The sequence below is a fragment of the Microbulbifer sp. 2205BS26-8 genome, assembly GCF_030731025.1.
Lineage (GTDB): Bacteria > Pseudomonadota > Gammaproteobacteria > Pseudomonadales > Cellvibrionaceae > Microbulbifer > Microbulbifer spongiae.
Genome location: NZ_JAVAMR010000009.1, coordinates 57,672 through 102,124, shown reverse-complemented (window position 1 = coordinate 102,124; position 44,453 = coordinate 57,672). Strand labels below are relative to the sequence as shown.

Here is a 44,453-nt window from a genome sequence, read left to right as displayed (position 1 = left end):
CGAGACAGACCAAGGTGCTGGTCGCACTCACGCAAAAGCAGAAGGCCAGCATTGGAGATCAAATCACCACCAGTGAAATCTGCGGTGATTTTGCGGCGGGAAAAGGATGAAAATCGGAGTTCAGGTTGGTAGCATTCTGTCACGGCGGAATTTCTTATTGGACTGTCTTGTACACCGGTAATGATAAGATTTTCCGCCGTTCTTGTGTCTGGAACCATGCAAAATCCGGGTTAGAGCGAATCGCTGCTGCCGAAAACTAAACCAAATCCATCAGCAATTGTTGTACCGGGGCAAAGCTCGCCCTGTGCACAGGACTGGGGCCAAGCTGCTGCAAAGCCTGTAGATGCACTTTGGTCGGATACCCTTTGTGCCGGGCCAATCCATATCCCGGATATTGTTTATCAAGCTCCACCAGCTCCCGGTCTCGCGTCACTTTTGCAAGAATAGAAGCCGCTGCAATGGCTGCAACCCGGTCATCTCCTTTCACCACCGTATCACACGGATAAGTCCAGTCCGGCTTTTTATTGCCGTCCACCAAGACATACTCCGGTTGTACAGATAGCTGTTCCACAGCGCGGCGCATGGCCAGTAAACTGGCTTGTAGAATATTGATCCGGTCGATCTCCTGCACCGTGGCACGGGCGATAGAGTAATCCAGCGCACACGTACAGATATGATCAAAGAGTAGTGTACGCTTTTTTTCGCTCAGTTTTTTTGAGTCGGCGAGACCTTCAATAGGGTAGGCCGGATCGAGAATGACCGCCGCCGCAACGACATCCCCAGCCAGGGGGCCGCGACCCACCTCATCGACACCGGCAAGCAACACGCCCTGATAAGTACAAATGTAAGGGGGGAGCACTTTTTGGGGACACATCCATTTCTATCCACTTTGCTTCAACAGGTTGCAGACAGCATCCGCTGCACGTTCGGAGGCATTGCAACGCAACTGTTGGTGAAGTTCATCAAATTCCCGCTGCAGTTGATCCCCCAGCAGCGGATCCTCAAAGTAACGCATCAAGGCAGCCCCGAGGTTTTCCGGAGTGGCATCGCTTTGCAATATTTCCGGCACCAACTCCCTCTGCGCCAGCAGATTGGGCAGCGACACCCAGGGAGTATGTAACATTCGGGATATAATAGCGTAGGAAACTCTGCCCAACTTGTAAGCCACCACCATCGGTTTCTTCAACAGCATCGTTTCCAGGGTGGCAGTGCCCGAGGCGATCAATACACAGTCTGCAACGGTAAGCGCCGTTTGAGCGTGGCCTTCCAATACAGTTACCGGCAGCCCATTAAAACGCTGTAACTGCTGATTGATCTCTGAAAAACGCAGTCTGTTGGCGGCGGGTAGGACAAACTTGATATCCGGATTGCGCTGGTGACACCAGCGGGCAGCCTGCAAGAACAGTGGCCCAAGTAAGCGCACTTCTCCAGCACGACTGCCTGGAAGCAGGGCGATGACTCTATCGCTATCCGCAAAACCGAGTTCCCGGCGCTTTGCTGAGCCATTGACCTGCAATGGAATATCATCGGCAAGGGGGTGCCCGACAAAGGTTACCGGTATTTGGTTTTCCCGGTAAAATTTGGCCTCAAAGGGCAGCAATGTCAGCATATGGTTCACTGCGCGGGCAATCTTTTTGACCCTTCCCCGCCGCCAGGCCCACACTGAGGGACTGACATAGTGTACGGTTTTGATCCCCTCAACTTTGAGGGATTCTTCCAGAGACAAATTGAAATCCGGTGCATCGATGCCGATGAAAAGATCCGGTGGATTTTTGGTGAAATACTGGTAAAGGGCACGGCGGATCCTTAACAGTTCTGGCAGACGCTTTAAAGGCTCTACCAACCCCATCACCGACAGCCGCTCCATGGTAAACAGGGATTTTGCGCCCAAAGCCAGCATACACGGGCCAGCAATACCTTCGAATGTCACCCCAGGCAGGCGTTTTTGCAGTGCAGCCATTAGACCCGCACCCAGAATATCCCCCGAGGACTCACCGACCACCACACCAATGCGAAACGGCTTATGCTCTTCTGACACGCCTTAAAATTCCTCTGCATGAAAGCTGGCCCCATGAAACCAGGCATTATTCATTCAAAGATCAATCCCGGAAGCCATGCGGTTAACAGTTTCTGCCTAAATCCCGTAAGGCTCTAACGGACAATACCGCGGGTGGAGAATTGCAATGAGTCAATCCAGGGCTGAATAACAGCAGATTGTTCGCGCAGTTCCACCAGGGCCTGCAAAGCTTCCTGTTGTGTCAAACCGCGTCTATACACAATTTTATAAGCCTTGCCGATCAGCGCGGTTTCCTCGCGGGAAAATCCGCGGCGACGCAATCCTTCCAGGTTAATGGTTTTTGCTTCAGCCGGGTTTCCGGCAACCATCACATATGCCGGTACATCTTTGCCAACAGCAGCCCCCATACCAAGAAAGGCGTGCTCGCCGATGGTACAGTATTGATGCACTAAGCTATACCCACTGAGGACGGCCCAATCCCGCACGACCACGTGGCCGGCAAGGGCCACATTGTTAACCAGAATGGTATTGTTGCAAATTACACTGTCGTGGCCGACATGGGCGTAGGCCATGATCAGATTATCATTGCCGATGGTAGTCTCTCCGCGATCTTGCACTGTACCGCGATGAATGGTTACCCCTTCCCGGATAACATTATTATCCCCAACAACCAGCGTGGTTTCCTCCCCCCGGTACTTCTTATCAGCGGTATCCTGACCAACTGAAGCGAACTGGTAAATACGGTTGTTCTTTCCCAGACTACTCGGCCCACTCAGAACTACATGCGAGGCAATATCACAACCATCCCCTATTTCCACTCCAGGTCCGACAATAGAGTAGGCGCCGATACTCACCCCAGAACCAATGATTGCCGTTGGGTCGACAATCGCTGTGGGGTGGATAGTTGTCTGCATTCTGAAACCTACTCCTCATATAGTGGACACTGCGGGTACCATAAACTTAATGCCGCAACAGAGAAGCCGAAAGATTGGCCATTCTCATGCCGACGGTGCAAAATAGCTACACTTTCTTCACAGCACACAGGATCTCCGCAGAAGCCGCCAGTTCACTGCCGACACTGGCCTGACAGGTAAATTTCCAGATATTGCGACGTACAGAGACCGATACAGATTCGAGATCCAATCGGTCTCCGGGAATCACCTGGCGTTTAAAGCGCACCTTATCGACACCGCCAAAGAGGTACAGGTAGCCGTCTTCAGGCTTCTTGCCAGAGCTTTTGAACCCAAGAATCCCGGAAACCTGTGCCATAGCTTCAATAATCATAACCCCAGGGAAGATGGGCATCTGCGGAAAATGTCCGTTGAAAACCTCTTCATTCACTGAAATGTTCTTATAGCCCTTGATAGACTTCCCCGTTTCGAACTCCACAACGCGGTCCACCAGCAAAAAAGGATAGCGGTGTGGCAGGTACTCGCGAATTTCACATACATCCATCATTCCAAATGCCCCCAGAAACCACTTCGGGGCGATAAACGCCCCGAAAACAACAAAGCCAAGTTTGATCCATTCACTACCAGCCGCTTCATCCCTCCCCATCAATATGGCGGGACAACGCTTCCAGCTGTTTTTCCAAGTCCTTCAGCCTCTTCGCCATTTTGTCCAGCCGCCCAAAACGCACCGCATTGCGACGCCAGGTAGGGCTATCGGAAAAAGGCAGGGCACCGGAATAACTGCCCGGGCTGTCAATGGATTTGGTCACAAAAGTATCGGCAGTCACAGTACAGCCATCGGCAATCGCCACATGTCCTGCGATACGTGAGCACCCAGCCAGAGCACAATGCTTCCCAATGACTGCACTGCCGGCAATCCCTGAACAAGCAGCAATGGCTGTGTAGTCACCAATCTTCACATTGTGCGCGATTTGAACCAGATTGTCGATCTTAACCCCGCTGCCAATAATGGTATCGCCCAGGGCCCCGCGATCAACACAGGTATTGGCTCCTATTTCGACATCATCGCCAATATTTACCCCGCCGAGCTGATAGATCTTGATCCACTCCTGCTGGTGATGTGCAAAGCCGAAACCATCGGCCCCAATTACCGCCTGACTGTGGATAATACAATTTCTGCCCAGGCTGCAGCGGTGGTGCACAACAACACCGGCGTGCAAACAACTGCCCGCACCTATGATAGCCCCCTCCCCCACAAAGCAATTGGCCCCCAGAGAGACATTGGGGCCAATTTTGGCATATTTTTCCACTACAGTGCCGGCGGCCACACTGGCACTGGAGGCAATTTCAGCATCGGGGTGAACCACTGCCGAGGGATGAATACCGACCTCCGCTTGTGGTGCTGAGTTAAACAGGGCACTCGCACGGGCAAAAGCGAGATAGGGATTTTCGACACAGAGCACGGAAACCGGGCAATCATCGGCAAATTCCTCAGTGACCAACACCGCACCGGCAGCAGTATTTTTTAGGAAGCGGCGGTAGGCGGCACTGGCCAGGAAAGCCAGGTGGCTGGCTCCGGCATCCTGCAAAGTACTGAGACCAGAAATTTCGTATCGGGAGTCTACACCGGGGGCCAGACGCAGCTCAGCGCCCAGTACCCGCGCAAGATGGGCCAGAGACAAATTGTCACTCATAGAAGCTAGGGTTTACTTTTCTGCATTCATGCGCTTCACAACTGCCAGCGTGAGGTCGACCTGGGGGCTGGCAAAAAACGCTGTATTGGCATCCAATACCAGATCCAGCTTCTGTTCTTTGATAATCGCTTCCAGTGCAGCCTTGGCCTTGGGCCCTAGGGAAGTTTGTATTTCCTGACCTACCTGGGCCTCCATCGCACGCAACTTTTTAACCGCGGTCTCGAAATCGGAGCGTTTGAAATTCACCTTGCGCTGGTACTCGGTCTTCTGCTCATCGGACCAGGTCACACTGTTTTTCTGGGCATCCTCTTGCATTTTCTGCAACTCGGAACGAATCGACTCCGCGCTACTTTGCAGTTTGGAGTATTCGGAGCTGGTTTTTAAAGAATTCACTTTTGACTTGGCCACATCCGTGCTCATGATGGCAGCCTGCAGATTTAATATCGCAATTTTGGTCTGCGCCAGTGCGGCGCCGGACAGGGTCATACCCACTAGCAGAACTGCAATAGTTTTCACACTTTTAAGCACTTTTGTTTCTCCAATCAATGTTATTTTTACGGTGCTCGATTTGCACCATACATACCCTCTCCTGTGAGGCTGTAAGGTTAGAAGCTGTTACCCAGGGTAAACTGGAAGACCTCCTCCTCATCATCCTCGTTTTTCTTCAATGGCTTGGCCAAACTGAAGGTAAGCGGACCAAAGCCGGTAATCCAGGTCAATCCCAAACCTGCGGAAATATTCATTTTACCAAAATCTACATCGTAACAGTTAATCTGGGTATCGCCACAGCTGGTGTCGAATACATTGCCTGCATCGATAAAGAAGGCCGACTGCAGAGACCGTTGATCCTTGATAAACGGCAATGGGAATATCACCTCTGCACTACCTTCAATTAAGATATTGCCGCCGAAGGGATCCGCATCGTCCCTTGGAAAAGTCTCTAAACGGCCATTAGAATCCACTGCATAACAAAATTGTGTGATTTCCCCATTTTCGGTCGCACAAGCTATTGGAGCAACTAGAGCCTCTGCAGGCGTAGACCGTGGCCCGAGGGTATTGCGCTCAAACCCGCGTACCGATCCGAAGCCCCCGGCATAATAGTTTTCAAAGAATGGCAACTCGTCGAGGTTCCCATAACCATCCCCGTAACCCAAGCGGGTACGCAGGCGCAAAGTCAGGCTTCTGGTCAGTGGGCGGAAATACTGGCCGGTATAGATAAACTTATAATATTCAAGATCACTGCCGGGTACGGTGAATTCCACGGAAAAATTTTGAGAGGCTCCGCGCGTGGCCAGAATCCCGCGGTTCAACGTGGAACGTGCATAGGAGGCGGTCAGGCTCAGGTTATCAAACGAATCCCCGTAACGATCAATAAAACCATCGGAAGGAAACAAGCCCTCAGTGAGTGGCATTGCCAAGTCCAAATCTACAGGATCCTCCTCTTGGGAAGCTGCAACCACTTCTTGAGAATCTGCCCTGGTAATAACCCCGTCTATCCCAATCAGGGGAGTCGGGCTCGAAGCGATTTCCTGCACCGAAGTCGTACTTGTAGAGAGCTCGAGGTGACTAAGCCCAATATTCAAACCCACACGGGAGATTTCGGAGACCGGATAACCAAAACTCACACCACCACCATAAGTTTCGGTATTAAATTCAGACAGGTTGACCTCAGAATAGTCATTTTTTCGATAATAAATATTGAAGCCACGACTGACGCCATCTGGCGTAAAGTAAGGGTCCAGATAGGAAAAGTTAACAGCGGTCTGGTATTTTGAAGCATTCAAACCAATGCCAACCGATTTACCCGTGCCCATCCAGTTGTTTTCCTGAATATTGGCCCCCAGTACAAGGCCGCTGGTCTCGGCATAGCCGAGGGTTCCGCCAATAGAACCAGAGGGTTGCTCCTCGACCGTATACTCCACATCAATCTGGTCTGAGGTTCCCGGAACTTCGGTAGTTTCAACCTCAACCTCCTTAAAGAAGCCGAGCCGTTCGAGGCGGACTTTTGACTGTTCAATACGTGCAGACGAGGCCGAAGCAGATTCCATCTGGCGCATTTCGCGGCGCAATACTTCATCTGAGGTGCGGGTATTGCCGCGAAAATTGATACGTCGTACATAGGCGCGCTTGCCGGGATTAATAAAGAAGGTGACCTTCACCGTCTTTTTTTCTCTATTCGGCTCGGGGATGCCGTTGACCTCCGCAAAGGTATACCCTTCATTGCCCAGGCGTTTGGTAATATAATCAGAAGTGGTGGTCATCAGCACCTGGGAGAAAGTCTGGCCCTCGCGCACAAGCAGTAACCGCTGGATTTCCTCCTCCGGAACAACCGGGTCACCAGCCAGATCCACCTCACTCACAGTATAAACATCGCCCTCGATCACATTCACGGTAATAAAAACACTGCGTTTGTCCGGGCTCAGGGAGACCTGGGTGGAGTCAATCTGGAAATCGAGATAACCGCGGTCTAGGTAATAAGACTCCAGACGTTCCAAATCACCAGTCAATTTCTCTCGGGAATATTTGTCGTCACTGCGCAGCCAGGACAACCAGCCCGTAGTCTGTAGTTCAAAAATTTCCGCCAGTTCCTCATCGGAAAAGGCGCGATTGCCGACAATATTAATATGCTTGATGGCAGCGACCGAGCCCTCATCCACAATAATCTTGAGTTCTACCTGATTTCGCGGCAACTCTTTCACTTCGGTTTTTACACTGGCACCGTAACGCCCCTGCGCCACATACTGGCGCTGAAGCTCCTGAGCCAGCCCTTCCAGGGTCGCACGCTTAAAGATCTGGCCTTCGGCAAGGCCATTTTCCTGCATCCCCTTTAGCAAGTCTTCCGTTGAGATAGCCTTGTTGCCGGTAATCTCAATCTTGGATATCGCCGGGCGCTCCCGCAGTGTGACAACCAGGACGCCATTTTCACGGCCGATCTGAATATCTTCAAAGTAACCAGTGCGGAAAAGCGCTCGGGTCGCACTCTGAATATCCAGAGCCTCAATTTCATCACCCACTCTAACCGGGAGCGCAGAGAATACCGTACCGGCCGAAACGCGCTGCAACCCTTCCACGCGGATATCGTTGACCACGAACGACTGCGCTATCGCACTCAATGGCAATACCAGGCCGAGGGAGGCCGCTTTGAGGAAATCTTTCATCTACTAATTCCGAGTCTTTTTATTCGCGCACCAGGCATGCAAGTACCCTGTGAACACCCACTTCCCGGCACCATTTCCCTTCACACTGTTTGGAGGGCAACTATCCAACAGGTCACAAGCGCAAAATGTCATTGTATAGCGCCAATCCCATGATGCAGAGGACCAATACCATACCCACTTGCATTCCAATCACCTGAACCCGTTCTGACACAGGTGAGCCCTTGATCGCCTCAATACCATAGTAGAGGAGATGGCCGCCATCGAGTACCGGAATAGGGAGCAGGTTGAGTACACCAAGCGTGATACTGAGCAGTGCCAACAGAGACAGAAAGGACTGCCAACCCGCCTCTGCGGAAGTACCCGCCACTTTAGCAATGGTAATGGGACCACTCAAGTTTTTGGTTGAAATTTGACCAAATATCAACTTCTTCAAACTATGCAAGGTAAACAGGGTTTTATCCCAGGTTTCCTGCAACCCTTTGTAGAAAGCCCCACCAATACCGTAGTGAAAAACCCGAATCCGATCCTCCGGCCAGGGTTCTGAAAATGGTAGCACCCCGATCTGACCAACAAGTTCACCACTGTCAAGGGCAACCCCTGCGGGGGTCACCGGCAGAGTCAGTCTCTCACCCTGTCGCTCCACTTCAATCTGGATAGGGTTACCGGCATGGGCACGCACATACCGACTCCAGTCTTCCCAGTCCGAAAATGCCTGACTATCGGTACCAACAATCTTATCACCGGCACGAAGACCAGCGGTACTGGCAGCACTGCCCTCAACAACCCGATAAAGTGTCATACTAGCCGGCGGCGTCCAGAGTTCGAGCCCCACCCCGACCAATGGGTCAGACACTTCCTGCCCCGACAGCCAGCGATCGATGTCTGCCGCTGCATGGTATTCAAGGTTTGAATCAGGGTAGCGCACGGAGAATTCTATGACACCACTATCTCCGAGGCGGTTGGCCAAACGCCAGTTCAGCGCCTGGCGGGTTGGAGTTGCCTCACCATCTACAGCGATGATTTCCTGGCCGACCTCAAGCCCGGCAGCCTCAGCAATACTGCCGGGTTTCACAGCCTGCACTATAGGCACAGGGCCGGCTGCCCCGCCCATAAACACCACCCAAAATAAAACAATCGCCAGGAGAAAATTCGCTACCGGCCCGGCAGCAGCAATGGCAATGCGCGCCCAAACACTCTTGCGGTTAAAGGCTTGTTCTACCTGATTGAGGGCAACAGGCCCCTCCCGCTCATCCAGCATCTTGACGTAACCGCCAAGGGGAATGGCCGAGAGTGTAAATTCCGTGCCGTGCCGGTCATAGCGTGAGATAAGGCGGCGGCCAAAACCCACCGAAAAGCGCAGCACTTTAACCCCAAAAAGACGTGCTACAAGGAAGTGCCCAAACTCGTGGAAAGATACCAGCACACCGAGAGCCACCAGGGCCCAGATTACCGTCTGAATCAGATCCATATGCAATTACAGTTTCTTTATCATGCGCAAACCCCGCCATTATACGCCCTATCCTATGGCTAGAGAGCTCCTATTACCTGCCGGGCCAGTTCTCGCGCATTGAGATCAGTTGTTTCGACTGTTTCGAGCCCGGTCAGTTCAACCAACGGAGCACGATTCATGACTTTCTCTATAGCAGTTGCAATGCTGGTAAACGCCAGCCGCCCCTGTAAAAAGGCCTCAACTGCCACTTCATTAGCCGCATTCAGGACTGTGGGTGCACTGCCCGCCGCATCAATCGCCTCTCTGGCCAAACGCAGACATGGAAAGCGGTGAAAGTCCGGCGCCTTAAAGTCGAGCCGCCCCTGGGCGATCAGATCGAGGGCCGGAACACCCGCATCCATGCGCTGCGGAAAAGCCAGCGCATGAGCAATTGGGGTACGCATATCCGGATTGCCCATCTGGGCCAGTAACGACCCGTCCCGGTACTGCACCATTGAGTGCACAATACTCTGTGGATGCACCACTACCTCAATCTGTTCGGGGCGAGCACCGAACAGAAAACAGGCCTCAATAAACTCCAGCCCCTTATTCATCATGGTGGCGGAGTCCACAGAGATCTTCCGCCCCATGGACCAGTTCGGGTGCGCACAGGCCTCATCCGGTGTGACCCGGTGCAGATCCTCCCTGGCACGGGTTCGAAAAGGACCACCGGAGCCGGTGAGCAGTATCTTTTCAACACCCGAGTTTTCCAAGCTCTCACAGGGATATGGCAGACACTGAAAGATGGCGTTGTGCTCGCTATCGATAGGCAGCAATTGTGCACCATTGGCCCGCAGCGCGCGCAGGAACACCGGTCCGGCCATCACCAGTGCCTCCTTGTTTGCAAGCAACACTTTTTTGCCAGACTCCACCGCAGCAAGAGTTGGACGCAATCCGGCCGCACCGATGATCGCCGCCATCACGGTGTCCACTTCAGCGTCCGATGCCACCTTGCACAGCCCTTCCACGCCTGATAAAACCTCGGTGTTGCCCTCATCGGCCAGCAGAGACTGCAACTCCTGTGCGCGTCGCGCGCCGGGAACCACGGCGAAGCGGGGGCTAAAACGCCTGCACTGCTGGGCCAGCTCGGCAACTCGGTCGCGGGCTGTCAAGGCATAAATGGTGTACTGCTGCGGGTGGCGTGCGAGTACATCGAGCGTACTGACCCCAACTGAACCTGTAGAGCCAAGCACAGTCACGGTTTGCGGAGATCTATTTCGCATGAGTTCTCATTGTACCTCCGGGCCAAAAGGACTCCCGGCTCAGCCCCATTGGCAGGAGCACGGAGAGACACGTGTTACAAATTTATCGGCGCCAGCTAGAGATATTTGTGCAGTTCACTGGCCAGCGCGGCCATGGTAAACACCGGCAAAGCCGCGCAGAGGCTGTCGATCCTATCCATAACCCCACCGTGGCCAGGCAATATTCGGCTGCTGTCTTTGATGCCACGGTGACGCTTAAACATACTCTCCAGCAAATCGCCAATGACCGAGGCGAGTGCCGTTACCAACACTCCGAAGGTAAAAAGAAGCGTGTTCTTCAAGGGCAGTTGAAACAGGAATGAGGTTGCAAGCGCGAGGATCAGGCAGGCACCCAATCCCCCAAAAAAACCCTCCCACGACTTGCCGGGGCTCACCTCTCTGGCCAGTTTGCGTCTGCCGAACTTGCGACCAACAAAATAGGCGCCCACATCCGCGGCTACAACAATGGCCACAACGTAGAGTACCAGCCAAGCGCCGTGATCAAGTCCGCGCAGGATCACCAAAGACAGCCAGCTGGGCACCAATACAACCAGACCAACCAGTCCGCAAATCCAGCGGTTGCCCCACAGCACGGCACTGGCCGGATAACTCTGTACCCATAGAAAAGCCAGTGCCCACCAACCACAGGCAACCGCCAGTATTTGGCGTCCGCGGTCGATATCCGGAGAACTGAAATCCATTGAAAACACATACTGGGCAGTGGCTATCAGGGCGCCACCCAGCGAGGAGAGAAAAACTAAGCGCAGTGCGCGGTTGAGATTGGAAAGGTTGGCCCACTCCCAGCCACCCAGCAAAATCACGGCGACAAACACCAGCGAATACCATTGCATCGGCAACAGAAATAAAACCCCGGAAAACAGTGCCAGTAAGACCAAAGCAGTAATTATTCTTTGTTTTAGCACCGCAAACCCCTTATATCTGCACCCGTACTCTGCCTGCATATATCGCGCCGAACAAGAACACTCTCTATAGTATCCCCAAAAACTTTGTGCCGGCAAAAAATGACTCCGCTTCCAGCCGGTATCAATCAGGCCGGCATCGCACTGTCACCCGCCGCGGCTCGCCCACCAAAGCGCCGGTCACGCTGCTTAAACAACGCGATTGCCTCATCCAGGGCGGCCTCGCCAAAATCAGGCCACAATATATCGGTAAAAAAGAATTCGCTGTAAGCGGCTTGCCACAAAATAAAATTGCTGATGCGCTGCTCCCCACTGGATCTTATTAACAGATCTACCGGCGGCAAATCGGCGAGTTGCATATGACCTTCCATTGCCTCCTCATCAATAGACTCTACTGTGCGCTTGCCATCCACCACCTCTTCGGCAAGCCTGCGCGCAGCCTGGGCAATATCCCAGCGCCCACCGTAATCTGCCGCAATCACCAGGTCTCCCTGATCTCCCCCACAGGTAATCTCCTCCGCCTCGGCAATGGCGCGCTGAAGACGCAGAGAAAAGCGGTCCCGCCGCCCAATCACCCTCAGGCGCACACCTTCGTCGCATATACGCCGGGCCTCTTTGCGCAAATAAGAGTGAAACAGGCGCATCAACAGCGCCACCTCTTTAGGTGGACGCTGCCAGTTCTCACTGGAAAAAGCAAATAGCGTCAATGCTTTTACACCACGATTTCTGCACGCAGACAACAAATCGCGGATGCGCTCAGCCCCTGCCTTGTGGCCTGCCGAAGGAGAGAGTCCCCGACGCGCGGCCCAGCGCCCGTTGCCATCCATAATGATGGCGATATGCCTGGGGCCGGGATCATTCACCTCGGTACCACCTAAGGCCATTAAATTTCCATCAGATCTTTTTCTTTAGCCACAAGTGCCTGATCGACACCCGCAACAAACTGATCGGTAATTTTCTGAATCTCATCGCCAGCACGTCGCTCGTCATCTTCTGAAATTTCCTTATCCTTGACCAAAGACTTCACTACGGTCAGCGCATCGCGACGGATATTGCGAATGGAAACACGTGCAGTTTCCGCTTCGCCCTTGGCCTGGCGAATAAAATTCTTGCGGGTTTCCTCAGTCAGCGCAGGCATGGGGATACGAATAACCGCCCCGGCAGTGCTGGGATTCAATCCAAGATCAGACTTCATAATCGCTTTTTCGATATCCGGCACCAGGCTTCTTTCCCAGGGCGTTACCGACAGAGTGCGCGCATCTTCTACGGTGATATTGGCCACCTGGGACAGCGGTGTATCAGCACCGTAATAAGAGACATGAATGCCATCGAGAATACTCGGGTGCGCGCGACCAGTACGGATCTTATTGAAAGTGCCGGCCAGTGCATCGAGCGCTTTGCTCATTCGAGCCCGGGCATCCTGTTTGATATCTTCAATCACGATTTCACCTCCTCTTCAATTAGCGTGCCTTCCTCACCGCCCACCACGATATTGAGTAGCGCACCGGCTTTATCCATGCGAAAAACCCGCACGGGCATGTTGTGCTCACGGCAGAGACAAATTGCAGTCAAGTCCATCACACCCAGCTTTTTATTCAACACTTCGTCGTAAGTCAGTTGGTCGTAACGAGCCGCTGCGGGATCGAGCACTGGGTCGGCTGAGTAGACACCATCCACCTTGGTGGCCTTAAGCACCAGTTCCGCTTCAATCTCGATCCCACGCAAACACGCTGCGGAGTCTGTGGTAAAAAAGGGATTGCCAGTGCCAGCAGCAAAAATCAGCACTTCGCCCCGTTCCAGATAGCGAATTGCAGCGCGACGGTCGTAATGGTCAACAATACCGCTCATTTGAATGGATGACATGACCCGCGAGGAGATATCGGATCTCTCCAGAGCATCGCGCAGAGCCAGAGCATTCATTACCGTTGCCAGCATTCCCATATGGTCGCCGGTAACGCGATCGAGGCCAGCGGCGTTCAGCGCAGCACCTCGGAACAGGTTGCCACCCCCGACTACCAAGCCAACCTGTACCCCAATGCCCACCAGTTGACCAATCTCCAGGGCCATTTTATCCAGCACTTTGGGACTGATACCAAAGCCCTGATCACCCATCAGTTCTTCACCGCTGAGTTTTAAGAGAATTCTCTTGTATTTACGATCCTTAATTCCGGGCATGCGTCGGTCCTCTCCTAGATACCTGTTTAGTGGCCAAGCACTGGCGTCGAACATCCTAATGCTATCTGTAATTTACACAGGGGTATGCCCCACTGCATTCTCAGTAAGCGCAGTGGAGACACCCCAACAGTGCACGGATCAATAGCGCCCTCACTTCACGATCAGGAAGTGGACTTAACCTGCGCGGCAACTTCGGCTGCGAAGTCCACTTCTTCTTTCTCGATCCCTTCACCCACTTCAAAACGCACAAAGGAAACCACATCGGCACCGGCCTCTTTCACCAGTTTGCCGATACTCACATCCGGGTTTTTGACAAACGGCTGTTCAACCAGGCTGTTCTCTTTGAGGAACTTCTTGATTCGACCACCCATCATCTTCTCAACGATTTCGGCCGGCTTGCCATCCATGTCGGGCTGAGCCTTGATGATGTCCTTCTCTTTCTCAAGAACATCCTCAGGCATATCCTCCGGCTTGTTCACCTGCGGGTTGACCGCGGTCACGTGCATGGCAACGTCTTTCGCCAATTCGGTATTGCTGCCGCTGAGGGCCACCAGCGCGGCGATACGACTGTTAGAGTGCACATAAGCACCGACAACCGGGGCTTCCACTAGCTGGATACGGCGCACACCAATATTCTCACCAATTTTCTGTACCAGAGCCTCGCGAGCGCTCTCCAGCTCGCCTTCCATCAGCGTAGCAACATCCCGCTGGCGTTCAGAGAATGCCTTGTCGACCACCTTTGCAACAAACAATTGAAAATTATCGTCGCGGGCGACGAAGTCGGTTTCCGAGTTCACTTCAACCAATACGCCGAAGCTGCCGTCTTCGGCAACTTTTCCAGCAACAACGCCATCTGCAGCAGTGCGACCAGCCTTCTTCGCCGCCTTCAGACCGGAGGCTTTGCGCAGATCCTCAATCGCTTTCTCGATATCGCCATCCGCTGCAGTGAGCGCCTTTTTACACTCCATCATTGGGAGACCGGTGCGCTCGCGCAATTCTTTTACCATAGACGCGGTAATCGCCATGATTAAATCCTCGGGGTTCTATTACTAAAAATTAGAAAAAAGGGGCCGTTACCCGGGCCCCTTTTTTAAGTTCGCAGTGTAACGCTACTGTGCTACACCATGGCATCCAGCAAATTACTCTGCAGCCGCTTCATCATCACTAGCTTCAACGTATTCGTCTTTTTTGGTCACAGCACTGCCGGCCTCGGTCGCACCGGCAAGTACTGCGTCCGCCACCGCTGTGGTGTAAAGCTTAATAGCGCGGATCGCGTCGTCGTTGCCGGGAATCACATAGTCGACGCCAGAGGGATCGCTGTTGGTATCGACAACACCGATGACCGGAATGCCCAGCTTGTTCGCCTCCTGGATAGCGATGCGCTCGTGCTCAACATCAATAACAAAGACCGCGTCAGGCAGACCGCCCATATCCTTGATACCCCCAATAGAGCGCTCCAGCTTCTCCATGGTGCGGGTGCGCATCAGAGCTTCCTTCTTGGTCAGCTTTTCAAAGGTACCGTCCCGGGATTGGGTTTCCAGATCGCGAAAACGCTTGATAGAAACGCGGATCGTTTTGTAGTTGGTGAGCATTCCACCCAGCCAGCGATTACTGACGTAAGGCTGGCCACAGCGCTCAGCCTGCTCTTTAACAGACTTCTGTGCGGCGCGCTTGGTGCCTACGAACAGTATCTTTTTTTTCTGGGCAGCCATCCCCTTGATCACCTGCAGGGCTTCATTAAAAGCCGGCACAGTGTGCTCAAGGTTGATGATGTGAATCTTATTACGGGCGCCAAAGATGAATTGACCCATCTTCGGGTTCCAATAGCGGGTCTGGTGGCCAAAATGGACACCGGCCTGCAACATGTCGCGCATGCTTACTTGCGGCATAATAAACCTTTAACTGTACGGGTTAGACTTCCACACATCCCATGCATCAACCCCTCTCGAGGCACCCAGATACATGTGCCGATGCGTGTTCGGCATTTTTCGCCCCGAAAGCTCGAAGTAGTCGGGAGCGGCGCGCTTTATACCACAATCCCCAACCCGAGTGAAGATAGGCAGGCAATAAGCCCGCCCCAGTGCAGCCGGGACCGGCACGGTATGCCCCGCCAGCGGCAATCCGCTACAATGGCGCCTTGTATCGGGCCCGCCCCTCCCTTGACACAGAGACAAAGGATACGCATGACTTCGACCATCAAGACCCCGGAACAGATCGCCAAGATGCGCACTGCAGGTCGCCTCGCTGCAGAGGTCCTGGAAATGATTGGCGAGTATGTCGTCCCCGGAGTCAGTACGGAAGAACTGGACCAGCGCTGCCACGACCATATAGTCAATGTACAAAAAGCGATCCCCGCCTGCCTCGGCTACCGCGGTTTTCCCAAATCCATCTGTACTTCGGTTAACGAAGTGGTTTGCCACGGTATACCGTCCAAAAACAAGATCCTGAAAAAGGGCGACATCATCAATATTGATGTCACCGTCATCAAGGATGGCTGGTACGGCGACACCAGTAAAATGTTCTTTGCCGGCAAACCTGCGACACATGCCGAGCGCCTGGTGCGCGTCACCCAGGAATGCCTGTACAAAGCCATCGAGATAGTACATCCAGGCACAACCCTCGGTGACATCGGCCACGTTATACAGCAACACGCAGAAAAGAATTACTACTCCGTGGTGCGTGATTTCTGTGGTCACGGTATCGGCGACGTCTTCCACGAGGAACCACAAATATTGCACTACGGCCAGCCGGGCACTGGGGACGCACTGAGCGAGGGCATGACCTTCACCATCGAGCCAATGATCAACGCGGGCAAAGCCGTTACCCGTGTCCTCAGTGACGGCTGGACTGCTATTACCAAAGACCGTCGCCTGTCTGCACAGTGGGAACACACAATGGCAGTCACCGACAGCGGCGTGGAGATACTGACCGCACGGAGCGAAGAGCATTTTTAGCCAGCACGCTGTACGCTTCACAACGCCCGGCTTCGGTTGATTGATGCTGGGACTCCCTGTGGCATTCACATACCAGAACACAGCCAAGCGGATCTATCCATGCAGCCGGCAAGCCCCCCTTACTTCGAGCCCCCCCTGTTTTTCTTTGATCAGACCCGCTTTCGCCGGGACCTCGCCGCCGGTGACAAGCCACCGCTTCAGATTTTCAAGGACGCCGTCAGTGCGGCAGAGCAGCAGATGGCGGATAGGTTCCGCGAAGGGGAGGACGTGGGCACCCTGGTACATGAGCGCGCGCTATTTGTGGACTGCCTGTTGCACTACGCCTGGCACCAGTACCTCTGGAAGCCCGGTATCGGACTGCTTGCCGTCGGGGGCTACGGCCGGGGCGAACTGCACCCGCATTCGGACATCGATCTGCTGATACTCACCGACAGCAGCCTCGATACCGGTAGCGTGGACAACATCGAGCAGCTCGTGACTTTTCTCTGGGATCTGGGCCTGGATATCGGTCACTCGGTGCGCAGCGTGGGGGAATGCCTGGCACTGGCCGCGCAGGATATTACCGTTGTCACAAACCTCACTGAATCCCGCACCGTAGTCGGGGACGAGAAACCCGGAAAACAGCTGGCAATCCGCATGGACCACAGCAAACCATGGCCCGCAGAAGCATTTTTCCTCGCCAAGCTCGCCGAGCAGGAAGCGCGCCATAACCGCCAGCAGGCGGCGGAAAATATCCTGGAGCCCAACATCAAAAATACTCCCGGCGGGCTGCGGGATATCCAGATCATCACCTGGGTTGCCAAGTACTTCTTCCCCGTACGCACCCTGAAGCAGCTACAGGGCAGACTGTTAACCGAGGAGGAATTTGCCATCCTACGCTCCGGCGAGACCTTCCTGTGGCGCCTGCGCTACGGCCTGCACCTGCTCGCCGGACGCGCTGAGGAGCGCCTGCTGTTCGATTACCAGAGAACGCTGGCAAAACAATTTGGTTACGTAGACACCGACTCACAGCTGGCAGTAGAGCAATTTATGCACAATTACTACCGTGTCGTCATGTCATTGCGCGAACTCAACGATGTACTCCTGCAGTATCTCGGCGAAGTGATCCTGCAGCGCGGCAGGGCACACACCATCACTCCGGTAAACGAGCGCTTTCAGCTGCGTGACGATACCATTGAAGTTACCTACCCTCAGGTTTTTAGCGAACACCCCTCGGCACTGCTGGAAATTTTCGTGCTGATGGCTCAAAACCCAAAGATCACTGGCGTACGCGCCTCCACCATTCGCCTGATACGGGCACACCGCCTCTTGATCAATGAAGACTTTCGTGCCAACCCGGCCAATAGCGCGCTGTTTATGCAGTTGCTGCGCTCGCCGCGCGGCCTCTCCAGCCAGCTCACACGCATGACCCGCTATGGCATTCTCGGGCGCTACCTGCCGGAGTTCGGACGGGTCACAGGGCAGATGCAGCACGATCTCTTCCACATTTACACCGTAGATGCGCACACCCTGCAGGTTGTGCGCAATATGCGCAGTTTTCGCAGCCCCGAGGCGCAGGAACGGTTTCCCATTGCCGCGGAGATACTCACTCGCACGCGCCAACCGGAGTTGCTGTATATCGCCGGCCTCTACCACGATATCGCCAAGGGTCGCGGCGGTGATCACTCAAAGCTCGGTGTTCTGGATGCCGTTCATTTCTGCCAACGTCACCAGTTGCCCGCACGGGACCAGCGCCTGGTCTGCTGGCTTGTGGAAAAGCACCTGCTGATGAGCCAGGTATCCCAAAAACAGGACATCAGCGACCCGGAAGTGGTGCATGCCTTCGCCCGCGAAGTAGGTGATCGCGAGCACCTGGATTACCTCTACGCTTTGACAGTGGCAGATATTAATGCCACTAATCCGGAACTGTGGAATAGCTGGCGCGCCAGTCTTTTGCGCCAACTCTACCAGGCCACCCAGCACGCCCTGCGCCGGGGACTTGAGAATCCCATTGATCGCGAGGAAATTATTGCCGAAACCCGCGGCCAGGCTCTGGAGAAGCTGCGCGCCCTGGGGCTGTCCGAGACTGGGGTAAAGAGTATTTGGGCACAGATGGGCGAGGACTACTTTGTACGCGAGAGTGCCGACAACATTGCCTGGCACACCGCCGCGATCCACGAACTGCACGGCAATACCCCGCTGGAGCAGCGTGATACCCTGGTGCTCACCCGCAATTCCGGCCCCGGCGAGCACGACGGCGCCACTCAGGTCTTTGTATACACGCCCGACAGGCCCAATGTATTTGCCGCCGCGGTGACCGGCCTCGACTTGCTCAATCTGAGCGTGCACGATGCGCGCCTGTACAATTCCGCCTCTGGCTATACCCTTGACACCTTTTACGTACTGGATGAATCCGGCCAGCCCCTGCTGGACGAACCGCAGCGATTGCGGCAGATTCGCGATACGCTGCAACGGGAACTGGCCCTGGTGGAGGACTATTCCAAGGTTATACAGCGGCGCACGCCCCGGCGTCTAAAAATGTTTGAGCTGGAGAGTCGGGCACACCTGTCCACCGAGCCCGGTGACCACTACAGCACCCTGGAGATAACCAGTGCAGACAGGCCCGGCCTGCTCGCGCGCATCGCACGTATTTTTATTGCCCATGGCCTGCGCCTGCACAACGCCAGGATAACTACCCTCGGGGAGCGCGTGGAGGATGTCTTCCACATTACCGATGCCGAGGGCCGACCACTCTGTGCAACAGCGGCCAATCGCGCACTGGAGGAGGCCATCTGTCGGGAGCTGGACGACTACCGGGCGCCACAGCAGCCCTAATTGAAACCGCGGACAACACTGCCATGAATCCCAATCTGGATCGGCTGCAGCCCTATCCCTTCAGCAAACTCCGGTCTTTGAAAGCGGGACTGAAGCCGGCGGATAAACCACATATCGCCCTCGCTATGGGCGAACCAAAACACACACCGCCGGCATTTGTCTGCGACGAACTCATCAAGCATCTGGACAAGCTCCCGCAATATCCGCCTACCAGGGGCATAGCGCCTCTGAGGGCGGCCATTGCCAATTGGCTGCGGGCGCGATTTCAGCTTGCAAACGTCTGCGCCGAAACCCAGGTATTGCCGGTCAGCGGTACCCGCGAAGGGTTGTTTGCCTTCGCCCAAGCCATGGTGTCAACGGGCAGCAAGGTATTGATGCCCAATCCCTTCTACCAGATCTATGAAGGGGGCGCACTGCTCGCCGGTGCCAAACCACACCTTGTCAACTGCCAGGCCGCAAATGGCTTCAAAGCGGATTTCGCCGCGGTTTCCGCGGCGGTGTGGCACCAGTGCGATCTTGTCTATCTCTGCTCGCCGGGCAACCCCACCGGCGCCATGCTGGAGGCTGCGGATTTTCATCAGCTGATCCAGTTGGCGGACCGCTACGATTTCACCATTGCCGCAGACGAGTGCTACTCGGAACTCTACTTCGACGAAGGGGCACCCCCAGTGGGCCTCCTGCAGGCTTGCGAAGACATCGGCCGCAGCGACTTCCGCCGCTGCGTGGTTTTTCACAGTCTGTCGAAGCGCTCCAACTTACCGGGGTTGCGCTCAGGGTTTGTTGCAGGCGATGCACAACTGCTGGAAAAATTCTCACTCTATCGCACCTATCACGGCTGCGCCATGCCACTCTACGCGCAATACGCCTCCGTCGCCGCCTGGCGGGATGAACAGCACGTGCGGCAAAATCGCGCGCTCTATCGGGAGAAATTTACCACTGTACTCGATATCCTCAATGGTTGCCTCGACGTAGAGCGGCCCCAGGCTGGCTTTTATCTGTGGCCCTTTGTCGGCGATGGCGAACACTTTGCCAAAACGCTGTTTCGACAACAGAATATCACCGTACTCCCGGGAGCCTATCTGGCCCGCGACAGCGAAGGTGTGAATCCCGGCAGCAGCTATGTGCGCATTGCACTGGTGGCAACACTGCAGGAATGTGTGGAGGCCGCTCAGCGCATTCGAACCTTCTGCCGTTAAGGCACCCCCGGCAAAGAAATACCATTACAGGAGCCCACCCCAGGCGTAGCGAAGCATGGCAGTAAGAAATCTACTCAAGCGAGAGCGGGTAGCCTATATCCAGCAGCAACTGGAGGCACTCTATCCGGAAACCCCCGTCCCTCTCGACCACAAAGACCCCTATACCCTGCTGGTTGCAGTGCTGCTGTCCGCCCAGTGTACCGACGAACGCGTCAACCAGGTCACTCCCGCGCTCTGGAAGCTGGCGGATAACCCCCGGGACATGGCCCTGGTTCCCGTGGAAAAAATCCAGGCGGTTATCCGTCCCTGCGGGTTGTCACCGCAGAAATCCAAGGCGATCAGCAAACTGTCACAAATTCTGGTCAATGAATACCACAGCGCCGTACCGGAAAATATGGCTGCACTGGAAACCCTCCCCGGCGTCGGCCACAAAACCGCCAGCGTGGTGATGTCACAGGCTTTCGGCCACCCGGCCTTCCCGGTTGACACCCATATTCATCGCCTGGCCCAGCGCTGGGGGCTCACCAGCGGCAGGAACGTCAACCAGACCGAAAAAGATCTGAAGCGACTTTTCCCTAAAGAAAAGTGGAATAAATTACATTTGCAGATTATTTTCTATGGTCGGGAATTCTGCTCCGCGCGGGGCTGTGACGGTACCCAGTGCGAGATCTGCACTACCTGTTACCCCAACCGCAAAAATCCAAAGAAAACCAAAAAGGCATGATTGTGATTACTCTGTACGGCATAAAAAACTGCGATACCGTAAAGAAAGCCCGCAAATGGCTTGAGAAAAATGGGATCGATCACCATTTTCACGATTTCCGTGAGGACGGCATGCAGGCTGTGCCACTCAAACGCTGGCTGCAGGAGTTTGGCTGGCAGGAAGTGCTGAACCGCCGATCCACCAGTTGGCGGACTCTTAGCGACGAACAGAAAAACTGCATGGACAACGATACGGCACTGGCACTTGCCAGCGAGACGCCCACCCTGATCAGACGCCCAGTGACCAGCACCGCTAACAGCACCCGCTTCGGTTTTAAAGAAGCGGAATTCGCCCAGCTCACCGGCCAGTACAACTAGGAGAGAACATTGAAGGACAATACCTATAGTATCGGGTTTGGTATCGGTACCTGTAACAGCAAGGGTGACTGGCTGGAAGTCTTCTACCCCAAGCCACTGTTTAAGCCCAGCACCGCCGTGGCCGCTGCAGTAAAGGAAACCCTGCACATCGATGGCGGCAACCACAGCCTGCCCCTGAGCGCCACTCACCTGCCCATCCTCGCAGATACACTACTGCGTGCTGGCGCCGATGAGCAGGCAGAAATTCTCCAGCGATTCGCCACCACCGGACGCCCCCTCACGGTTGTTGTGCTCTGCAGTGATGCACCACCACAATCTGTACCCGAGGCCTACCTGAAGTTACACCTGCTCTCCCACCGCCTGGTGAAACCCCACGAGACCAATCTGGAGGGCATCTTTTCCAGGCTGGTCAACGTCGCCTGGACAAACCAGGGTGCGATTGACCTGACAGAGCTACCCCAGCGCCAGTTGGAGGCCAGGCTTAAAGGAGAATTTCTGATGGTGTCCTGTGTGGACAAATTCCCCAAAATGACCGATTACGTGGTGCCCGCCGGGATCCGTATCGCCCATACCGCTCGCGTGCGCCTCGGCGCCTATTTGGGCGAAGGCACCACCATCATGCACGAGGGTTTTGTCAACTTTAACGCTGGTACCCAAGGCCCCAATATGATCGAGGGGCGTATCTCCGCCGGGGTCTTTGTCCACCAGGGCTCGGATCTGGGTGGTGGCAGTTCCACTATGGGCACCCTTTCCGGAGGTGGGAATATCGTCATTTCCGTGGGCGAAAACTGCCTGCTCGGTGCCAACGCCGGCATCGGTATTCCCCTGGGGGATCGCTGCACGGTGGAGGCCGGCCTCTACATTACCGCCGGCACCAAAGTCGCTCTGATGGATGACAGCGGCCAGTTGGTAGAGCACATCAAGGCACGCGCACTGGCCGGCAAGTCCGACCTGCTCTTTCGCAGGAACTCCACCAATGGCGCGGTGGAGTGCTTGACCAACAAAAGCGCCGTTGAACTGAATACCGTCCTGCATAGCAATTAGTGCGGTCAAGCGCTGGGCCGGCCACTGCAACCTGCGCTTTTGACTACCCAGCGCCGACCAGAGATGAACAACCGATACAGGAATACTCTCGTGACCCCCACCCTGGAACTCGCCTGTGACCTGATCCGCCGCCGCTCCATCACCCCTGAAGATGCCGGTTGTATGGACCTGATGATCCAGCGCCTGGAAAACATCGGCTTTCAAACGATCAGGCTGCGCCGCGGTGATACCGACAATTTCTGGGCAGTTCGCAATGGACAAAGTGCGGGTCCGCTGCTCGCTTTCGCCGGTCATACCGATGTGGTGCCAACCGGACCAGAGGAACACTGGTGCAGCCCGCCTTTCGAACCGCAGATACGGGACGGCTTCCTGTATGGCCGCGGCGCCGCCGATATGAAAGGCTCTCTTGCCGCGATGGTCGTGGCCTGTGAAGCGTTTGTGACTGAGCATCCTCAGCACTGCGGACGCATTGCTTTTCTGGTCACCAGCGACGAGGAAGGGCCGGCAATCGATGGCACCGTCAAAGTGATTGAATGGCTACAGGAGAGGGGGGAACAGATCGACTGCTGTATTGTCGGGGAGCCTTCCAGCAGCGAGCATCTCGGTGATGTCATCAAAAACGGTCGGCGCGGTTCGTTGGGCCTGGCACTGAAGGTCTTGGGTGTGCAGGGCCACGTGGCCTACCCCCACCTGGCCAAAAATCCCATCCATGCACTGGCTCCGGCTTTGGCCGAACTGACCACCGAGAAGTGGGATCAGGGCAACCAATTTTTTCCTGCTACCACCTTTCAGGTGTCCAATATCAATGGGGGCACCGGGGTCAGCAATGTCATCCCCGCAGAGGTGGATCTCCTCTGTAACTGGCGCTTCTCAACGGAATCTTCCGCAGAGGAGCTGGAACTGCGCACGCGTCGTATTTTGGACAGGTACAATCTACGCTACGAGGCAGACTTCAACCTTTCCGGAACCCCCTTCCTCACCGCCGGGGGGCCCCTGGTCCAGACGGTGCAGGAGGCGATTCTCACAGTCACGGGTATAGTGACCAAACTATCCACCGCCGGGGGCACCTCGGACGGCCGCTTTATCGCACCAACCGGTGCGCAGGTGGTGGAACTGGGCCCGGTAAATGCCACCATCCATCAGATCGACGAGTGTGTGAAGGCACAACACCTGGACCAACTCAAGGATATCTACCGGGAAATATTGCGGCAACTGCTGGCCAGTCGGTAAGCGGGGCTCGTGACACTAAACGGGCGGGACAATGTGCCCCTATACTTCCTACAACCCAGCCACGCAGGAGCTCCAAAGGGCAACTTACTAAACACACCGCCCAACCTGGGGTCCTCCCTCCCACACACCCGTGGTATGCTCAGCGTGACAATAAGAAAAGGGAATCTCTAGATGGGATACCGATTGAGGTGGCATGCTCCCAGTATTACGCTGGCAATACGGTATTACGTATCCAAGAGATTATATTTATCCCTGCATCGTCATTATATCTCCGTGCACAACTAACGCTTGATCCCCTACAGCTTTCAAAAGGGATAACCAGTAAATTCATCAGGTGGCAGTGTGCACTATGAACAATTCTCCGATAGTAGTGGGAGCGTACCCTTGAATACCCGCAATTGTTTTTTTGGTCTGGCTCTATTTTTGCTGTGCGCCTGCCAGCGGGATACTACAGGCATTATTGATCAGGCCAGCGAGGCCAGTGTTGCAACCCAGGAATACAACCAACAGTTTGCCCCCGAATTGGATTTGTCCTCCTCGGCAGAGTTTGAACAAGCCACACGGGGCCTGATTGCCGAAGCCCCCTTGGAGAGTATTGAAAATGGTCTGGGGCGCATCCTTTGGGAGCCATCCGCCTATGGTTTTATTCAGGGAAAAGCACCGGCAACCGTCAACCCGAGCCTTTGGCGACAGGCCGCTTTGAACAATATTCGCGGTTTGTTCAGAGTGACTGACGGCGTGTACCAACTGCGCGGGTTTGATCTGGCCAATATGACGATCATCGAGGGCGATACAGGCTGGATACTGGTTGACCCTTTAACCACAATCGAAACCGCTGGCATTGCCTTGCGGTTTGCGCAAGCCCAGTTGGGCGCTAAACCCATTACCGGCATCATTTTTACCCACAGCCATATCGACCACTTCGGTGGTGCGATGGGCGTGGTATCCCCTGTCGATCTTGAAGTAGGCAATATTGTGGTTGTTGCGCCCGAGGGTTTTATGGAGGCGGCGACCAGTGAGAATATTGTCACCGGTCCAGCGATGACCCGGCGTGCTATGTTTATGTATGGAAAGCGATTACCGCGCTCTGTGACCGGCCACATTGATTCGGGGCTTGGCAAAGAACCCGTATTTGGCAGTACCAGTATTTTAACACCCACGATGACGATTGATCAGCCGAGACAGCATAAAACGATCGATGGCGTGGAGTTTGTATTCCAAAATGCACCCGGCAGTGAAGCGCCTGCCGAACTCATGTTTTATCTGCCAGCCAAACAGGCCTTTTGCGGCGCTGAGGTGGTCTCAAGAACCCAACACAATTTATATACTCTGCGTGGCGCTAAGGTGCGCAATGCCTTAAGCTGGAGCCAGGCCATAGAAAAGGCCAGAATCCAGTTTTCACAGGCCGACATTTATTTTGGCAGTCACCACTGGCCAATATTGGGCAGGGACCAGATTCAGGCATTCTTAACCAAGCAGGCCGATCTTTACCGCTTTATTCACGATCAAACCCTACGTTATGCCAACCGGGGCAGCACCCCAAACGAAATTGCAGAACAGATTAGTATCCCGAGCTCACTGTCTTCTGTCTTTTATAATCGCGGTTACTACGGTACCCTCAGCCATAATAGTAAGGCCGTGTACCAGTATTATTTTGGCTGGTATGACGGCAATCCTGCCAACCTGAATCCACTGCCCCCTCCACTGGCTGGCAGGAAATACCTGGAATATATGGGCGGCGCGGATGCTGTAGTAAGCAGGGCCAGGGATTCCTTCGCCAAAGGGGAGTATCGCTGGGTCGCGGAAGTGCTGAACCACGTCATCTTTGCCGAACCCACACATGTAGAGGCAAAACAACTTCTGGCCGATGCTTATCAACAACTGGCCTATCAGGCAGAGTCCGCTCCCTGGCGGGATGCTTATCTGACAGCATCCTATGAGTTGCTGAACGGCCCTCCCAGGCAGGGGGTGAATATGAATGATGCGATCGAGCTGTTGTGGGAGACCCCGATTGAACACTTTATGCAGGCCTTGAGCGTCAGGCTGAAAGCCGAGGATACGGAAGATCTGCAGTTGGTGATTGGTATCCATTTTACCGATATCGGCCAGACGTTTACCCTGCAGCTACGCAATTCAGTCTTACACTACCGCAGCGGTGAAATCCCTGCCGGGACCAATGCCCGGTTATCCATTACACATCCACTGTTTATTGATCTGCTGGTGGGCCGCGCTGGGCTCAGTGAGATACTGGGATCTGAAGATATTCGCCTTCAAGGCAGCAAACTGGATTTTTTGAAGTTCATTTCCCTGTTTGATATGCCAAAGGGCAACTTCCCTATTGTCGAGCCATAAAAGGAATTGTGAGTACGATGTAAAGTCACAACGCAGAGATGAAACGTCCAGGCACAAACAGGGCTGGAAATAACCTGAACTGCCTATGCACCAGCGTCCTTTAGGCCACAATCGAAATTTCAAGTTCTTGCATGGCTTGCAGAGGCCAGCACTGAAGATCGCTAGCAAAAAATGTCCCGGGCCCTTTGCGGGGATACTACCTTGCGCCCACACTCTTCTGCCACCGCCACCAGGGCTTCAATCAACTGGCCATTGCCACGGGAACGATCCCCGTCAGGCAGATAAAATGTATCCTCAACCCCGGTGCGCAAATGTCCACCCAGTTCGGCCGTCTTGCGGTGCACCGGCCAGATTTCGTCCCGTCCAATCACTGTACTTTGCCAAAGACTGCCGGACTTCATATATTTGGGCATCAATGCCAATAGCTCAGGGTCAGCGGGCATTCCCGAGGCCACCCCCATCACCAGATTGTAATTGGGCTTGTCCACCATGCCCACATCCGCATACATGCCAACTGAGCGCACGATGCCCAGGTCGAAACACTCGAACTCTGGTCTTGTGCCCACTTCAGCACAAACCCCAAGCAGCTCCGCCACTTTTTCTACCGGGTTGTCGAACACCATCGGCGGCCAAGCCCAGGACCCGTTGGCACGCGCCTTCAGGTAGTTGAGACTGCCGGCATTGCAAGCGGCGATCTCCGGCTTGCCGGCGCGCACACATGCCAGAGGACCGCGTTGGTCTCGCCCGATGGTACCAGTGGAAAAATTTAAAATAACGCCCGGACACTTATCCCGAATCGCAGCGGCAATTTCCAGTGCTACTTGCGGGTCCCAACTGGGCAGGTGCCCCTTCCCGCGCTCCTGGTTACGAAAGTGCACGTGCATAACCGATGCCCCGGCATCATAAGCGTCACGGGCAGAGTTCGCCATTTCCGTCGGCGTTACCGGTACCGGATGTTGCTGAGGATTGGTGAGCACACCGGTCAGGGCGCAGGTAATAACCACTTCATCAGACATCGCGACTCTCCTGAATGTTCTATTTGGACTCTCTATAAAGCCGAGATCTCTAAACCGGTTCCAGCGAATGCGTACGGACAGGTCATACATAGAGACCAAGCGCTTGCTTGGGAGCAGCAGCCTAGCACAGCACAAGCGCCAGAAAAAGACACCTTGTAACCGCACTACCCGCTCGGCAGAATGCCCAAAACCCGCTGAGTAAGTGAAAGTTCAATGATCGAGGCCCCTGAAACGAAAATCGCCCCCTACGGCAGTTGGAAATCCGCAATCAATGCCAAACTCATTGCCAAAACCAGTGTGCGTCTGTCGGAAACCAGCCTGCACAAGGGGCGCTATTACTGGCTGGAATCCCGCCCGGCCGAGCAGGGCCGCAATGTGCTGGTTGAATCCTGCCCGCAACAGGGGCGGCGAGACCTGGTTTTGGCCCCTTTGAGCATCCGCTCCAAAGCCCACGAGTACGGCGGTGGCAGCTATCTGGTGCAGGGAGATACCCTGTATTTTGTGCTTGCCGAGGACCAGTGTCTCTACCGCATGCCGTTGAGCGGTGCCCAACCCGAGGCCATTACCCCCAGGCGGGATTGCCGCTATGCGGACCTGGTGCTGGACGAGAAGCGCAACCGCCTGATTTGTGTTGAGGAGGATCATCGCAATCTCAGTGAAGGTGTGGAACCTCGCGCACGCATCATCGCGATCGACCTGGGCAAACCACTGCCCTGTGCGCCCAAGGTTTTGCTGGAGGGAGCGGATTTTTACTCCAGCCCAACCCTGAATGCTGAGGGCAGCAAATTGGCTTTCCTGCGCTGGCACCACCCCAATCTCCCCTGGGATGCCACCGAACTGTGTATTGCCACAATAGATAATGGAGGTGAAATCAGCACAGTTGTGCAGGTAGCCGGTGGGGAAAACGAGTCTATTTTCCAGCCCCAATGGTCACCGAGAGGGGAACTCTTCTATGTTTCAGATCGCAACAACTGGTGGAACCTCTACCGCCTGGGCTCCGACACACCTCTGTGGGAAAAGAAAGCGGAATTCGCCACACCCCAGTGGACGTTCGGTATGTCCACTTATGGCTTTGTCGGTACCGAGGAGATTCTTTGCACTTTTACGGAGGCCGGCCGCTGGTCCCTGGCGCTAATCCATACGCTCACCGGTGTGCATCAGGCCATTCAACAACCCTACTGCGGTATCGAAAGCCTGCACTGTGAGAACGGCAAAGCCGTGATGATTGCCGCCGGCTCAGACCGGTTTCCCGCCGTGGTCGCCTTTAACCGCGCCAATCAAGCCCTCCAAGTGATTGCCAAGAGTAACAGCACTGATTTACCGGCCAATCTCTTTTCTAATGCCCGGGAAATTACCTTTACCCTGGATGGTAGGGAGGTATACGGCTTTTATTACCCACCACACAACCCGCAGTTTAGCGCTCCGAAGCGTGAAAAGCCCCCGCTCATTGTCTTCAGCCACGGCGGCCCAACCGGTGCCACCTCTGCTGGTCTCAACCTGAAAGTGCAGTACTGGACCAGCCGCGGCTTCGCCATTCTGGATGTCAATTACTCCGGCAGCACTGGCTACGGGCGCAGGTATCGTGACCGCCTCGCACACCAATGGGGGCTCTACGATGTGGAGGAGGTGTGCGCCGGAGCGCAGTATTTGGTTTCCCAGGGACTGGCAGATCCTGAGCGGCTGTTGATCAAAGGCGGCAGTGCCGGCGGCTATACCGTGCTCGCCGCCCTGACTTTCCACGATACCTTCAAAGCTGGCGCCAGCCACTATGGCATTGGCCAACTCAGTAGCCTGGCCAAGGATACCCACAAGTTTGAATCCCGCTATCTGGACAAACTGGTCGGTCCCTGGCCCGCAGCAGAAGCCGTTTACCGTGAACGCTCACCGATCCACCACGTGGAAAAGCTGTGCTGTCCGGTTATTTTCTTTCAGGGTATGGAGGACAAGGTGGTCCCGCCCAACCAGGCCGAAACCATGGTGCAGGCACTGAAGCTTCGCGGAATTCCGGTATCTCTGATCACCTTTGCCAACGAGGGTCACGGTTTTCGCAGTGGAGACAGCATTGAGATGGCTCTGGAGGGGGAACTGGAATTTTACAGCCGTATTTTCGGCTTTCCACTGGCAGAACCCGGTCCAGGTATTGATATTGAGAATCTTGCTTAGATGCCCCCTGGCAATAAGGGAAATTGCATGACCGGGATGGTAACCTGTGGTTGCCTGGAAACCCAGTGGGTTTCCAGGCTGAAAGTCGTGCGTTGAAAGCTATTGTTTATACTCGATCAAATTGATAGACCAAATCTTGACGCCGGCATCTGTCACGACCTCAGCTTCATCACCCACCGCCTTGTTCAAAAGCGCCCTGGCCATGGGTGAGTCGACGGATATGTAGTCTTTACGGCTAAAGATCTCGTCATACCCCACGATGCGAAACCTCAGCACCGCACCTTCATCATCCTCCACCTCCACCCAGGCGCCAAAGAAGACTTTACCTTCCTGTTCGGGACTGTACTCCACAACCTTAAGGGTCTCTATGCGCTTTCGCAGATAGCGGACGCGGCGATCAATCTCCCGCAAACGTTTTTTATTGTACTGATAGTCCGCATTCTCACTGCGATCTCCCAGACTGGCAGCCCAGCTCACCCGCTTTGTGATATCAGGGCGTTCTACACGCCAGAGCGTATTGAGTTCCTCTTTGAGCGCTTCATAGCCCTGCTTCGTTATGAGTAGCGTTTTCACTGAAAACCTGCTTGTTTCAATTCCTGAAGATTTCCCCTGTCATCCTGCCGGACCAGAGACACGTCCAGATGTTCACCTATCACCCAAGGGCAGTTGGATCAATTACAACCAGCGGTGAAAAGGTTAGCCTACCCGCTTCAGTGAGGAAAGTGGGCAATTTATGGGGTAACTGGGATCATTGCCCCAGACGGTTACTCGACCAGAGAATGCAATGCCCGACCAGCACTCCCTGGGAGCAATAGGGGCATTGGGAAAAAGGAAATAAATCTGTATGCGGGATTTCAACGATATTGCCGCCCCGGTGATCGACCGGTTTGGTGGTGAGGACAGACTCAAAGACCGGCTTGTCAAGCCGAAACCGCCAGAGTACCTCATGCAGATCCCAAACAACCAGTGGTTATCTGCAGCCGCCAAAGCCGTATTTCAGGCGGGGTTCAGTTGGAACGTGATCGAAAAGAAATGGCCGGACATTGAGACGGTTTTTCACGGTTTTGACCTGTCTTTTTGCCGCTATCTGTCTGAAGGGGCCCTCGATGACCTGATGCACCAGAAAGGGATGGTACGGCATTGGAAAAAGACCCGGTCCATACAAAAAAATGCGGATTTCTTTTGGTACCTGTCCCATACCCATGGCAGCCTGGGAAAGTACTTCGCCAGCTGGAATACCGATAACTATGTGGAAAACCTGAAACTGCTGAGGAGGGAAGGAGACAGGCTGGGAGGGAAAACTGCCCAGGTGTTTCTGCGCCGAATGGGAGTGGATACTTTGATTTTTGCCAGTGACACAGTACGGGCTTTGGTTCGGGAAGGGGTAGTGGAGAAGTCTCCCTCATCGAAAAAAGACTGGGCCGCCTTGCAGCAGGCGGTTGAAATCTGGCAGGCGCAGTCCAATCGCAGCTTGAATGAAATCAGCCAGATTTTATCGTTTTCGGTGGGGTAGGCACAGTGGTTTACTTATGAACAAACGGGGTGGCGAACACCCATGAAGACGCATTGCAGCAACCACAAGCAACCCAATAAATTCCCGGTCTTCCAGTACAGGCAAGGGTGCGATGACAAAGTTTGAGCTGTATGACATACCCCAGGTCAAGCCTTTTTGGTGTTAATCCTCGCGGTGAGAACATGGTCCTCCCAGCAGCCATTGATCAACAAATAGCGTTTTGCAACCCATTCGATTGTAAAATCCAGACTGCGCAAAAGCGCTGCGGAGCGATGGTTATCGGGCATGTAGTTAGCCATCACCCGATTTAATTTCAACACATCGAAGGCATAGGCCACTACATGGCCACACAGTGTTTTCATCACGCCTCGTCCCTCACAGTGCCGGTCTACCGCATACCCCATGTTACACGCCTGGAACGGCCACCGAATAATATTGATCAGGGAGCAGACGGTAATAACCCTGGAAGCATCCGGGAGGATACCCAGGAAGTGGACAGATCGCCCTTCCTGAAACTCAGCCTGCCAAGCCTGCAATCTTCGCTCCCAGACCGGAACCCTGTGATATGCACCGCTTCTGGTGGGTTCCCAACGTCGCAGGTGATCCGCATTTCTGGTATAAAAATCAGACAGTGCCGCCCCATCACCTACCTCAGCCAATCGTATCTCCACCAGTCCTCCAAACACTGCCTGCTCCCAAGAGGAAAAAGATGCCGAATATATCGAAAACACCACTGCCGACCCGACTCGCCAAGCCCCATGGGGGTTTACCTATTTGGGATGGATTTACTCAGCAGCAGATACCGGGGTGTCTATTCCTATCCCGTCACACAGGAATTTCCATCCCAGTGCCCTGCCACAGGCATATCCTTTCTCCAGCAGATCAGCCTCCTGGGTAAAGCGCTTTACCGGAAACTGTTTCGGAGGCGCTATCACCGAGATGCGGCAGTCCTCCGGGGGAGAATCCATAAAATCCAGGGCCCGGTTGTATCTTTCCCCGCGTTCCAGCACTGTTTCAAACAGGCGCGCATGGTCATGGAAAAACTGCTTGATAAATTTTGGTGCGGGCCCGACCCGCTTTCGATATTCTCGTGGACGCGACCGCACGACAGTGATATCACGGGCTCCTTGTCGGTAAGCCCAAATAACCGGGATAGAATCCGCCAGGCCTCCATCGGTCATCGGCTCGCCATTTACCGGGGGGAAATTCCGGTACACAACCGGAATGGCGCAGGAAGCGGGAAACACTTCATGCATATTGTGCGGCGTTACCCGCATATAGCAGGCCTGTCCGCTGACGATACTGGTAGTCACTGCATAAAGTGGTACCGCATTTTCTGTATAACGCTGGATATTGAGGGGTTCATCTTTATAAGAGGCGTGCCACAGCCAGCTGATATCACAGAAGTGGCCGCCGCGTAAATAGCGGCGCCAGTCGATGAAGTCCGCCCGTCGGGCGTGATCCAGCAAAATCCTGCGGCTGCGACCGTGATCCCCCGCCAGGTAGCCAATCAGGTTGGTAGCACCCGCGGAAACACCAATGGCAAAATCAAAGGGCCGGTAATCTGCCTCGAGAAAGGCATCCAGCACCCCGGCCGCAAAGATGCCCCGCATAGCGCCCCCTTCTACCACCAACGCCGAGAGAGGCGCCTTATCCCTACCTGCAGTGCTCATAGATTCACCATCGCTATCACTGTGCATTTGCACTATGCCCCTGTACCCCCCCTGTCCAGCCCAGAGGCAGGAAGGCCAGCGCCCTTTCCCACTTCCCGACTACGACACAGCACTTTTGCCAAAAGGAGTTCAACAGCACTATGATTGCAATACCCTGGCTACCCATCTTTCAAAAAACCTCTATGTATTCCACTGTTTTTCATGCGCCCTGGAATCGCCAGCTCAAATTGACCACTGCACTGAGTACGGCTTTACTACTGGCGATCCCCCTTATCCTGACACTAAAGATTCCAGAATCTCCCTCCACCCTCTATAGCATCGCCATTGCCCTGCCGCTGGGCATACTGCTGCTCTGCGCCCTGTTTGCCATTCGCGGCTACACTATCCGCAACAATACCCTACTGATTCTCCGTCCCGGCTGGAAAACCGCCATTCCCCTGGACGGTTTGACCGAAGCCCAGGCAAATCCCTCCGCAATGCAAGGATCGGTACGCCTATTTGGCAATGGGGGGCTGTTTGGTTATATCGGCCTGTTCCAGAACAAGGCGCTGGGGCGTTACAGGGCTTTTGCCACAAATCACGATAAGGCCGTGGTGTTGCGTTTTCCCACAAGAACCCTGGTAGTCACTCCAGATAGACCAGAGCAGATGGCGGAGTTACTTCAACAATACTGCTAGCTCTTTGCCAACCGGCTAAGGCTGATCACTGGCGCGCTTGGCATTTTCCTGAGGGGACAGCATACTGCTTCTGACAGCCGCATGATTGAAACGAAGCCAATGAAGAAACTGATTGTCGCCCTGGCGCTCTCTCTGAGCACCCTGTCGGTGAGTGCCCATTCTGCCTGTGTGATTCTTTTGCATGGCCTGGCCAAGTCCGACGCCTCCATGGCCAGATTGGCGCAGGCAATCAGCGCCGCAGGCTACAAAACCGTCAACGTAAACTATCCCTCCACAAAATTCCCCATTGAAGAGCTTGCCGGCAAAGCCATCACTCCGGCACTGGAAACCTGTGCCGATCAGGACGAAGTCAATTTTGTCACTCACTCTTTGGGCGGAATTCTTGTCCGTCAGTATCTGAGTCAGGCGGGAGTTGAAAACCTGAACCGTGTGGTCATGCTGGGGCCGCCTAACAGAGGCAGTGAAGTGGTGGACAAACTCGGCCATTTCCCGGGTTTTCAATTTGTCTTTGGTGATGCCGGCTTACAACTGGGCACCGGTGCCCTGAGTGTTCCCAACAAGCTGGGGCGTGCAAACTTCGATGTGGGCATCATTGCCGGCACTCGCAGTATCAACCTGATACTGTCACAGCTGATTCCGGACACGGATGATGGTAAAGTCTCGGTCTCCAGTACCAAGCTGGAGGGGATGAATGATCACCTGGAAATGCCGGTTACCCACGTATTTATGATGAAAGACAGAAGGGTTATTACCCAGGTTCTCCACTATCTCAAGCACGGCACTTTCGCTCGTGCGAACACTGCCACAATTTCTGATTAATGCGCTGTCTGTCCTCTTCGACCAATGCAAACGCCGCTTCGATTTTGGCGATGCAACCAGTCACTTTTTTTCTTCCGCCCACCAAAGCCGAAACCTTGGTTGGGCCATGCAGGGAGCTTTACACTCCTCTTATCGCGCGCTTGGTTAACACCAGCGATTCAAGTTGTCAACCAAAGCATCCACACAGGCTGCACAACTTGAGCAAAACAACTTGCAAAAACACAGGGTGAAACCAGATGCAGTGGCTATGGTGCCGCTTTAGGGAACTCTCAATCGACCAGCTCTATGAAATACTGCGGGCCCGCCAGCAGGTCTTTACCGTAGAACAGCACTGCCCCTATCAGGATGCCGATGGCAAAGACCAGTTCGCCTGGCACCTGATCTGCTGGGACACTAACTACAAGAACCCACAGTTGATGGCCTACCTGCGCGTCTTGTTTCCGGGCAGGAAATATCGGGAGCCCGCCATCGGGCGAGTACTCACCACGGAATCCAGCCGCGGTGCCGGACTCGGCAAAGCACTGATGGACCGGGCTGTGCAACACACCCTGAGCGAGTATCCCAAAACGGCGATTCGTATTTCCGCCCAGCAGCACCTCAGCCGGTTTTATACAGGATTCGGTTTCGAGCAGGTATCGTCTCCCTACGAGGAGGACGGCATACCCCATATAGAAATGCTGCGCCCGGCACCCTGATGGATACCAGCCGTGCTCAATGACTAGCTGCTACTGACAGCCCCCCTGACTGAGGGGGCAAAATTGCACGTGCGACGACGTGCCCAAGTATACAGGCAGGAGGCGGCGATACCGGCTGCCATTAACAACCACACAGCGTTGGCCACCAGTGAAGCGCGCACAAAGGCATCTGCTCCAAAAATAGAGACATGTGCGATCACCACCAGCAGGCAAGCGACAATGGTGGCCCCTCTGAGCAGCATGGACCACCCTGCCACTGTGCCAGAAAATGCAGCAACTACACTCAAAACAGCAGTGGTCAACCAAAACACCTGTACCGCAGACACAGCAAAGACCAGGTACGCCACAGCGCTTAAGGCGATGGCAAACGGTATTCCCCACACCTGGGCCATCCACACACGCTCCAGGCGTACCGCAGGTGCACCTCTCTGGCGCTTGCGTATCAGCCAGATATTAATGCCGGAAACCACCAGCACACACATGCCGACCCCCAGCAGGAAGTAGGCGATTTTTACCGGGAAGCCGGAGAAATGACCGAAGTGCAAGCGAAAATTGGAAGCGTACACCTGTTTACCGGCCTCCCCTTCAGACCAGCCCTCTTTGTGCACCAACCGCCCCTGGGTGTCGAACCGATAACGCTCTCCCCACACCAGGCGCCCGGGAACCCGGGTGACTATCTCTACCACCTGCCCTTCGCGGCCAGGATGAAATATGCGCAAACGATTCTGCTCATGGCCCGGTGCCAGCCGCGACATCTCCGCAAGAATCATTTCAAAGTCCGGCAGCGGCACCTGCCCGGCATCTTGCGCAATCGCAACCTTTTCCCTATACAGCATCGCTTCCACCTTCTCCACATCGCCACCGAAGAAGAGCCCCGCAATCGCAAAAGCCACCACCTGTGACAGACCAATGAAGGCTCCGGTGACAGCAATGGCCAGATGGAAAGGTGCGGCCCAGACACCCAGACGGTTGTGCAGATCCACCTGCTGTAAACGCCTGGAACCAGCCATACGGAAAGAGAAGGCTTCCTTGAGAATTTTTGGGTGCGCCAGCAAACCGGACAGGATCAGCGCGGTCATCAACACACCGATCAATCCCACCAGTGGCACTCCCAGTACCACCGGCAGATTCAAGGCAAAGTGCAGGTAGGTGAGAAAGTGGGTCCAGTCGTGGGAAACTGCACCCTGCAGCGAGCCATCCTCTCCCAGATACCGTTCAATTTTGCCAACACGCACAACCAATCTCGGCATATCCGAGTTGGGAATAGTAAAGGTGACTGAATTGAATTTTTCTCCCTGTGCGCTCGCCAGGGCGGTGGCCTGCTCTGTGGCGGTTGCATACACAGCGGGCCTGACCGCCAGGGTTTCCAGTTCGGAAGCCTGCTCCCAGCGCTCAAATTCATTGTAGAAAACCGCCAGGGTGCCGCTGACGCACACAATGTACAGCAGTGTGGACAGTGCCAGTCCCAGAACCGAATGCCCATCGGTCATATCGCGCACAAAGGCTGGTGAGGGTTTGAGGGAGAATTTCACGATACCTTCCTATTCCATAGCACGGGCACTGCACACCCGCTTATGCAGCAGGCAACAGATACAGGCCGCTCGCCGCTGAAAACAGCACCAGGGCTGCACCCGGGCGCAGCAGTTTCCGATCGGCACAACACCAGACAACCGCCAGGGTCCAGACGGCGATGGCAACAAATCCCGCACCAATCAGGCGACTGCTGTCGACCAGATTGGCTACACCAAAGAACAACAGCCCTGCAGACACGCCGCTCACCGCCGGCAAAATAACCACCACCAGGCATCTCGCAATGCCACGCAGCCCTATTACATACGTAGCCCTGGGAGCAGCGCTGGCTGTCGCTCTCTGCTTGTCCTGTCTAGGCGGGCCACTGGGCCAGTCTCCGTTCAGCGCAATCACGACAAAGACCCCCAATATAACGATCAGGGTGGCAATACTGATCCCATACTCAACACCGAACACCGAACTCCAGCCCCCGGCGGAAACCCCCATCAATGTCCAACCGAGCCAGCGGCGCACTGGCTGTACACCGGTGTGCAACCAGGCCCTGTACAAACAGATTATGCCGGCGAGGGCGCTGAGGCTGGCCAGCCCAGCGATGGTGTAGAGTGTATTTGGCATAAATACCACAAAGAAAGTCTTTGGCTCGCTCGATGAATTTCCCTGAACAGACAGCTTGTCCAGCCTGAGGCCAGTTGTTACTGGGCCCCGGGCCGACACACCTCGAACACTCCCGCAATGTCGCCCAGCGGCGCCTGTATTGCAAGGACAGCGATCACACAGGGTTTGCAGGCCCTGTCAGATCGCCGAACTAATGGTAAAAGGGCGGAGGCACTTGCCTTCACCCACGCACTGCCGGCAAATACTTAGCAAGAATCAGATTCAGAAAGTGTAACGCGCTTCAGCCGTAACATAGCGGCGTTCACCGTAAAAACAGTCCCCACGGCTCAGGCAAGAGGTGGTGTGGATTTCATCGGTCAGGTTTTTTACATTCAACTGGAATTTCCAGCTTTCCAGAGTGTAGCCGATGGTTGCGTCGTACAGGGTGTAAGACGGATTATCAGTGGGAAACTCTGCAAAAATACTGTCGTAATAAGCAAGTAAGGCCGGGCTATTAGCGATGAAGGGATTTGAAACCACGATTATATGGGTTTTATCTATCCCCGTGTAGCTTTCCCCAACATACCGTGCGCCCAGGCCTAAACTCAGACCCGGCACCCAATCACTGAAATTGTACTCACCCCAAAATGAAAATTGCTTTTCAGGTACAGCTTCCAATTCGGTGCCAACCTCATAATAAATTCCACTTTCAGTAATTTCAGTATCGAGATTACTGTAGTTTGCAGCCAGAGTTAAATTGCCCCATTGACCGCTTGCTTCCAGCTCTGCCCCGTCAATTTTTACCTCACCGGTTTGTACGAATATATTCTCCTGTCCTGGAGTGAGACGGTTCTTCTGTATAATGTCAAAAACAGAGGCAGTAACCAACAAATTAGTGCCTTCAGGCTGGAACTTGAGCCCAGCTTCCACCTGCTCACCCTCAACCGGTTTAAGTGAGCGACCCAGCCCACTGGGGTCTGACACCACAGGCTCAAAGGATTCAGAATAACTGATATAGGGAGAAACACCACTGTCAAATGCATACATCACGCCAAAGCGTTTAGTAACTGCGCGAGCTTTCTTGCGTGCATCATCTGTTCCGGGATTATTACTCTTTGCTCGGGAACTGGTTCTATCACTACGTATCCCTGCGTTAAAAATAAAATTCCCAAGCATTACCTGATCCTGAAAGTAGAAACCAAGCTGCTCTGTATCAGTAATAGTTTCATCCCTCGCCAGCCCTTCCAGACCCTCAGGTACAAACCCGTATACGGTGTCAAAAATATCAATAAAACCACCAAGGCCAGACCCCCTGAATGTGCGGTCGTCAATCTGTGCATCCTGATTATCTAGGCCAAAAGAAATCTGATGCTCAAAGGGACCGGTAGAGATCTCCCCAAATAAGCGTAAGTCAAAAATCAGCAAGTCACTGCTAGCATCTTTCATGTACACCGTACGAGACACTTCTCTGATATTTTTCTCCAGACGAAGCTCTAAAGCAAAGTCCGCGTACATTGAGTTATAGTCAACCTCTCCCTCTGAATAACGCAGACTCGCGTTAACACCCCAGTTTTCGCTCAATCGATGATCCAGCCACAAACTATAAGCGATTTGTTCTGTATCATACTTATCCCAGCCTGGCTCACTCAGAAAAACATCCGTCGGTATATCGCCATTTTCATTTTCAATACGCGTACCCCCCCAGGGTAAAAATGCGGCAGTCGTACCTGTCTCGTCTTTCTGATAACTCGCCAGGAAGGTTACTTCCGTATCCGCACTGGGGCGCCAAGAGAAAGAAGGCATAAACAAAGTGCTGTTATCCTCTACATGATCCACCTGGGCATCAGCATCACGGGTATAACCCACTAAGCGATAGAGCCATTTGCCTTCACTGTCCAACGCACCAGTCACATCACCGGCAACTACTTTACGGTTGTAGTCACCACCCTGCACCACTAGCTCACCACCAAATTCGCTCTGGGGGCGCTTGGAAACCAGATTGACAATCCCGCCTGTAGAGCCCTGACCGTAGAGCACAGAGGAAGGCCCTTTGAGGATTTCCACCCGTTCAAAGGCATACAGATTGGCACGGGAACTGGTATAGCTGCCAAAAATCGACTGCAACCCATCAATAAACATCACAGGGTCCACACCGCGCACCGAAGACCAATCGCCACGGGCATCCACACCAAACAAGCCGCCATTCACACCGGCTGAATATTGCAGCACATCCTGCACAGACTTGGAGCCGGTAGCATCAAAGAACGCTTTATCGCGCAGTGTGATAGAAAAAGGCGTCTCATCGACCGGGATATCCAGCTTGCCAATAGAAGTCTGCCGGGACAGATTCAGCTGACCGGTAACCTGGACCTCCTCCAAACGCTCACTTCTCTCTTCGGCTGCAAACACCGCATTAGCGCCGCCGACAGCAACTGCAAGGGCCAATAGGGAGCGGTGGAGACCAGCCACAGCAGGAGAAAGAGTCTGGCATAAACCTTGGATTCGAGTGGTACCCATAGAGATCCCTCAATACTCAATAAGACGTATATTGACCACAGCTGGTGTCCGTAGTCGCGAATCTTGCGGATACTAATGGTAATGGTTATCACTTGCAATATTGTTGAGATGTTTTTTTGTTATCAACTGTTGTCCAGGAAGGCAAAAGTCCTGGCATGCAGTATTTAATACGATGTATGGGGGCTGCCGCTCTCAGTCAGCCAATTCCTACTCCCGGCGGAGGCTGCCTTTTTGATTTCTTAAAACAGGACAGCCGGAGAAAGATCGGGATCTGTTTCTGTTTGCCAAATGCAATGGGAAGGAAACGCAGGCAACGCCGCAGGTACACATGGGTGGGATTGCAGCGGTAGAAAACCGGTACCGCTGCTGCAAGAGGGACAATTACGGAATCACCCGCCGGAACTACTTTCTGGCACCGGCACTCGCATCACGGATTGCGCGAAACTCATTGCCCGGATACCAGTTGGGCCAATCCTGGCTGTTGGCCAACACCAGTCCCAGTTGCAGCCCCAACTGCAGGTCCATGGCTGCCCCCTTTAAATTCCACGCCGGATCATAGGCATCACCCGGCTTGTGATAGTGATCGCTGAGATATTCCTCGCCTTTGCGCCGAGCCCATTGGCGACCGTGCTCCAGGTTATCGGTGCCGGAGTCAAAATAGAGCATGGGAACGCCTTTCTTCGCCAGGCTGAAATGATCCGAACGGTAAAAATAACCGCGCTCGGGGTGTTCCTCAGGAACCAGGTAACGGCCCTGCGCCTTTGCAGCGGCCTCCAGCAAAGGCTCCAATTCACTGCTGCCGGAGCCAATAACAATAATATCCCGGGCTGGCCCGAGCACATTCATAGCATCAAAGTTTATGCCCGCAACCGTTTTCTCCAGGGGTGCAACGGGGTGCTCCGCATAATATCCGGAGCCGAGCAGGCCGGATTCCTCAGCGGTGACCGCAACGAAAACCAGTGAACGATCGGGGCGTTCAAGTTTTACCGCCTGGGCAGCCATGGCCAGCAACCCGGCGGTTCCTGTGGCATTGTCCACAGCGCCATTGAAGATCTGGTCTTCGCCTTTAACATTGCTGTTTACACCCAGGTGATCCCAGTGCGCGGTGTACACGATCACTTCATCCGGTCGTTTCCCGCCAGGCAACTTGGCCACCACGTTGCGGGAACTGGTGGTTTGCAGACTGTTTTGCAGCCGGATATTGGCCTTGAGGCCGAGCAGCTTCGGCTTGAAACCGCGGGTTTTCGCCGCGGCCATCTCTGTTTGCAGATCCAATCCGGCAGCGCGAAACAGCACCCCGGCTGCATTGTTGGTTATCCAGGCCTCCACCGCTACGCGATCGGCATTGCGATCGTCGGCTTCCAAGCTGATTTGCGTACCCGACCAGGAACCGCTGACCACTGCCCACGGATAACCGGCGGCCCCGGTCTCGTGAATAATGATGGCACCATCGGCACCCTGACGGGCGGCTTCCTCAAATTTATAACTCCAGCGCCCATAGTAAGTCATGGCGTTGCCATTGAAGAGAGCCGCATCCTTGCTAGCATAGCCCGGGTCATTGACCAAAATAACGGCGGTCTTGCCGGACATGTCCAGCCCCGAGTAGTCATTCCAGTCATTCTCGGGGGCAACAATGCCATAGCCGACAAAGACCAATTCGCTGTTCTCCAGGGCGGATGCAGGGATTTGGCGCTGAGTGAAAGCCACCATGTCAGTGACTGGCTGCAACACCTGCTCGGCACCCGCGCCCACAATGCGGAGGGGAGTGGATTCGATCTGCATCTCTACGATGGGCACCTGCTGGAACCAGCTCGGCTGGCCCTTTGCATCCCTAGCGCCGGGCGTCAGCCCCAGGGCTTTAAATTGTTCTGCCAGATAGTTGACGGTAAGCAATTCACCCGGTGTGGCGGGAGCACGTCCCTCGAACTGGTCAGAAGCGAGAACCGCGATATGCTTGTGCAGATCTGCGGCTATGGCATCAACCTGGGCCTGCTCAACCTGATCAGAGCTGGAGCCGGTGGTGCTCCCCACAGGGTGCTGGTGACCCGTATGGGCAGCGGCTGGTTCCGCTGCCTGCTTCCCGGTCACGTCGGGGTCGCCTTGGCGACAGGCGGTGAGTGCGCCACTGACAGCAACAATCAGGCCGAGACGGCGCCAGAGGGAGGAGAATTGCATGGTGTAGTCCTATAAGCCTTGTTGTGCAGAATTATGCCTGATCTCGATCCATCTAACGACCACTTACAGAAACCTGCTGGCACTGGATAGGCGCGAGGTATCGAACAAAAGCCGCCAACACGCTACAACAGGGTTTTCAGCACTGCGCGGATCGGATTGAGAATATCGCGGGCCAACTGCTGGCAGCGAGCGGGAGACCACCCCTCGAGCAGATCGGGCAGATTGTCATTATCCTTGAAAGGCATCTCCAGGGTGAGCGCCAGGGTGCGAAACTGGTGCCCGGCCCAGGCGGTGCCTATGGATAGGTTGGCTTCACCGGGGTTGTCCTGCTCGTAGCCGTGTTCGATCTGGAAATCCGGGCTGGCCGCCAAGTAGGCATGTTTGAAGGTTTCCTCCAGTTTCGCATGGCGGTCATCATAGCCGGGAATGCCCTCACAGGCAGCGACAAAGTTGTAGGGCAGCGCTTCGTCCCCATGAATATCCAGAAATAGTTCCCCACCGAGTTCCAGCATTTTCTGCCGCACCAGAAAAACCTCCGGGCTGCGCTCCATGCTGGGGTCAAGCCACTCGCGATTCAGGTTTGCCCCCGCCGCATTGGTGCGCAGGTGGCCGCGCACACTGCCGTCGGGATTCATATTCGGCACCACATAAAAGACGGTATCCGCCAGAAGACGCCGGGCTGTGGGATTGGCCTCGTCCAGCAGCGCCTCCAAAAAGCCCTCCACAAACCATTCCGCCATGGTTTCCCCAGGGTGCTGGCGGGCGATCATCCAGACCCGGTGCCTGGCACTGCTGGCAGCCCCAACCGTCAGCAGGGTCATATCACGACCGTCGAGCGTTTTGCCGAGACTTTGCAAGTGTACCCGGTCGCTGCTTTGGGCCCAGGCAAGTAAATCCAGGTGCCGCTCCCAGGAATACGGAGCGAAATAGGCAAGATAGATACTTGGCTCATCCAGCGTTACGGTAAAATCCAGGCTATTTCCGTCATAATGGGTACCGATACGAAACCAGTGCTGGCGGTCGTAGGAAGCGCACACCCGGTAATTTTCCCACCCCTCCGGATAAGCGGCCTTGCCAGCATTCACAATACGCAGCGCATAACTTGACCCGGTTTCCCCCTCTAAGCGAAAGTGAAACCACTGATAGAAATCGGAATTGTGGTCTTGGCGGATGGCCAACTCAACCGGATTGGCATTGGAATTGACAACCTCAATATTGCCGCTGTCGAAAGCACTGGTTATATTCATCTACGCCCCCTCTTGTTACTGGGCGCAGGATACAGGGCTCACGCATTTTTTTCAGGCACATGGCGGTGGAAGTTGCCACTTCACAGGTAAATTTTCACGCCATCCACCCATGGATTTGGATCACTTAGAGGAGGTAACTGAGGGAATCTGACGCCGGCGGCTACCGACTCAAAGCAGGAAATAGAACTTGCACTGTGCACTTGTGTCAGTTGCCCAGGGTGGTAATCCCCCCAACCGGGAAACACCCTGGAATTGATGTGCAAATAATAAAAAGCACGGTATCGAACCCGATACCGTGCTTTAGCCAATCCCTGGCGGCACCTGCTGCGACTACTGCTCCCTGAAATTTCTGGTGTCGGTCCCAGACAAATGCTAGCTGCCCGGACTGTTCACAAGTGCGTCACTCCACACTGTCAGAAATCAATGACATCTCCATAACATTCCGTAACAGGCGCTGATTAAAGTTTAGGCAGTTTTTTTTGCACTTTGTTGCACCCTGGTGCAGATAGGCGTAAATTTAGTGGCTTTTCCCTTACCAATGGAAGGATATTTGGCTGGACAGGCGAGAAGGCGAACCCTTCTCCGGAATTGGCCTTTGGGACCGAGGCCAGACAGCTGACCGGGATTCCAGACTCGATGATAAGCTGAAAGAGGTAGAGTTCATGGGTAGTAGTATTCGGCGCAGTATTGCCCTTAGCTGCGTGTTGGTGATGGCCATTAATGTGAGCGCCTGCGGTTATTTTCTGTATCCTGAGCGCAAAGGTCAGACAGGCGGTCGTGTGGACCCGGCAGTGGTTATCCTGGATGGTGCCGCACTGCTTTTTGGCATTCTGCCCGGTGTGGTAGCCTTCGCGGTGGACTTTACCAATGGCACAATTTACCTGCCACCAGGTAGCCCCTCGGTGATCGACCGGCACACCAGCGCTGTCGATACAGACAGGGTACGAAAAGTGACTGACGAAAATGGCCGCGCCTGGCTTCAGCTGTCCATTGACGGCAAATCTGACGGTAGCGGGGATTTGGCTGGCCTGGAAGTTATCCTTACGCACATTACCGGGCTGGAGGTGGATGCTGATGACATTGTCTGGTTACAGGATGCTACAGCTTTGCGGGCAGCCATCAGCACTCAAGTCACCGCGCGTTAGGCACCCCTTAATACAGGAACGGATCTTTTACCTGGCTGCCTAAAAACACGCCGGGTTCATCCGGTGCAGGAAAACACCTTCGCCCGCCGCAGTCTGTTCTGGGCCTTTCGTATACTGGCGCGCCACAAAGAGCTGCCAGATATTCCGGGGAGGCAATCCCCAGTTGTAATGAGCAGGTAATGGCTAGGGGTTTTTACTACCCTGTCAGGAGTATAAGAACCGGGGGTCACCACCCCGGCCTTTGCAAAATGCCATGCCAAAAGCCCTGTCCCCGAAATAATCCAGACAAACGGCGTATTCGGCACTTTTTCTTCCAGCCCAGCAGGAGCAAAAATCATGAGTCTCTCGTATTTTTATAATATCCCTGAGCGTCACGTTTACACAATCGCAAACTGGATCATGGTGGTGTACCTC

At 54.5% G+C, this 44,453-nt stretch carries 39 protein-coding genes (1 of these 39 only partly in view); 15 read left to right on the top strand and 24 right to left on the bottom strand.

Annotated elements, in window-relative coordinates; all coding sequences use genetic code 11:
* Positions 1-256: 256 nt before the first annotated feature.
* The 15 genes from rnhB to rpsB all read right to left on the bottom strand — a co-directional run bounded on the left by rnhB (position 257) and on the right by rpsB (position 15,494).
* The gene (gene rnhB, locus Q5Y71_RS05185) at positions 257-874 is read right to left on the bottom strand and encodes a ribonuclease HII (protein WP_306040645.1); all 618 of its coding nucleotides are present in this window, start codon (positions 872-874) and stop codon (positions 257-259) included.
* Between the two features lie 6 nt (positions 875-880).
* A complete protein-coding gene (gene lpxB / locus Q5Y71_RS05180) occupies positions 881-2,038 on the bottom strand; it encodes a lipid-A-disaccharide synthase (protein ID WP_306040644.1) in 1,158 nt (385 codons plus the stop codon).
* Between the two features lie 113 nt (positions 2,039-2,151).
* Positions 2,152-2,931 carry an acyl-ACP--UDP-N-acetylglucosamine O-acyltransferase gene (gene lpxA / locus Q5Y71_RS05175; RefSeq protein WP_306040643.1) on the bottom strand — a complete coding sequence of 260 codons (780 nt, stop codon included), beginning with the start codon at positions 2,929-2,931 and terminating at the stop codon, positions 2,152-2,154.
* 106 nt (positions 2,932-3,037) lie between these two features.
* The gene (gene fabZ, locus Q5Y71_RS05170; RefSeq protein ID WP_306040642.1) at positions 3,038-3,475 is read right to left on the bottom strand and encodes a 3-hydroxyacyl-ACP dehydratase FabZ; all 438 of its coding nucleotides are present in this window, start codon (positions 3,473-3,475) and stop codon (positions 3,038-3,040) included.
* Positions 3,476-3,560: 85 nt separating this feature from the next.
* The gene (gene lpxD, locus Q5Y71_RS05165; RefSeq protein WP_306040641.1) at positions 3,561-4,622 is read right to left on the bottom strand and encodes a UDP-3-O-(3-hydroxymyristoyl)glucosamine N-acyltransferase; all 1,062 of its coding nucleotides are present in this window, start codon (positions 4,620-4,622) and stop codon (positions 3,561-3,563) included.
* Between the two features lie 12 nt (positions 4,623-4,634).
* On the bottom strand, positions 4,635-5,138 hold the full coding sequence (locus Q5Y71_RS05160; RefSeq protein WP_306040640.1) for an OmpH family outer membrane protein: 504 nt from the start codon (positions 5,136-5,138) through the stop codon (positions 4,635-4,637).
* A gap of 89 nt (positions 5,139-5,227) precedes the next feature.
* Positions 5,228-7,780: an outer membrane protein assembly factor BamA gene (bamA, locus tag Q5Y71_RS05155; RefSeq protein WP_306040639.1), complete on the bottom strand. Its 2,553-nt coding sequence runs from the start codon at positions 7,778-7,780 to the stop codon at positions 5,228-5,230.
* 112 nt (positions 7,781-7,892) lie between these two features.
* Positions 7,893-9,248: an RIP metalloprotease RseP gene (gene rseP / locus Q5Y71_RS05150; protein ID WP_306040638.1), complete on the bottom strand. Its 1,356-nt coding sequence runs from the start codon at positions 9,246-9,248 to the stop codon at positions 7,893-7,895.
* A gap of 59 nt (positions 9,249-9,307) precedes the next feature.
* Complete coding sequence (gene ispC / locus Q5Y71_RS05145) at positions 9,308-10,492, bottom strand: 1-deoxy-D-xylulose-5-phosphate reductoisomerase (protein WP_306040637.1); 1,185 nt, start codon at positions 10,490-10,492, stop codon at positions 9,308-9,310.
* A 95-nt stretch (positions 10,493-10,587) separates the two neighbouring features.
* Entirely contained in the window at positions 10,588-11,433 is an 846-nt protein-coding gene (locus tag Q5Y71_RS05140; RefSeq protein ID WP_306040635.1) for a phosphatidate cytidylyltransferase, read from the bottom strand.
* Between the two features lie 125 nt (positions 11,434-11,558).
* Positions 11,559-12,314: a polyprenyl diphosphate synthase gene (gene uppS, locus Q5Y71_RS05135; RefSeq protein ID WP_306040634.1), complete on the bottom strand. Its 756-nt coding sequence runs from the start codon at positions 12,312-12,314 to the stop codon at positions 11,559-11,561.
* Positions 12,314-12,871: a ribosome recycling factor gene (gene frr, locus Q5Y71_RS05130; RefSeq protein WP_306040632.1), complete on the bottom strand. Its 558-nt coding sequence runs from the start codon at positions 12,869-12,871 to the stop codon at positions 12,314-12,316. The genes uppS and frr overlap by 1 nt, the downstream gene beginning before the upstream one ends.
* Positions 12,868-13,605, bottom strand: coding sequence for a UMP kinase (pyrH, locus tag Q5Y71_RS05125; RefSeq protein WP_301418267.1), 738 nt, complete (start codon positions 13,603-13,605; stop codon positions 12,868-12,870). The genes frr and pyrH overlap by 4 nt, the downstream gene beginning before the upstream one ends.
* A 161-nt stretch (positions 13,606-13,766) precedes the next feature.
* Positions 13,767-14,630, bottom strand: coding sequence for a translation elongation factor Ts (gene tsf, locus Q5Y71_RS05120; protein ID WP_306040631.1), 864 nt, complete (start codon positions 14,628-14,630; stop codon positions 13,767-13,769).
* Positions 14,631-14,744: 114 nt separating this feature from the next.
* Positions 14,745-15,494: a 30S ribosomal protein S2 gene (gene rpsB / locus Q5Y71_RS05115; protein WP_306040630.1), complete on the bottom strand. Its 750-nt coding sequence runs from the start codon at positions 15,492-15,494 to the stop codon at positions 14,745-14,747.
* 294 nt (positions 15,495-15,788) lie between these two features.
* On the opposite strand from rpsB, the gene map reads away from it, so the two are divergent.
* The 8 genes from map (at position 15,789) to Q5Y71_RS05075 (ending at position 26,275) form a co-directional block, all read left to right on the top strand.
* Positions 15,789-16,559 (top strand): type I methionyl aminopeptidase, encoded by a 771-nt coding sequence (gene map, locus Q5Y71_RS05110; RefSeq protein ID WP_306040629.1) that lies wholly within the window; start codon positions 15,789-15,791, stop codon positions 16,557-16,559.
* Between the two features lie 99 nt (positions 16,560-16,658).
* Entirely contained in the window at positions 16,659-19,373 is a 2,715-nt protein-coding gene (locus Q5Y71_RS05105) for a [protein-PII] uridylyltransferase (protein WP_306040628.1), read from the top strand.
* Between the two features lie 23 nt (positions 19,374-19,396).
* The gene (gene dapC, locus Q5Y71_RS05100) at positions 19,397-20,569 is read left to right on the top strand and encodes a succinyldiaminopimelate transaminase (RefSeq protein WP_306040627.1); all 1,173 of its coding nucleotides are present in this window, start codon (positions 19,397-19,399) and stop codon (positions 20,567-20,569) included.
* 55 nt (positions 20,570-20,624) lie between these two features.
* The gene (nth, locus tag Q5Y71_RS05095; RefSeq protein ID WP_306040625.1) at positions 20,625-21,293 is read left to right on the top strand and encodes an endonuclease III; all 669 of its coding nucleotides are present in this window, start codon (positions 20,625-20,627) and stop codon (positions 21,291-21,293) included.
* A complete protein-coding gene (locus Q5Y71_RS05090) occupies positions 21,290-21,649 on the top strand; it encodes an ArsC family reductase (RefSeq protein ID WP_306040623.1) in 360 nt (119 codons plus the stop codon). Before nth ends, Q5Y71_RS05090 begins: the two co-directional genes overlap by 4 nt.
* 9 nt (positions 21,650-21,658) lie before the next feature.
* Positions 21,659-22,693 (top strand): 2,3,4,5-tetrahydropyridine-2,6-dicarboxylate N-succinyltransferase, encoded by a 1,035-nt coding sequence (dapD, locus tag Q5Y71_RS05085; protein ID WP_306040621.1) that lies wholly within the window; start codon positions 21,659-21,661, stop codon positions 22,691-22,693.
* A gap of 90 nt (positions 22,694-22,783) precedes the next feature.
* Entirely contained in the window at positions 22,784-23,923 is a 1,140-nt protein-coding gene (gene dapE, locus Q5Y71_RS05080) for a succinyl-diaminopimelate desuccinylase (RefSeq protein ID WP_306040619.1), read from the top strand.
* A 342-nt stretch (positions 23,924-24,265) separates the two neighbouring features.
* Positions 24,266-26,275: an alkyl/aryl-sulfatase gene (locus Q5Y71_RS05075; RefSeq protein ID WP_306040617.1), complete on the top strand. Its 2,010-nt coding sequence runs from the start codon at positions 24,266-24,268 to the stop codon at positions 26,273-26,275.
* Positions 26,276-26,436: 161 nt separating this feature from the next.
* On the opposite strand, the gene Q5Y71_RS05070 is transcribed toward Q5Y71_RS05075, so the two are convergent.
* Positions 26,437-27,291 carry a 3-keto-5-aminohexanoate cleavage protein gene (locus Q5Y71_RS05070; protein ID WP_306040616.1) on the bottom strand — a complete coding sequence of 285 codons (855 nt, stop codon included), beginning with the start codon at positions 27,289-27,291 and terminating at the stop codon, positions 26,437-26,439.
* 213 nt (positions 27,292-27,504) lie between these two features.
* Here Q5Y71_RS05070 and Q5Y71_RS05065 point away from each other — a divergent pair, with 213 nt between their 5' ends.
* Positions 27,505-29,454, top strand: coding sequence for a S9 family peptidase (locus Q5Y71_RS05065; RefSeq protein ID WP_306040614.1), 1,950 nt, complete (start codon positions 27,505-27,507; stop codon positions 29,452-29,454).
* 99 nt (positions 29,455-29,553) lie between these two features.
* On the opposite strand, the gene greB is transcribed toward Q5Y71_RS05065, so the two are convergent.
* A complete protein-coding gene (gene greB, locus Q5Y71_RS05060; protein WP_301418241.1) occupies positions 29,554-30,027 on the bottom strand; it encodes a transcription elongation factor GreB in 474 nt (157 codons plus the stop codon).
* Between the two features lie 271 nt (positions 30,028-30,298).
* Between greB and Q5Y71_RS05055 the strand changes: the two genes are divergently transcribed.
* On the top strand, positions 30,299-30,967 hold the full coding sequence (locus tag Q5Y71_RS05055; protein WP_306040611.1) for a DNA-3-methyladenine glycosylase I: 669 nt from the start codon (positions 30,299-30,301) through the stop codon (positions 30,965-30,967).
* A gap of 146 nt (positions 30,968-31,113) precedes the next feature.
* Here the strand turns inward: Q5Y71_RS05055 and Q5Y71_RS05050 are convergent, their stop codons facing one another.
* A complete protein-coding gene (locus tag Q5Y71_RS05050; protein ID WP_306040610.1) occupies positions 31,114-31,653 on the bottom strand; it encodes a GNAT family N-acetyltransferase in 540 nt (179 codons plus the stop codon).
* A 99-nt stretch (positions 31,654-31,752) separates the two neighbouring features.
* Positions 31,753-32,640, bottom strand: a complete 888-nt coding sequence (locus tag Q5Y71_RS05045) for a patatin family protein (RefSeq protein WP_306040608.1) — start codon at positions 32,638-32,640, stop codon at positions 31,753-31,755.
* 140 nt (positions 32,641-32,780) lie between these two features.
* On the opposite strand from Q5Y71_RS05045, the gene Q5Y71_RS05040 reads away from it, so the two are divergent.
* The 3 genes from Q5Y71_RS05040 to Q5Y71_RS05030 all read left to right on the top strand — a co-directional run bounded on the left by Q5Y71_RS05040 (position 32,781) and on the right by Q5Y71_RS05030 (position 34,831).
* Complete coding sequence (locus Q5Y71_RS05040) at positions 32,781-33,317, top strand: PH domain-containing protein (protein ID WP_306040607.1); 537 nt, start codon at positions 32,781-32,783, stop codon at positions 33,315-33,317.
* Between the two features lie 81 nt (positions 33,318-33,398).
* The gene (locus Q5Y71_RS05035) at positions 33,399-34,136 is read left to right on the top strand and encodes a triacylglycerol lipase (protein WP_306040606.1); all 738 of its coding nucleotides are present in this window, start codon (positions 33,399-33,401) and stop codon (positions 34,134-34,136) included.
* Positions 34,137-34,372: 236 nt separating this feature from the next.
* Positions 34,373-34,831 (top strand): GNAT family N-acetyltransferase, encoded by a 459-nt coding sequence (locus Q5Y71_RS05030; protein WP_306040605.1) that lies wholly within the window; start codon positions 34,373-34,375, stop codon positions 34,829-34,831.
* 23 nt (positions 34,832-34,854) lie between these two features.
* Here the strand turns inward: Q5Y71_RS05030 and Q5Y71_RS05025 are convergent, their stop codons facing one another.
* The 5 genes from Q5Y71_RS05025 to Q5Y71_RS05005 all read right to left on the bottom strand — a co-directional run bounded on the left by Q5Y71_RS05025 (position 34,855) and on the right by Q5Y71_RS05005 (position 42,894).
* The gene (locus Q5Y71_RS05025; RefSeq protein WP_306040603.1) at positions 34,855-36,363 is read right to left on the bottom strand and encodes a PepSY domain-containing protein; all 1,509 of its coding nucleotides are present in this window, start codon (positions 36,361-36,363) and stop codon (positions 34,855-34,857) included.
* A 40-nt stretch (positions 36,364-36,403) separates the two neighbouring features.
* Positions 36,404-36,976, bottom strand: coding sequence for a hypothetical protein (locus Q5Y71_RS05020; RefSeq protein WP_306040601.1), 573 nt, complete (start codon positions 36,974-36,976; stop codon positions 36,404-36,406).
* A 261-nt stretch (positions 36,977-37,237) separates the two neighbouring features.
* On the bottom strand, positions 37,238-39,364 hold the full coding sequence (locus tag Q5Y71_RS05015) for a TonB-dependent siderophore receptor (RefSeq protein ID WP_306040599.1): 2,127 nt from the start codon (positions 39,362-39,364) through the stop codon (positions 37,238-37,240).
* Positions 39,365-39,874: 510 nt separating this feature from the next.
* Positions 39,875-41,647 (bottom strand): M28 family metallopeptidase, encoded by a 1,773-nt coding sequence (locus Q5Y71_RS05010; protein ID WP_306040597.1) that lies wholly within the window; start codon positions 41,645-41,647, stop codon positions 39,875-39,877.
* Positions 41,648-41,769: 122 nt separating this feature from the next.
* Entirely contained in the window at positions 41,770-42,894 is a 1,125-nt protein-coding gene (locus Q5Y71_RS05005; protein ID WP_306040595.1) for a M14-type cytosolic carboxypeptidase, read from the bottom strand.
* 662 nt (positions 42,895-43,556) lie between these two features.
* Here Q5Y71_RS05005 and Q5Y71_RS05000 point away from each other — a divergent pair.
* Both Q5Y71_RS05000 and Q5Y71_RS04995 read left to right on the top strand, forming a co-directional pair.
* A complete protein-coding gene (locus Q5Y71_RS05000) occupies positions 43,557-44,039 on the top strand; it encodes a hypothetical protein (protein WP_306040592.1) in 483 nt (160 codons plus the stop codon).
* A gap of 336 nt (positions 44,040-44,375) precedes the next feature.
* Positions 44,376-44,453 carry the start of a DUF417 family protein gene (locus Q5Y71_RS04995; RefSeq protein ID WP_306040590.1) on the top strand. The gene runs 801 nt beyond the window's last position, so only the first 78 of its 879 coding nucleotides appear in the window; it begins with the start codon at positions 44,376-44,378; its stop codon lies off the right edge, out of view.

Excerpts from the sequence above, each read along its gene's own strand:
- rnhB (WP_306040645.1), bottom strand. The coding sequence starts at position 874 with ATGTGTCCCCAAAAAGTGCTCCCCCCTTACATTTGTACTTATCAGGGC.
- lpxA (WP_306040643.1), bottom strand. The coding sequence starts at position 2,931 with ATGCAGACAACTATCCACCCCACAGCGATTGTCGACCCAACGGCAATC.
- fabZ (WP_306040642.1), bottom strand. The coding sequence starts at position 3,475 with ATGATGGATGTATGTGAAATTCGCGAGTACCTGCCACACCGCTATCCT.
- lpxD (WP_306040641.1), bottom strand. The coding sequence starts at position 4,622 with ATGAGTGACAATTTGTCTCTGGCCCATCTTGCGCGGGTACTGGGCGCT.
- bamA (WP_306040639.1), bottom strand. The coding sequence starts at position 7,780 with ATGAAAGATTTCCTCAAAGCGGCCTCCCTCGGCCTGGTATTGCCATTG.
- rseP (WP_306040638.1), bottom strand. The coding sequence starts at position 9,248 with ATGGATCTGATTCAGACGGTAATCTGGGCCCTGGTGGCTCTCGGTGTG.
- ispC (WP_306040637.1), bottom strand. The coding sequence starts at position 10,492 with ATGCGAAATAGATCTCCGCAAACCGTGACTGTGCTTGGCTCTACAGGT.
- uppS (WP_306040634.1), bottom strand. The coding sequence starts at position 12,314 with ATGGCCTTAGGTGGTACCGAGGTGAATGATCCCGGCCCCAGGCATATC.
- pyrH (WP_301418267.1), bottom strand. The coding sequence starts at position 13,605 with ATGCCCGGAATTAAGGATCGTAAATACAAGAGAATTCTCTTAAAACTC.
- tsf (WP_306040631.1), bottom strand. The coding sequence starts at position 14,630 with ATGGCGATTACCGCGTCTATGGTAAAAGAATTGCGCGAGCGCACCGGT.
- rpsB (WP_306040630.1), bottom strand. The coding sequence starts at position 15,494 with ATGCCGCAAGTAAGCATGCGCGACATGTTGCAGGCCGGTGTCCATTTT.
- map (WP_306040629.1), top strand. The coding sequence starts at position 15,789 with ATGACTTCGACCATCAAGACCCCGGAACAGATCGCCAAGATGCGCACT.
- Q5Y71_RS05105 (WP_306040628.1), top strand. The coding sequence starts at position 16,659 with ATGCAGCCGGCAAGCCCCCCTTACTTCGAGCCCCCCCTGTTTTTCTTT.
- dapC (WP_306040627.1), top strand. The coding sequence starts at position 19,397 with ATGAATCCCAATCTGGATCGGCTGCAGCCCTATCCCTTCAGCAAACTC.
- nth (WP_306040625.1), top strand. The coding sequence starts at position 20,625 with ATGGCAGTAAGAAATCTACTCAAGCGAGAGCGGGTAGCCTATATCCAG.
- Q5Y71_RS05090 (WP_306040623.1), top strand. The coding sequence starts at position 21,290 with ATGATTGTGATTACTCTGTACGGCATAAAAAACTGCGATACCGTAAAG.
- Q5Y71_RS05070 (WP_306040616.1), bottom strand. The coding sequence starts at position 27,291 with ATGTCTGATGAAGTGGTTATTACCTGCGCCCTGACCGGTGTGCTCACC.
- Q5Y71_RS05065 (WP_306040614.1), top strand. The coding sequence starts at position 27,505 with ATGATCGAGGCCCCTGAAACGAAAATCGCCCCCTACGGCAGTTGGAAA.
- Q5Y71_RS05055 (WP_306040611.1), top strand. The coding sequence starts at position 30,299 with ATGCGGGATTTCAACGATATTGCCGCCCCGGTGATCGACCGGTTTGGT.
- Q5Y71_RS05045 (WP_306040608.1), bottom strand. The coding sequence starts at position 32,640 with ATGAGCACTGCAGGTAGGGATAAGGCGCCTCTCTCGGCGTTGGTGGTA.
- Q5Y71_RS05040 (WP_306040607.1), top strand. The coding sequence starts at position 32,781 with ATGATTGCAATACCCTGGCTACCCATCTTTCAAAAAACCTCTATGTAT.
- Q5Y71_RS05035 (WP_306040606.1), top strand. The coding sequence starts at position 33,399 with ATGATTGAAACGAAGCCAATGAAGAAACTGATTGTCGCCCTGGCGCTC.
- Q5Y71_RS05030 (WP_306040605.1), top strand. The coding sequence starts at position 34,373 with ATGCAGTGGCTATGGTGCCGCTTTAGGGAACTCTCAATCGACCAGCTC.
- Q5Y71_RS05020 (WP_306040601.1), bottom strand. The coding sequence starts at position 36,976 with ATGCCAAATACACTCTACACCATCGCTGGGCTGGCCAGCCTCAGCGCC.
- Q5Y71_RS05010 (WP_306040597.1), bottom strand. The coding sequence starts at position 41,647 with ATGCAATTCTCCTCCCTCTGGCGCCGTCTCGGCCTGATTGTTGCTGTC.
- Q5Y71_RS05005 (WP_306040595.1), bottom strand. The coding sequence starts at position 42,894 with ATGAATATAACCAGTGCTTTCGACAGCGGCAATATTGAGGTTGTCAAT.
- Q5Y71_RS05000 (WP_306040592.1), top strand. The coding sequence starts at position 43,557 with ATGGGTAGTAGTATTCGGCGCAGTATTGCCCTTAGCTGCGTGTTGGTG.